Source organism: Paracoccus sp. IB05, assembly GCF_016405985.1.
Lineage (GTDB): Bacteria > Pseudomonadota > Alphaproteobacteria > Rhodobacterales > Rhodobacteraceae > Pseudogemmobacter.
Window position 1 is genome coordinate 1 of the sequence record NZ_JAEFCF010000022.1, and the last position, 56,113, is coordinate 56,113.

Annotated in this window: 54 protein-coding genes and 4 pseudogenes (1 of these 58 cut by a window edge); 36 read left to right on the forward strand and 22 right to left on the reverse strand. The window is 64.4% G+C overall.

Annotated features, from left to right (window positions below; all coding sequences use genetic code 11):
* From JC607_RS14790 to JC607_RS14815, 6 genes and pseudogenes are all read left to right on the forward strand, one after another.
* Positions 1–338 (forward strand): annotated as a pseudogene (locus tag JC607_RS14790) (S-(hydroxymethyl)glutathione dehydrogenase); the annotation flags it as partial.
* Between the two features lie 104 nt (positions 339–442).
* Entirely contained in the window at positions 443–1,276 is an 834-nt protein-coding gene (gene fghA / locus JC607_RS14795) for an S-formylglutathione hydrolase (protein WP_198837678.1), read from the forward strand.
* A gap of 33 nt (positions 1,277–1,309) precedes the next feature.
* Positions 1,310–1,792, forward strand: coding sequence for a cytochrome c family protein (locus tag JC607_RS14800; protein WP_198837679.1), 483 nt, complete (start codon positions 1,310–1,312; stop codon positions 1,790–1,792).
* A gap of 252 nt (positions 1,793–2,044) precedes the next feature.
* Positions 2,045–3,850, forward strand: a complete 1,806-nt coding sequence (locus tag JC607_RS14805) for a methanol/ethanol family PQQ-dependent dehydrogenase (protein ID WP_198837680.1) — start codon at positions 2,045–2,047, stop codon at positions 3,848–3,850.
* Positions 3,851–4,031: 181 nt separating this feature from the next.
* Entirely contained in the window at positions 4,032–4,538 is a 507-nt protein-coding gene (locus JC607_RS14810; protein WP_198837681.1) for a c-type cytochrome, methanol metabolism-related, read from the forward strand.
* Between the two features lies 1 nt (position 4,539).
* Positions 4,540–5,352 (forward strand): substrate-binding domain-containing protein, encoded by an 813-nt coding sequence (locus JC607_RS14815; protein ID WP_198837682.1) that lies wholly within the window; start codon positions 4,540–4,542, stop codon positions 5,350–5,352.
* Between the two features lie 5 nt (positions 5,353–5,357).
* Here the strand turns inward: JC607_RS14815 and JC607_RS14820 are convergent, their stop codons facing one another.
* Both JC607_RS14820 and JC607_RS14825 read right to left on the reverse strand, forming a co-directional pair.
* Entirely contained in the window at positions 5,358–6,302 is a 945-nt protein-coding gene (locus JC607_RS14820; protein WP_198837683.1) for a YncE family protein, read from the reverse strand.
* Complete coding sequence (locus tag JC607_RS14825; protein WP_198837684.1) at positions 6,299–6,826, reverse strand: SRPBCC family protein; 528 nt, start codon at positions 6,824–6,826, stop codon at positions 6,299–6,301. The genes JC607_RS14820 and JC607_RS14825 overlap by 4 nt, the downstream gene beginning before the upstream one ends.
* Before the next feature lie 183 nt (positions 6,827–7,009).
* Between JC607_RS14825 and JC607_RS14830 the strand changes: the two genes are divergently transcribed.
* From JC607_RS14830 to JC607_RS14895, 14 genes are all read left to right on the forward strand, one after another.
* Entirely contained in the window at positions 7,010–8,203 is a 1,194-nt protein-coding gene (locus tag JC607_RS14830) for an ABC transporter substrate-binding protein (protein ID WP_370584814.1), read from the forward strand.
* Between the two features lie 53 nt (positions 8,204–8,256).
* Positions 8,257–9,219, forward strand: a complete 963-nt coding sequence (locus JC607_RS14835) for a PQQ-dependent catabolism-associated beta-propeller protein (protein ID WP_198837749.1) — start codon at positions 8,257–8,259, stop codon at positions 9,217–9,219.
* 10 nt (positions 9,220–9,229) lie between these two features.
* Entirely contained in the window at positions 9,230–9,673 is a 444-nt protein-coding gene (locus tag JC607_RS14840) for a hypothetical protein (protein WP_198837685.1), read from the forward strand.
* A 14-nt stretch (positions 9,674–9,687) separates the two neighbouring features.
* A complete protein-coding gene (locus tag JC607_RS14845; RefSeq protein ID WP_092903694.1) occupies positions 9,688–9,945 on the forward strand; it encodes a hypothetical protein in 258 nt (85 codons plus the stop codon).
* The gene (locus JC607_RS14850; RefSeq protein WP_198837686.1) at positions 9,942–10,682 is read left to right on the forward strand and encodes an ATP-binding cassette domain-containing protein; all 741 of its coding nucleotides are present in this window, start codon (positions 9,942–9,944) and stop codon (positions 10,680–10,682) included. The genes JC607_RS14845 and JC607_RS14850 overlap by 4 nt, the downstream gene beginning before the upstream one ends.
* Complete coding sequence (locus tag JC607_RS14855; protein WP_198837687.1) at positions 10,679–11,482, forward strand: ABC transporter permease; 804 nt, start codon at positions 10,679–10,681, stop codon at positions 11,480–11,482. Before JC607_RS14850 ends, JC607_RS14855 begins: the two co-directional genes overlap by 4 nt.
* Positions 11,479–12,075, forward strand: coding sequence for a hypothetical protein (locus JC607_RS14860; protein ID WP_198837688.1), 597 nt, complete (start codon positions 11,479–11,481; stop codon positions 12,073–12,075). Before JC607_RS14855 ends, JC607_RS14860 begins: the two co-directional genes overlap by 4 nt.
* Before the next feature lie 119 nt (positions 12,076–12,194).
* The gene (locus JC607_RS14865; protein WP_198837689.1) at positions 12,195–12,887 is read left to right on the forward strand and encodes a response regulator transcription factor; all 693 of its coding nucleotides are present in this window, start codon (positions 12,195–12,197) and stop codon (positions 12,885–12,887) included.
* 2 nt (positions 12,888–12,889) lie between these two features.
* Entirely contained in the window at positions 12,890–14,056 is a 1,167-nt protein-coding gene (locus JC607_RS14870; RefSeq protein WP_198837690.1) for an FIST N-terminal domain-containing protein, read from the forward strand.
* Positions 14,046–15,389, forward strand: coding sequence for a hybrid sensor histidine kinase/response regulator (locus JC607_RS14875; protein WP_198837691.1), 1,344 nt, complete (start codon positions 14,046–14,048; stop codon positions 15,387–15,389). Before JC607_RS14870 ends, JC607_RS14875 begins: the two co-directional genes overlap by 11 nt.
* Positions 15,390–15,403: 14 nt before the next feature.
* Positions 15,404–16,942 (forward strand): HAMP domain-containing sensor histidine kinase, encoded by a 1,539-nt coding sequence (locus JC607_RS14880; RefSeq protein ID WP_198837692.1) that lies wholly within the window; start codon positions 15,404–15,406, stop codon positions 16,940–16,942.
* A complete protein-coding gene (locus JC607_RS14885; protein WP_198837693.1) occupies positions 16,942–17,628 on the forward strand; it encodes a response regulator transcription factor in 687 nt (228 codons plus the stop codon). Before JC607_RS14880 ends, JC607_RS14885 begins: the two co-directional genes overlap by 1 nt.
* Positions 17,625–18,233 (forward strand): hypothetical protein, encoded by a 609-nt coding sequence (locus JC607_RS14890; RefSeq protein ID WP_198837694.1) that lies wholly within the window; start codon positions 17,625–17,627, stop codon positions 18,231–18,233. The genes JC607_RS14885 and JC607_RS14890 overlap by 4 nt, the downstream gene beginning before the upstream one ends.
* Positions 18,230–18,580: a hypothetical protein gene (locus JC607_RS14895; protein ID WP_370584816.1), complete on the forward strand. Its 351-nt coding sequence runs from the start codon at positions 18,230–18,232 to the stop codon at positions 18,578–18,580. Before JC607_RS14890 ends, JC607_RS14895 begins: the two co-directional genes overlap by 4 nt.
* A 29-nt stretch (positions 18,581–18,609) precedes the next feature.
* Here JC607_RS14895 and pqqE read toward each other — a convergent pair whose 3' ends face one another.
* The 6 genes from pqqE to JC607_RS14925 form a co-directional block, all read right to left on the reverse strand.
* Positions 18,610–19,683 carry a pyrroloquinoline quinone biosynthesis protein PqqE gene (pqqE, locus tag JC607_RS14900; protein WP_233092921.1) on the reverse strand — a complete coding sequence of 358 codons (1,074 nt, stop codon included), beginning with the start codon at positions 19,681–19,683 and terminating at the stop codon, positions 18,610–18,612.
* 44 nt (positions 19,684–19,727) lie between these two features.
* Entirely contained in the window at positions 19,728–20,015 is a 288-nt protein-coding gene (gene pqqD, locus JC607_RS14905; RefSeq protein ID WP_198837696.1) for a pyrroloquinoline quinone biosynthesis peptide chaperone PqqD, read from the reverse strand.
* Positions 20,012–20,776 carry a pyrroloquinoline-quinone synthase PqqC gene (gene pqqC / locus JC607_RS14910; RefSeq protein ID WP_370584817.1) on the reverse strand — a complete coding sequence of 255 codons (765 nt, stop codon included), beginning with the start codon at positions 20,774–20,776 and terminating at the stop codon, positions 20,012–20,014. The genes pqqD and pqqC overlap by 4 nt, the downstream gene beginning before the upstream one ends.
* The gene (gene pqqB, locus JC607_RS14915; protein ID WP_198837697.1) at positions 20,773–21,657 is read right to left on the reverse strand and encodes a pyrroloquinoline quinone biosynthesis protein PqqB; all 885 of its coding nucleotides are present in this window, start codon (positions 21,655–21,657) and stop codon (positions 20,773–20,775) included. Before pqqB ends, pqqC begins: the two co-directional genes overlap by 4 nt.
* Before the next feature lie 10 nt (positions 21,658–21,667).
* Positions 21,668–21,769, reverse strand: coding sequence for a pyrroloquinoline quinone precursor peptide PqqA (gene pqqA / locus JC607_RS14920; RefSeq protein ID WP_092903718.1), 102 nt, complete (start codon positions 21,767–21,769; stop codon positions 21,668–21,670).
* Between the two features lie 107 nt (positions 21,770–21,876).
* Positions 21,877–23,757 carry a sigma-54-dependent Fis family transcriptional regulator gene (locus JC607_RS14925; protein WP_198837698.1) on the reverse strand — a complete coding sequence of 627 codons (1,881 nt, stop codon included), beginning with the start codon at positions 23,755–23,757 and terminating at the stop codon, positions 21,877–21,879.
* Positions 23,758–24,193: 436 nt separating this feature from the next.
* Here JC607_RS14925 and JC607_RS14930 point away from each other — a divergent pair, with 436 nt between their 5' ends.
* Together JC607_RS14930 and JC607_RS25430 are read left to right on the forward strand one after the other, a co-directional pair.
* Positions 24,194–25,996, forward strand: coding sequence for an NAD(P)/FAD-dependent oxidoreductase (locus JC607_RS14930; RefSeq protein WP_198837699.1), 1,803 nt, complete (start codon positions 24,194–24,196; stop codon positions 25,994–25,996).
* Between the two features lie 242 nt (positions 25,997–26,238).
* Positions 26,239–26,556 carry a hypothetical protein gene (locus tag JC607_RS25430; protein WP_233092922.1) on the forward strand — a complete coding sequence of 106 codons (318 nt, stop codon included), beginning with the start codon at positions 26,239–26,241 and terminating at the stop codon, positions 26,554–26,556.
* A gap of 31 nt (positions 26,557–26,587) precedes the next feature.
* On the opposite strand, the pseudogene JC607_RS26070 reads toward JC607_RS25430, so the two are convergent.
* The 8 genes and pseudogenes from JC607_RS26070 to JC607_RS14970 all read right to left on the reverse strand — a co-directional run.
* Positions 26,588–26,662, reverse strand: a pseudogene (locus JC607_RS26070) (hypothetical protein); the annotation flags it as partial.
* Between the two features lie 246 nt (positions 26,663–26,908).
* Positions 26,909–27,619 (reverse strand): hypothetical protein, encoded by a 711-nt coding sequence (locus tag JC607_RS14940; RefSeq protein ID WP_198837701.1) that lies wholly within the window; start codon positions 27,617–27,619, stop codon positions 26,909–26,911.
* A gap of 311 nt (positions 27,620–27,930) precedes the next feature.
* A complete protein-coding gene (locus tag JC607_RS14945; protein WP_198837702.1) occupies positions 27,931–30,582 on the reverse strand; it encodes an ATP-binding protein in 2,652 nt (883 codons plus the stop codon).
* Positions 30,579–31,703 (reverse strand): DNA repair exonuclease, encoded by a 1,125-nt coding sequence (locus JC607_RS14950; protein ID WP_198837703.1) that lies wholly within the window; start codon positions 31,701–31,703, stop codon positions 30,579–30,581. Before JC607_RS14950 ends, JC607_RS14945 begins: the two co-directional genes overlap by 4 nt.
* A gap of 263 nt (positions 31,704–31,966) precedes the next feature.
* A complete protein-coding gene (locus JC607_RS14955; RefSeq protein WP_233092923.1) occupies positions 31,967–32,983 on the reverse strand; it encodes an iron chelate uptake ABC transporter family permease subunit in 1,017 nt (338 codons plus the stop codon).
* A gap of 20 nt (positions 32,984–33,003) precedes the next feature.
* The gene (locus JC607_RS14960) at positions 33,004–34,017 is read right to left on the reverse strand and encodes an iron ABC transporter permease (protein WP_198837704.1); all 1,014 of its coding nucleotides are present in this window, start codon (positions 34,015–34,017) and stop codon (positions 33,004–33,006) included.
* Positions 34,014–34,952 (reverse strand): Fe2+-enterobactin ABC transporter substrate-binding protein, encoded by a 939-nt coding sequence (fepB, locus tag JC607_RS14965; RefSeq protein WP_198837705.1) that lies wholly within the window; start codon positions 34,950–34,952, stop codon positions 34,014–34,016. The genes JC607_RS14960 and fepB overlap by 4 nt, the downstream gene beginning before the upstream one ends.
* 20 nt (positions 34,953–34,972) lie before the next feature.
* Positions 34,973–35,836: a siderophore-interacting protein gene (locus tag JC607_RS14970; RefSeq protein ID WP_198837706.1), complete on the reverse strand. Its 864-nt coding sequence runs from the start codon at positions 35,834–35,836 to the stop codon at positions 34,973–34,975.
* A 209-nt stretch (positions 35,837–36,045) separates the two neighbouring features.
* Here JC607_RS14970 and JC607_RS14975 point away from each other — a divergent pair, with 209 nt between their 5' ends.
* Positions 36,046–36,840, forward strand: coding sequence for an ABC transporter ATP-binding protein (locus JC607_RS14975; protein ID WP_198837753.1), 795 nt, complete (start codon positions 36,046–36,048; stop codon positions 36,838–36,840).
* Here JC607_RS14975 and JC607_RS14980 read toward each other — a convergent pair.
* Positions 36,831–37,634, reverse strand: a complete 804-nt coding sequence (locus JC607_RS14980) for an IclR family transcriptional regulator (RefSeq protein ID WP_198837707.1) — start codon at positions 37,632–37,634, stop codon at positions 36,831–36,833. The two genes, JC607_RS14975 and JC607_RS14980, sit on opposite strands and share 10 nt — an antisense overlap.
* A 196-nt stretch (positions 37,635–37,830) precedes the next feature.
* On the opposite strand from JC607_RS14980, the gene JC607_RS14985 reads away from it, so the two are divergent.
* The 8 genes from JC607_RS14985 to JC607_RS15020 all read left to right on the forward strand — a co-directional run bounded on the left by JC607_RS14985 (position 37,831) and on the right by JC607_RS15020 (position 45,458).
* A complete protein-coding gene (locus JC607_RS14985) occupies positions 37,831–39,915 on the forward strand; it encodes a TonB-dependent receptor (protein WP_198837708.1) in 2,085 nt (694 codons plus the stop codon).
* A gap of 70 nt (positions 39,916–39,985) precedes the next feature.
* Positions 39,986–41,293 carry an NtaA/DmoA family FMN-dependent monooxygenase gene (locus tag JC607_RS14990; RefSeq protein WP_198837709.1) on the forward strand — a complete coding sequence of 436 codons (1,308 nt, stop codon included), beginning with the start codon at positions 39,986–39,988 and terminating at the stop codon, positions 41,291–41,293.
* A gap of 147 nt (positions 41,294–41,440) precedes the next feature.
* Positions 41,441–41,740: a hypothetical protein gene (locus tag JC607_RS14995; protein ID WP_198837710.1), complete on the forward strand. Its 300-nt coding sequence runs from the start codon at positions 41,441–41,443 to the stop codon at positions 41,738–41,740.
* Positions 41,741–42,040: 300 nt separating this feature from the next.
* Complete coding sequence (locus JC607_RS25435) at positions 42,041–42,325, forward strand: helix-turn-helix transcriptional regulator (protein WP_233092924.1); 285 nt, start codon at positions 42,041–42,043, stop codon at positions 42,323–42,325.
* 242 nt (positions 42,326–42,567) lie between these two features.
* Entirely contained in the window at positions 42,568–43,638 is a 1,071-nt protein-coding gene (locus JC607_RS15005; protein WP_233092925.1) for a type II toxin-antitoxin system HipA family toxin, read from the forward strand.
* Between the two features lie 90 nt (positions 43,639–43,728).
* Entirely contained in the window at positions 43,729–44,172 is a 444-nt protein-coding gene (locus tag JC607_RS15010) for an Rrf2 family transcriptional regulator (RefSeq protein ID WP_198837712.1), read from the forward strand.
* A gap of 4 nt (positions 44,173–44,176) precedes the next feature.
* Positions 44,177–45,064: an NAD(P)/FAD-dependent oxidoreductase gene (locus JC607_RS15015; RefSeq protein ID WP_198837713.1), complete on the forward strand. Its 888-nt coding sequence runs from the start codon at positions 44,177–44,179 to the stop codon at positions 45,062–45,064.
* A gap of 181 nt (positions 45,065–45,245) precedes the next feature.
* Entirely contained in the window at positions 45,246–45,458 is a 213-nt protein-coding gene (locus JC607_RS15020) for a hypothetical protein (RefSeq protein ID WP_198837714.1), read from the forward strand.
* A gap of 500 nt (positions 45,459–45,958) precedes the next feature.
* Here the strand turns inward: JC607_RS15020 and JC607_RS15025 are convergent, their stop codons facing one another.
* On the reverse strand, positions 45,959–47,155 hold the full coding sequence (locus JC607_RS15025) for an MFS transporter (protein WP_198837715.1): 1,197 nt from the start codon (positions 47,153–47,155) through the stop codon (positions 45,959–45,961).
* 100 nt (positions 47,156–47,255) lie between these two features.
* On the opposite strand from JC607_RS15025, the gene JC607_RS15030 reads away from it, so the two are divergent.
* Positions 47,256–48,242, forward strand: a complete 987-nt coding sequence (locus tag JC607_RS15030; protein WP_198837716.1) for an AraC family transcriptional regulator — start codon at positions 47,256–47,258, stop codon at positions 48,240–48,242.
* Positions 48,243–48,250: 8 nt separating this feature from the next.
* Here JC607_RS15030 and JC607_RS15035 read toward each other — a convergent pair whose 3' ends face one another.
* Positions 48,251–49,360 carry a helix-turn-helix transcriptional regulator gene (locus tag JC607_RS15035; protein WP_198837717.1) on the reverse strand — a complete coding sequence of 370 codons (1,110 nt, stop codon included), beginning with the start codon at positions 49,358–49,360 and terminating at the stop codon, positions 48,251–48,253.
* A gap of 172 nt (positions 49,361–49,532) precedes the next feature.
* Here JC607_RS15035 and JC607_RS15040 point away from each other — a divergent pair, with 172 nt between their 5' ends.
* The 4 genes from JC607_RS15040 (at position 49,533) to JC607_RS15055 (ending at position 53,828) form a co-directional block, all read left to right on the forward strand.
* Entirely contained in the window at positions 49,533–49,997 is a 465-nt protein-coding gene (locus tag JC607_RS15040) for a hypothetical protein (RefSeq protein WP_198837718.1), read from the forward strand.
* Between the two features lies 1 nt (position 49,998).
* Positions 49,999–50,574 (forward strand): hypothetical protein, encoded by a 576-nt coding sequence (locus JC607_RS15045; protein ID WP_198837719.1) that lies wholly within the window; start codon positions 49,999–50,001, stop codon positions 50,572–50,574.
* 10 nt (positions 50,575–50,584) lie between these two features.
* Complete coding sequence (locus JC607_RS15050; protein ID WP_198837720.1) at positions 50,585–52,627, forward strand: hypothetical protein; 2,043 nt, start codon at positions 50,585–50,587, stop codon at positions 52,625–52,627.
* A 418-nt stretch (positions 52,628–53,045) separates the two neighbouring features.
* Positions 53,046–53,828: a metallophosphoesterase gene (locus JC607_RS15055; protein WP_198837721.1), complete on the forward strand. Its 783-nt coding sequence runs from the start codon at positions 53,046–53,048 to the stop codon at positions 53,826–53,828.
* A gap of 130 nt (positions 53,829–53,958) precedes the next feature.
* On the opposite strand, the pseudogene JC607_RS15060 reads toward JC607_RS15055, so the two are convergent.
* From JC607_RS15060 to JC607_RS26075, 3 genes and pseudogenes are all read right to left on the reverse strand, one after another.
* Positions 53,959–55,104, reverse strand: a pseudogene (locus tag JC607_RS15060) (dihydroxy-acid dehydratase); the annotation flags it as partial.
* Positions 55,105–55,335: 231 nt separating this feature from the next.
* Positions 55,336–55,986: an SMP-30/gluconolactonase/LRE family protein gene (locus JC607_RS15065; RefSeq protein WP_198837722.1), complete on the reverse strand. Its 651-nt coding sequence runs from the start codon at positions 55,984–55,986 to the stop codon at positions 55,336–55,338.
* 32 nt (positions 55,987–56,018) lie between these two features.
* Positions 56,019–56,113: pseudogene (locus JC607_RS26075) on the reverse strand (SMP-30/gluconolactonase/LRE family protein); its annotated part runs 295 nt beyond the window's last position; the annotation flags it as partial.

A 56,113-nucleotide genomic window follows, 5' to 3' on the forward strand; every position in this document is an offset into this window, starting at 1 on the left:
ATTATTCATTCGATGCGACCGGCAATGTCAAAGTGATGCGCGACGCGCTGGAATGCTCGCATCGCGGCTGGGGTGTGTCGGTGATCATCGGCGTGGCGCCGGCGGGGGCCGAGATCTCGACCCGGCCGTTCCAGCTGGTGACGGGGCGGGTCTGGAAAGGCACTGCCTTCGGCGGCGCGAAAGGCCGGCGGGATGTGCCGAAATTCGTCGACTGGTACATGGATGGCAAGATCGAGATCGATCCGATGATCACCCATCAGCTGAAGCTGGAAGAGATCAATCACGGCTTTGACCTGATGCATGAGGGCAAGTCGATCCGGGCGGTTGTGGTCTATTAAAGATACGCCTGAGGATCCGACGCCGAAGACTGTCCGCCCCTGCGGGGGCGGAGGCCTCCGGCGGGAGTATTTCAGTCAAGAGGAAGGGGCGGAGACAGAGCAGGATGAAGACCATTTCAGAGAACGCGGCTTTTGCCGGCGTGCAGGGCGTTTATGCACATGGCTCGGATGTCTGCGGCTGTGAGATGACCTTTGCCGTCTACCTGCCCCCGGCTGCCCGTATCCGGAAAGTGCCGGTGCTGTGGTTTCTCTCGGGCCTGACCTGCACCCATGAGAATGCCATGACCAAGGCCGGGGCGCAGAAATGGGCCGCCGATGCCGGTATTGCGCTGATCTTCCCCGATACCAGCCCGCGCGGCCCGGGGGTCGCCAATGACGAGGCCTATGATCTGGGCCAGGGCGCCGGCTTTTACGTCAATGCGACCGAGACCCCCTGGTCGGCGCATTTCCGGATGTGGGATTATATCGTCCATGAGCTGCCGGCGCTGATCTTCGACAGGTTTCCGCTGGATCGTGAACGCCAGGGCATCACCGGCCATTCGATGGGCGGCCATGGTGCGCTGACCATCGCCATGACACATCCCGAGACCTATGCCTCGGTTTCGGCGCTGGCGCCGATCTCGAATCCGGTCGCAAGTGACTGGGGCAGGAAGCAGTTCACCGCCTATCTCGGGCCGGATGAGGCTGGCTGGGCCCGCCATGATGCCAGCATTCTGATGGCCGAGAGGGGCTTTCCCGGGCCGGTCATGATCGACCAGGGCGCGCGCGATCAATTTCTGGATCTGCTGAAACCCGAGGCGCTGCTCGCCGCGGCCACAGCCCGGCGTCAGCCGCTGCGCTTCCGGCTGCTTGACAGCTATGACCACAGTTATTTCTTCGTATCCAGCGTGATGGAGGATCACATTCGCTTCCATGCGGAGCGGCTGGCCGAAGCCTGACCCATGCTGACATCGTCCTGAGGAGGAGACCAAATGTCCGTCACCCTGCGCGCCGCTCTGATGGCGGCATTGCTGCCCTGGCTGTCTCTGCCGGCATTTGCCGGGGGGGATCCGGTCAAGGGCGAGAAGTCTTTCAAGAAATGCATGGCCTGCCATACGGTGACCGCAGATGGTGCCTCGAAGGCCGGGCCCAATCTGCATGACGTTGTTGGCCGCAAGACCGGCACGCTGGAAGGATTTGCCTATTCAACGGTCATGCGCACAATGGGAGAAGAGGGCCATATCTGGACCCCGGAAGAACTGGATCTCTTCCTTGAAAACCCGAAGAAAATGGCGCCAGGGACCAAGATGACCTTTGCCGGGCTGAAAAAGCCTGAAGAGCGGGCCGATGTCGTCGCCTATCTGATCAGCCTGCATCCTGACGGCGTCGCCGCCGGGACGGCCGGCGAGGCGGCACCCGGGGCCGCGCCTGAAGCCGCTCCGGAAGCGGCTCCTGAGACGGCTCCGGCGGAATAACCACCGCGGATTCGGCAACAGGTTTTGACCAGGAAGGGCCACATCCAGGAACGGGTGTGGCCCATTCATTTCCGGCACTGCGGCAGCGGCCGATATCGGCTCATACTTTGGTCGCAGGGGAGTGGCGGCCTCGTTGACAGAACGGATCTCAGGTCGCTTCATAAGAAAGATATAAGAAGCCACCGCCATATCCCCGGAGGAGATCGGGATAAGCGGGGAGTGCCAGCGAAACCGCGTTCCGGGAGGATGACCATGAGAGCGAAGCTATTAGGACTTGCAGCAGGTTTGCTGACAACAGTGGCAGCACCGGCATTTGCAAATGACTCGGTGACAGAAGGCATCAAGAATTCAGGCCAGCTGGTCACCCAGCTGCTGAACTATGCCGGGACGCGCTATTCCGAACTTGGCGATATCACCAAGGACAATGTCGGCGACCTGCAGGTGGCCTGGACGTTCTCGACCGGGGTGCTGCGCGGTCATGAGGGGGCGCCGCTGGTGATCGGCGATGTGATGTATGTCCATACGCCCTTCCCGAACAACGTCTATGCGCTTGACCTGAAGAATGACGGCAAGATCCTGTGGCGCTATCACCCGCAGCAGAATTCTGACGTGATCGGCGTGATGTGCTGCGACACCGTCAACCGCGGTCTGGCCTATGGCGATGGCATGATCTTCCTCAGCCAGGCCGATACCACGCTGGTCGCGCTGGACGAAAAGACCGGCGAAGTGAAATGGTCGGTGGTCAATGGCGATCCGGCCAAGGGCGAGACCTCGACTGCGACGCCGCTGATCGTCAAGGACAAGGTGCTGATCGGGATCTCGGGCGGTGAATATGGCGTGCGTGGCCATATGACGGCCTATAATATCGCCGATGGCAAAATGGCCTGGCGCGCCTATTCGACCGGCCCGGATGCCGAGATGCTGGTCGACCCCGAAAAAACCATGGTTCTGGGCAAGCCGATTGGCAAAGACAGCTCGCTGAATTCCTGGGAAGGCGACCAGTGGCAGATCGGTGGCGGCACCACCTGGGGCTGGACCACCTATGACCCCGAGCTGAACCTGATCTATTACGGCACCGGCAACCCTTCGACCTGGAACCCCAGCCAGCGCCCGGGTGACAATAAGTGGTCGATGACGATCATGGCCCGCGATGTCGATACCGGCATGGCTAAGTGGTTCTACCAGAAAACCCCACATGACGAATGGGACTATGACGGGGTGAACGAGAATATCCTCGTCGACAAGGAAATCGATGGCACCATGCGCAAGCTGCTGGTCAATTTCGACCGCAACGGCTTTGCCTATACGATGGACCGCGAATCCGGCGAGCTGCTGGTGGCCGAGAAATATGACCCGGCGGTGAACTGGGCGACCGAAGTCGATATGAACAAGGATTCGGAAACCTATGGCCGGCCGCTGGTCGTGGCTGAATATTCAACCGCGCAGAATGGCGAAGATGTCAACTCGACCGGCATCTGCCCGGCCGCGCTTGGCACCAAGGATCAGCAGCCTGCGGCCTATTCGCCGAAAACCGGGCTGTTCTATGTGCCCACCAACCACGTCTGCATGGATTATGAGCCGTTCCGCGTCAGCTATGCCGCCGGTCAGCCCTATGTCGGCGCAACGCTCTCGATGTTCCCGGCACCGGAAAGCCATGGCGGTATGGGCAATTTCATCGCCTGGGACGCGGTGAAGGGCGAGATCAAATGGTCGCTGCCCGAGCAGTTCTCGGTCTGGTCCGGCGCGCTTGCCACCTCGGGTGATGTCGTCTTCTACGGCACGCTGGAAGGCTATCTGAAAGCCGTCGACTCCGAGACCGGCAAAGAGCTTTACAAGTTCAAAACCCCCTCGGGCATCATCGGGAACATCTTCACCTATAAGAGCGGCGACAAACAATATGTGGGCGTTCTCTCGGGTGTTGGTGGCTGGGCCGGCATCGGTCTCGCAGCAGGCCTGACCAATGCAACCGAAGGCCTTGGCGCCGTTGGCGGCTATGCGGCGCTCTCGGATTACACTGCGCTCGGCGGCCAGCTGACCGTCTTCGCCCTGCCGAACTGATCCGGCTCTCTCTGAAAACTGCCTGCGCCGCCCCCTCCGGGCGGCGCATTCATTTTGGCAAGGCCCGGGCCGGACCCAGAGGCGAAAATGCCGGGGAGCAGCGGCCGGTCAGACTAAAGTCTGAATTGCTCTGCGGCCCGCGCGGTCTAGGCTTTTCTTAACGTCTTGGGAGGACAAACCGATGAAAGCTGGCATGCCGCTTCTGGCATTCGCGACATTTTTTGCCAACGCGGCCTTCGCCGAGGAGCCGAATGTCGAAGCGGTCACCAATGACGGTGTTCGCTGGTTCAACTCTGACGACACGCCCACCTATAAGATCGAGGCGGATGGAACCGTCGACTGGCCGACCTTCTCGGGCTATCGCCGCTATCAGGCGGAATGCCATGTCTGTCACGGCCCGGAAGGCGAAGGCTCCACCTATGCTCCGGCGCTGAAGGCCTCTGCCCTGCGGATGGATTATTATGACTTCATCGGGGTGGTCGCCAGCGGCCGCAAGAATGTCGGCGCCGCCGATAACCAGGTGATGCCCGCTTTCGGAACCAATCCGAATGTGATGTGCTATCTTGATGATATCTATACCTATCTGCGCGCGAGGGGCACCGATGTTGTGCCGCGTGGCCGCCCCGCCAAGAAAGAAGCCAAGTCAGATGCCTATGCCGAGGCCGAAAAGGCCTGCATGGGGGGCTGAGATGCGCGCGGCTTTCGCGGCGACGCTTTGTCTCTGGCTGACGGCGCCTGCCATGGCGCAGGTGGCCGATCTGGTGGACCGCGACGCCTTTCGTGTCTGCGCCGATCCGGCGAATGTGCCGCTGTCATCAAAGGATGGCAGCGGCTTTGAAAACCGCATCGCAGAGCTCTTCGCCAAAGAACTGGATGTTCCGCTGCAATACACCTGGTTTCCCCAGGTGACCGGCTTTCTGCGCCAGACGCTCAGCATCGGGAAATGCGATGTGGTGATCGGCTTTGCGCAGGGTGATGAGATGGTGCTGAACACCAATCATTATTACACATCGACCCATGTTCTGGTGGTACGCGCTGATGGCGACCTCGCCTCGGTCGCGCGGCTGACCGATCCGGCATTGCAGGGCAAGCGTCTGGGAGTGGTGGCCGGGGCGCCGCCGACAACGCATGTCGCGCGGCTTGGCATGATGAAACTGGCGAAACCCTATGATCTGATGACCGACCGCCGCGTCGAGAACCCCGCCGGCGATATGCTGCGCGATGTCGAGGATGGCGTGACGGATGGCGCCCTAATGTGGGGACCGATCGGCGGGCCGCTGGCCAAAGGCAATCCGAAGCTGAAGGTGATCCCGCTTTTGCAGGAAGAGGCCGCGCCGCGCCTGTTTTTCCGCATCACCATGGGCGTGCGCGCCGGCGAGCTGACCTGGAAGCATGAGCTGAACAGCCTGATCCGCCGCAACCAGGCCGAGATCGACGCCATCCTGCGCGAGGCCGGGGTGCCGCTGGTTGACGATTACGGCAAGGCGCTGAAGGCGCCGTAACCCTGTCAGGGTATCGCCGCGATGAACCGGCCAAAGGCGCGCGGCCCGGCGGGCATCTCCAGCCGCGCGATCACCTCGAGGCTCTGACTGTCGATCACCTGTACTGTGTCTGAAAACCAGTTCGCCACAAGGATGCGGCTTTCGTCGGCAGTGGCGGCGACGCCCTCGGGATAGTCATCTGTTGCAATGCTGGTCAGCACCTCAAGCGAATCCGCGTCAAAGACGGTCAGGCTCGCCTCATATTGATTGCTGACAAAGCCCTTCCCGGCGGCAAAGGCCACCGCATAGGGGCGCTCGCCGGTCGGGATGCGGGCAATGACCCTGGCGCCTGCAAGGTCGATGACGCTGACCTGATCAGAGAGTACATCGGTCACGAAAGCCCGCCCCTCATAAAGCGTCACACCAAAGGGGTGATGGCCGGTTGCAACCTCGCGTGTCTCACCGGCACTGATCAGGGTCACGCTGTCCGCGTCGCGATTGGCCACCACGATCAGCCCTGGCTCTGCCGCGAGGCCCGAAGGCATCGCCCCGGTTTGCCAGCGGCTCAGCTCGCGCCCGCTTTCCGGGTCGATCTCTGCCACAAATCCGGTGATGACGCTGACCAGTGCTGTACCGCTCTCGGGTCGTATCGCGACGCCGAAAGCCCCGTCGGGCAGCGGCCAGACCGCGCGGGCGGTGCCGCTCAGGTCAAAGACATGCAGCGCCGCCGGATCGGTCGCGACCGCAAGGATCAGATCGCGGCCCGCCTCAGTTGCCACGGCAGCGGGTTTGCCGGGCAAGGGAAGGCTGGCCACAATCTCAAGGCTTTCGGTGTCAACGAGTGTCAGCGCATCTGCGTTTTGCGAGGTGATTGCGGCCAGATCGGCCCGGGCCTCAGGCACCGCATAAAGGCAGGCCAGGCATAAGGCCGCCCCGAACAGGGGCGCCCCGCAGGCCTGACGCAGGCTCATCCTGCCGCGCCGAACCGCGCCACCAGCGCCTCGATCATCTGCTGGCCGAGCGCCTCCACCGCGGCTGTCGACGCATCGTCATTCAGATCCGCCGGCGGGTCATTTTGCGGGAATGCGCGGTAAAAGGCCGATTTCAGCTCGACCCTGGCCTTGCCGCCCTCGTCTTTGAGGGTGATATGCAGCGCGTAATTGGTGGCCTTGATATAGTCGAGATTATCCTCGGTCAGCCGGGTCGAGATCGCGAATTTCGCCGGGTCGATCTTCAGCAGCTCTTCATTGATCGAGACGCCGCTGTCCAGCACCCGCGCCCGGGTCGCGCCTTTTTCGGCGCCCGTCGCCGTGATCGAGGTGACAGAGGGCAGCCAGGTCATGTCGCTGAACGAGCCGATCACCGCCCAGACCTCCTCCGGGCTGGCATTCAGCAGCACCGATTGCTCGGATTTCAGCCGCGACGGGCCATGGGCCTGTGCCATGCCCGCCAGCAGGGCAAGGCAGGCCGAAATCGCAATCATCAGTTTCTTCATTTCCGCATACTCCCACAGGCGGCGCGCCGCGCTTTTCCGGCAGGATGCGACCTGAATGAAGATACGGGCAAATCATCCAAAAGTATTATCTGCCCTAAAATCATTACCTTATTATTTTATTATAGAGACAAACTGCTTTGTCACCTGCCGCTGCCATGCCCAGGTAAGGCAAGGGAGAACGGCATGATCAATCTGTCCCGGGCCGCATCCGGCCTTTTGCTTTCTGTCGCGGCCCTCGCCGCACCGGCTGCCATGGCCGAGGAGACAACCGACTATCGCGTGGCGGTGATCCGGGTGGTGGCGCCAGGCCCGATGCCGATCTCACGGCTTGATTTGCCGCCCGATGATCTGGGTTTCGCCGGGGCCGGCCTCGGCACTGCGGATAATGCCACCACCGGCGGGTTCCTTGGCCAGAGCTTCAGCACGGAAACGGTTCTTGCCACGCCAGAGACGGTCGAGGCCGAGATGCAAAAGCTGCTCGATGCCGGCATCCCCTATATTGTAACGCTGGCGGATGCGGCCACGACGGTGCGGCTCGCTGATATGGCGGGCGATCAGGCGCTGGTGATCAATGCCGGCTCCACCGATGACGCGCTGCGGGGCAAAGACTGCCGTGCAAATCTGCTGCATGTCGCGCCCTCGGATGCGATGCTGACAGATGCTCTGGCGCAATATCTGGTCTGGAAACGCTGGAACAGCTGGTTCCTGATCGAGGGCAGCCACAAGGAGGACCAGGCGCTTGGCGCGGCCTATCGCAGGGCGGCCGAGAAATTCGGCGCGACCATTGTCGAAACCCGTGTCTATGAGGATACCGGCGGCGCGCGCAGATCGGATTCGGGCCATGTACAGGTGCAGCGCCAGATGCCGGTTTTCACCCAGTCGGCCCCGGCGCATGATATCCTGGTCGCCGCCGATCACTCTGGCGTCTTCGCCGCCTGGCTGCCCTATCACACCTGGGATGCCAGTCCCGTCGCAGGCTCGGCCGGTCTGATGCCCGAAAGCTGGAGCCCGGCGCATGAGGCCTGGGGCGCGACCCAGTTTCAGAGCCGGTTCGAGAAACTGGCCGGCCGCCCCGCCCGCGATGAGGATTATCAGGTCTGGATGGCGCTCCGGGTGATCGGCGAGGCCGCGACCCGCACCAAAGGCGGCGATTTCGACGTGATGCGCGCTTTCATCCTGTCGGACAAATTCGATCTGGCGGCGTTCAAGGGGCAAAAGCTGACCTTCCGCGACTGGGACGGGCAATTGCGCCAGCCGGTCTTGCTGGTGGCGGGCAATGTGGTCGCCTCGGTCAGCCCGCAGGAGGAATTCCTGCATCAGGTCAGCCAGCTCGACACGCTGGGCGTCGATCGCGGGGAAACCGAATGCAACCGATGAGGAGGAGGACGAAGATGAGAAGATCTGTGACCCGGTCCGTGACGCAGCCCGTGATGCGGCTCGCGCTTGCCTGTTCGGCTGCCTTGCTTGCCGGGCCGGCCCTGGCCGATAAAATTTTCGTCTCCAATGAAAAGGGCAATACGGTCACGGTTCTGGATTCGGCATCCCTTGAGGTGATCCACACCATCACCGGCATGCAGCGCCCGCGCGGCATCACCGCCTCGCCCGATGGCAAACATATCTATGTCTGCGCCTCGGATGACAATCTGGTGCGGGTCTATGACAGCGCCACCTATGAGGAACTGCCCTCGCTGCCCTCCGGTCCCGACCCCGAGCTTTTCGTGCTGCATCCCTCGGGCAATCCGCTGTTCATCGCGAATGAGGACGACAATATCGTCACCGTGGTCGACGTGGTGACCCGCCAGGTGCTGGCCGAAGTGCCCGTGGGGGTGGAACCCGAAGGGATGGGTGTCTCGCCGGATGGCAAGATCGTGGTCAATACTTCTGAAACCACCAATATGGCGCATATGATCGACACGACGAGTTATGAGATCGTCGCCAATGTGCTGGTCGACAGCCGGCCGCGCTTTGCCGAATATACCCCGGACGGCAAGATCCTGTTTGTCACCGCCGAGATCGGCGGCACCGTTTCAGTGATCGATACTGCGACGAATGAGATCACCAAAACCATCAAATTCGATGTTGCCGGGATCCTGCCCGAGGCATTGCAGCCGGTGGGCCTGCGCGTCACCGCGGACGGCGCCAAGGCCTATGTCGCGCTTGGGCCGGCGAACCGGGTGGCGGTGGTGGATGTCGCCAGCCTCGAAGTGACGAATTACCTGCTGGTCGGGCAACGGGTCTGGCAGCTGGCCTTCTCGCCCGATGGTAAATTTCTCTACACCACCAACGGAAATTCCAACGACATCTCGGTGATTGATACCGCAACCGATGAGGTAACGGTTTCGGTGCCGGTGGGCGAACAGCCCTGGGGTGTGGTTGCGGTTAAAACGGAATGAGGAGGATAGTATGAAAGCGATTGCCATTGCCGCCGCCCTTGCGCTGGCCCTGACCGGCAGCGCCAGCCTTGCACAGCAGTTCGATTACGGATTTGCCGGGCTGATGGGTAAGGCCAACCGCGTGACCCTGCCGGATCTGACGCTGGGCTCCGGCAAGCCGGTGCAGCCAGACGGGCCGGTCGATCTGAAATCGGGCGCCTATTACAAGATGAACATCGTGGCCGATGGCTCTGCCGAGCTGGCTTTGTCGGGCGGCGACTTCTTTCGTGCGATCTGGATCAATGAGATCGTGATCAACAAGATCGAAATTCGTCCGATGGGCGTGCATTCGCTGGAATTCGATGCGGGCGGTACCGCCGAGATCAGCTTTATCGCCATCACCCCCGGCAGCTTTTCGCTGTCGATCCCCGGATCTTCCGGCGAAAGCCAGAAGGCCATTTTCAACATCCGCTGAAAGGAGAACGACCCATGAAAAAACTGCTGCTTGCCGCCATGATTGCCGGCTTTGCCATGCCCGCTCTCGCAGATGACCACGACAAGGCCACCCCTGAACAGATTGCCAAAATCGATGAGGCACTTGCCGCTGTCAGCTGCGAGGTCGATCCCGACAATATCGAGGTTGAGGAAGATGGCTCGTTTGACCTTGACGATGTGATCTGCGCCGATGGCCAGTATGATGTGAAACTGAACGCCGATTTCACCGAGAAAGAGCGCCGCAAGGAATGAGTGCAGACCAGGGCAGCGCGCTGAGGATCGCAGGGGTCAGCCATCGCTTTGGCGCGACAGAGGCCCTGCGCGATGTGTCATTCCAGGTCGGGAAGGGCGAATTCTGCGCGTTGCTCGGGGTGAACGGGGCGGGCAAGACCACGCTCTTTTCGCTGATCACCAGGCTTTATGACAGCTCTTCGGGGCTGATCGGGGTGGCGGGCTATGACGCCCGCCGCCAGCCGTCAAAGGCTTTGGCGCGGCTTGGCGTGGTGTTCCAGAGCCGGGCGCTTGATGGCGATCTGACGCTGAGGCAAAACCTTGCCTATCACGCGGCACTGCATGGCATGGGCGGCGCCGCTGCGCGCAGCCGCATTGCCGAGGTGACCGGCCTGGTCGGGCTTTCGGGCAAAGAGACGGACCGGGTCTCGACTTTGTCGGGGGGGCAACTGCGCCGGGCCGAAGTCGCGCGCGCGCTTTTGCACCGGCCGGAACTGCTTTTGCTCGATGAGGCGACCGCGGGCCTTGATCTGCGGGCGCGGGCAGAGCTCGTCGCACTGGTGCGCCGTCTGATTGCGGAAGAAGGCGTATCGACGCTTTGGGCCACCCATATTTTTGAGGAAATCGCGCCGGAGGACCATGTCGTCATTCTGCACAGGGGTGCGGTTCTGGCGGATGGGCGCGCTTCAGAAATCGCCGCAGGCACGACGCTTGCCGGGAGGTTTCTGGATCTGACCGGTGCGGGGCGCGCAGCATGAAAGGCTGGTCCATCGCCTTCGCCGGCATCGCCAGACGCGAATTCCTGCGCTTCACCCGCCAGCGCGAGCGGTTCCTTGCCGCGCTGGTCAGGCCGCTGGTCTGGCTGTTCATCTTTGCCGCCGGCTTCCGCTCGGTTCTGGGTCTCTCGATCACGCCGCCTTACCGCACCTATGTGCTGTATGAGGTCTATGTGATCCCCGGGCTTTGCGGCATGATCCTGTTGTTTTCCGGCATGCAAAGCTCGCTTTCGATGGTCTATGACCGCGAGACCGGGGCGATGCGCAGCCTGCTGGTCAGCCCCTATCCGCGCTGGTTCCTGCTGGGCGCCAAGCTGTTTTCAGCGGTGCTGGTGGCGGTTTTGCAGGCCTATGCCTTTCTGCTGATCGCCTGGTTCTGGGGGGTGCGCCCGCCCTGGGTCGGCTATGTGACGGTGTTGCCTGCGCTGATCCTTGCCGGGCTGATGCTGGGCTCGCTGGGGCTGCTGATCTCATCGGCAATCCGCCAGCTCGAGAACTTTGCAGGCGTGATGAATTTCGTGATCTTCCCGATGTTCTTCGCCTCTTCCGCGCTTTACCCGCTGTGGCGGATGCGGGAATCAAGCGTGCTCCTCTATCACATCTGCGCCTGGAATCCCTTCACCCATTCGGTCGAGTTGATCCGCTTCGCGCTCTATGGCCAGATAGAGCCGCTGGCGCTGGCGGCCACCCTTGGCTGTCTGGTGGTTTTCTTCGGCGCCACGATTTTCATGTATGATCCGGCAAAGGGCCTCTGGCGCGGCCGGAAAGGAGGGGCGTCATGATCCTTCGCGTTCTCTTGCTGGTCGCGCTGCTGCCGGGTTCCGCATTTGCTGCGGGCGAGGCCGATCCCGACTGGCCCTGCATCCAGCGCCGTCAGCCGCAGCTTTCGCTTGGCCAGGTCTGGGCGGGGCCTCAGCCGGACGACGCAATCACCGCCCGCGCCGCTGAACCCGAGATCCAGCGCGTCGCCTCGGTGCTGGCGCTGCGCCGCACCTCGCCCGAAGAGGCGGCGGCGCTGGTTGAGACATTCGTCGCCGGGGGCAGTGATCCGGCCCGGCTGACCGCGCTTTATCTCGCGACTTTCAATCATATCCAGCGCACCCGCGACCGGGTGATGGCCGGGATCACCCGCTACGCCCATAAACAGGCCGGGCTGGATGAACAGATCAAAGCCCGGCGGCATGAGTTCGAGCGGCTCTCCGCAGCCGATTCGCCCGACTTCGACGCAATCGACAAGGCCGAGCAGGATATCGACTGGTCGACCCGGATTTTCCAGGACCGCCAGCAGGCCCTGACCTATGTCTGCGAAACACCGGTCATTCTGGAACAGCGCGCCTTTGCGATTGGTCGTCTGATCAGCGGAAAACTGCAGTAATGCGCCCCTGTTGCACAGATTTGCGACCTCGCTGCAGTTAGGTCTCGATTCATAATAAGAATGTTCTAAGCTTCTCATGTCGTCCGCAGGGAGGTGCGGGCGTCAACGGGGAGGGCAGAATGGAACATCAGACCGTCAAAGCCGGGGATGTCCCCGCGCCATCGGCTTATAAGTCCGTCCGGGACGTGCTTATCGTCGAAGACCATCCTCTGATGGGCGAGGCGCTTTCGATGACATTGCAGGCGGCCTTCCGTCTGACCCGGGTGCGTTGTGTCGCGACCCTTGCGCTGGCCGAGGCAACGCTGCGCGCCGAGGGGATCCCCGATGCCGTCCTGCTGGATCTGAACCTGCCGGATGTGAAGGGTATCGAGGCAGTGATCAGCCTGAAATCGCAGCTGGGCAAACGCCCGCTCACGGTCATTTCCGCCGAAGTGCAGCCCGAGATGGTGTCGTCGGTGATCGCCGCCGGTGCCTGCGGCTATATCTCGAAATGCCTGCCGCGCTCTGAGATGGTCGAGGCGTTCCGCCGGATGTGGGAGGGCGAAACCGTGCTGCCCGAGGGATTTGCCGAAGACGAGGACAATGGCGATCTTGCCGCGCTGACCCATAATTTCAGCACCCTGACCCAGCAGCAGATGAATATTCTGCGGCTGATCTGCCAGGGGCGCCCGAACAAGATCATCAGCTATGAACTTTCAATCGCTGAGGCGACGGTAAAAACCCATATCGCGGCGATCATGTCGAAGATCCATGCCAGCAACCGGACCCAGGTGGCGCTGCTGGCCAACAGGGTCCGGCTGTTCGGGCGCTGAGAATGGAGATCCCGCAGTCAGGTCGCCCTGCCCGGCCCATTGCCGCCTCGGCACGCGGCGGCTTTGTCGCGGTGTCCGGGTCGCTGATCTGCGCCTTCGCCGATCTGGACCCCGCGCTGATCCTGGTTTTTGCCGATGATCAGGATCTGGTCACCCCGCTGACCGGCGCGCTGCATGATGCGTTCGGCGCCGGCTGCAAGGTTCTCGGCTGTTCTTCGGCCGGCGGCTTCTGCTTTGACGGCTATCAGGAAGACAGCGTTGTCGCGATAGCTTTCCCCGCCAGCAGTTTCCGCGCCGAAGCGGTCTGTCTGCGCGGGCTGCGCCAGCATGTGACGCTGGACTGGATGGTCTCGCTGCGTGGGCTGATGGAGAAATCACGCGGACATGCCGGGAAATCGCGCTTTGGGCTTTTGCTGATCGACGGCTCCAGCGGCTGTGAAGAGCTGGTCACCACGACCGTGGATGCGTCGCTGCCGGATCTGATGGTGCTGGGCGGCTCGGCCGGGGACGGGTTGCGGTTCGAGCAGACAAGGCTGGCGATGGATGGTGTTGAATATGCCGAAAGCGCGCTGTTTTGCGTGATCAACACCGATTTCGACGTGAAAGAGGTGATTTTTGATCATTTCGTGCCGGTCGGCAACCGCATGGTCGTCACCTCTGCCAATCCGGAAACCCGGCTGATCCATGAGATCAACGCCGAACCCGCGGCAGAGGAATATGCAAGACTGATCGATGTGCGGGTGGATGAGCTGGGCCCAAGCGCTTTTGCAGAGAACCCGCTCCTGGAATGTGCCGGCGGGCGCCATTATGTTCGTGCGATCAGCGGCGTGACCCCGAGCGGAGATCTGGCGCTGATGTGCTCGATCGAGCCGGGGGCGATCCTGACGCTGGGGCGCTCGGAAAGCCTGACCGAGGGGCTGCGGCGGCAGATGGAGCAGATCGGCCCCGCCGAACTGGTGCTGGGGTTTGACTGCATCCTGCGGCGCATTGCGGTTGAACGGGCCGGTGAGCAGGAGACTGTCGGCAAGCTCTGCCGTGATTTTCGCGTGGCGGGCTTTAATACCTATGGCGAGCAGCATGGCGGCATTCATGTGAACCAGACATTTGTCGGCCTCGCGATCCTCGATGACAGCGCCAGCAGGGGTATGGGCAGCATTGATGTTGCGTGAGACGGACAGCCCCGGCCAGAAGATCGCCAAGCTGACGCGGATCAATGAGGTGCTGATCCGCCGGCTTGAAAGCATCAGCCAGAAACGCGGCCCCGCCTATGCGCTGTCGCGGGCGGCTGAGGTGCTGGAGCGCGAAGTGGTGGCGCGCAACCTGGATCTTGAAACCGCGCTGGCTGAACTTGCGCTGATCAATACCGAACTGGCCACCGCGCGCGAGGTCGCCGACCAGGCCAATCGCGCCAAATCGCGCTTTCTGCGGGCGGCCAGCCATGATCTTTTGCAACCCCTCAGCGCGGCCAAGCTGTTTCTCGCGCATCTGCGCGAAGTCTCGGGCGATGCCCTGCAACGCGACCTCGTCTCGCATCTGACGGCCACCATCGATTCCGCTGAAGAGCTGATCCGCGCCCTGTTGCAGATCGCCAAGCTCGACAGCCGCAGCTTTCAGACCAATCTGGCGCCCGTGGCGATGGGGCGGCTGTTTCGCCGACTGATCATCGACACCCAACCGGTGGCCAGCGCGCGCCGGATCGACCTGCGTTTTGTCGGGTCAAAGGCCACCGTGCTGAGCGATGGGGTCTATCTGCGCCAGATCGCGCAGAACCTGATCACGAACGCGCTGAAATATACCACCGGGCGCAAGGTGCTGGTCGGGCTGCGCCATGAGCGGGACAGTGAGGTGGGGCCTGCGGTCTGGCTTGAGGTGCTGGACCAGGGGCCGGGCATCGCGCCCGCCGATCAGACCCGTATCTTCAATGAGTTTGAACGGCTCTCGCTGGAAACGCAGCCCGGCACCGGTCTGGGCCTTTCCATCGTCCAGCGCGCCTGTGATCAGCTTGACCACCGGCTCGAGCTGATCTCACATCCGGGCCTCGGCTCGCGCTTTCGCGTCAGGCTGCCTTTGGTCCAGACCCCGTCTTTGCCAGTGATGCCCGAAGAGGCGCCCGATCTGCCGCGCCCCGATCTGACAGGGCGCCGGGTGTTGCTGATCGAGAACGACCAGACCATGCGTCATGCGATGCAATATCTGCTGGAAAGCTGGGGCATGATTGCCTGGCCTGTCGCCGGCAGCGAAGAGGCGGTGCAGGTGGCGATGCTTGCCGCGCCCGATCTCATCCTGTCGGATTACCGGCTCGATGGCGAGGATACCGGGGTGACGGCGATCCGGCGCCTCTCGCAAGAGCTGGGTCTGGCACCGCCTGCGCTGATTGTCAGCGCCGAACCCGCCGATATGATCCGCAGGAAGATCGGTGAGCCGGCGCTGGAAATACTGGAAAAACCTGTCGCCGCCGAAGATCTGAACCGCGCCATTCGGCACTCCCTCGGGCTGACATGAGGGCCCGGCGCTGGTTGCGTCCCGGTCTGAGGCCCCGGCTGTGGACAGCCGCAACCCTGCTGGCCGGGCTGACGATGCTTTCGGCGGGGCTGGCGGTTTACGGCCTGTCGCGCACCCAGTCCTATGCGCATGAGGCGATGGCGGCGCAAAGCCGGATCGAGGCCTATGGTGTATTTTCGGCGCGGGTGAATGACTGGATGATCAGCTGGCTCACGCGGCCGGAGACACCGCCCGATCCCGCCACGGTTCTGACGACAATTGATCAGCTGGACCGGCTGGTCGCCGAGGATGTCGCCGGCGCCGCAACATCGGAACAACAGGCACAGCGCGCGCGGCAAAGCATGACCCCGGCGCGGCTGCGTGGCTTTTTTGGCCAGCTGGAAAACACGCTGGCGCAATCCGGTCCGGGCACGCCCCAGGGGGATGCGGCGATTGCCTTCTATATGGCGCAGGCCCCCGAGGCGGTGGGCGGCCAGATCACCCAGGAAACCCGTCGCCGCGAAAACGCCCTGCTGGCGATGGACCGGCTGCAAAACAGCCTGCGGATCTTTGCCCTTGCGGCGGGGCTTGCGGCGCCCCTCGTGCTTGCGGCGCTTTATCTTTTGGTGCTGCGCCCGCTTTTTGGCCGGCTCGAGCGGGTCACCGCCTCGGCGGAAAGCCTCGCAAGCGGCCAGTTCCCGCGCGGCGCCGGCGGGCATGATGAACTTGGGCTGATGCTGGCACGGTTGCGGCAGATGGCGCGCAGGCTTGACCGCAGGCGCGCGGGGCTGGAGCGCGACAGCCAGCGCCTTGAGGGGATCATCGCCGGGCGCACCGCCGATCTCTCCGCTGCGAATGAGCGGCTGGCGCAGACCGATACCGACCGCCGCCGTCTGTTCGCAGATGTCGGCCACGAGCTGCACACGCCGCTGACCGTTATCATGGGCGAGGCAGAGCTTGGCGCCCGCCATTCCGATCCGCTTGTGCGCGCGGCCTTTCAGACGATCATGGCGCGCGGCCAGCGTCTTAACCGCCGGATCGAGGATATTTTGCGCATCGCGCGGTCTGAATCCGGTCAGCTGGAGCTTTGCCGCGACAGGGTGGCGCTGGATCAGGCGATCAGTGCGGCGCTGGCAGATACCGCACCTTTGCTGCGCCGCGCCGGAGTGAGCGTCAAAACAGAGCTGGCAGAAATCCATCTCTGCGCCGATTCCGACTGGGTGCGCCAGGTCTTTGCCGGCCTCTTCGAGAATGCCTCGAAATATGCCGGGCGCGGCGCTGAAGTCTCGGTGACCGCCAGCGCAGGGGATGGGATTGCCCGGATTGTGATCACCGATACCGGGCCCGGCCTCGCCCCCGGTTTGCGCGATCAGGTGTTTCGCCGCTTTGCCCGCAGCGGAAATGCCCCGGGCTTTGGCGTCGGGCTTGCCCTTGCAGCCTGGGTCGTGGAAGCTTCGGGTGGAAGCATGGGTCTGTTGCCCGAGGATCGCCCCGAACCTGGCCCTGCGGAGGGGCCGCACGATCGCCGGGGGCTTGGATTGCAGATCGGGCTGCCGCTTTGGGAGGAGAGGTAATGGCGCATATTCTGGTGGTCGAGGATGATCACGACATCGCCTCGCTGCTGTCGCGCGGGCTGGAGGCCGCCGGCCATCAGGTCGAATGGGCCGAGACGGCCGGGGCCGCGGCGGATTTCGTGGAAACACGCGGCTGCGATGCCGCGATCATCGATATGATGCTGGGAGATGACAGCGGCGCCGAATTGCTGGCCGGGATGCGGGCGCGCGGCAAACGCATGCCCGCGATCATCCTTTCCGCCCTGAACCGGATCGAGGATCGCACCGAGGGCCTCGAGGCCGGCGCACAGGATTATGTTGTGAAACCGTTCCAGCTCTCGGAACTGCTGGCACGGCTCGAGGTGCAGCTGCGCCGATCCGCGCCGCGCGTTGCGCCGGTGACGCTGGCCGATCTGACCTATGACGCCACATCGCGCATGGTGACCGGCGCGGCGCGGCCACAGATGATGACCGAACGCGAGGGCGAATTGCTGGCCTATCTGCTGCAACGGCCCGGGGTTCTGCTGACGCGGGGCGAGCTGTTTGACGCGCTCTGGGCGCAGCATGGCGGCTCGACCGAGAATGTGGTCGATGTCTATCTCGGCTATCTGCGGCGCAAACTGGGGAATTTCACCCCCTATGGGCTTAGCCTGAAAACCCTGCGCAGCCGCGGTTTCATGCTGACGGCGCAGGGGGATGAGCCATGAAGCGCCTCGCTCTGGTTCTGGTTCTGGCGCTGTGCTTCGGCGGGGCGGCTTCGGCGGGGCCGCTCTCGGATCTGATCATGGCGGAGGGCGTCTTTGCTGATGCCCGGGCCGGCGAGGTGCTGCATTACAGTCTCAGCCGTAATGGGTCAGGCGATGCGGCCCCGCCGCCATCGGCGCTGCGCCTTCTGGTGATGGAAGATAAAGGCACGAAATTTCTGCTGCTCGACCAGGAAGCCGGCGGCACGCGCAGCGAGATTGCCCGGTTTTCCGCCGCCAGCGCCAATCCGCTTTTGCTGTATTTCCTGGAAAATATCGTCCGAGATATGAGCCAGGCGACCGGGGGCAACCCTTTCTACATCCGCAACCGCATCCGCGCCGCGCTGATCGCCGCAGAGGCCGCGCCCGGGGCTGATGGCCGCATCACCGTGACGCTGGAGCCTTTCGCGGCAGATCCGAACCGGGACCGTCTGGGGCCCTTTGCCGGATTGCGGCTGCAAATTTCCTTTGACCCGGCAAAGCCCGGTCGCCTCCTCAGCCTTAAGGCGGATACCGGAGCCGGGACGGGTGGCTATAGTGAAGAGATGATCCTGATCGGGGGGGAATGATGCACCGCCGCCTTGTAACCGCTGCTTTGCTGCCGCTGCTGTTTGCCGGCCCCGCGGCGGCAGAGACGCTGGCCAATGATTATCCGACCGAGGCGCGGGCGGAATATGTCTTCACCTGCATGACGGTGAACGGCCAGACCCAGGATATGTTGCGCCGGTGCTCCTGCTCGATTGATACGATTGCCTCGATCCTGCCCTATGACAATTTCGTCTCGGCTGAGACGGTGCTGCGGATGCGGATCGGTGGCGGTGAGCGGACGGCTTTGTTTCGCGGCAGCCCGACGATGCAGACGGTGGCCGCCGATCTGCGCCGCGCCCAGGCCGAGGCCGAGATGGTCTGTTTCTGAGCCGGACGGCGCAGCCGCCGGGCGGGTGATCAGACCGCGCCGGGCGCCAGTTTGCGATAGATGAAAGCCGGCGGCGGCGCGCTGGTTTCCAGCGCGATCATCTCATCAATTCTGGCCCGGAAAGGCGAAAGACGGCACACCGGGTCTGTCGCGCGCGGGTCGCCGGTCAGCGCCATGGCCTGGCAGCGGCAACCGCCATAATCAATCTCGCGCCGGTCGCAGCTCTGACAGGGTTCGGGCAGCCAGTCTGTGCCTCTGTAGGCCGAGAACGCTGGCCCCTGCCAGATCTCCGCCAGGGACGCGCCTCGTACATTCTGGAACACGAGCCCCGGGATGATTTCGGCGGCATGGCAGGGCAGAACCTTGCCATCGGGGGCGATATTGAGCCCGGTCGTGCCCCAGCCATTCATGCAGGCCTTTGGAAAATCGGCAAAATAATCGGGTGGCACAAAATCAATCGCAAGCGTCCCTGCATAGGTCCTGCGGGCTTCGGCCACCACCCGCTTGGCCACATCGACCTGATCGCGGGTCGGTTGCAAACCGGCGCGGTTTTTCAGCGCCCAGCCCTGGAACTGCACGCAGGCCACCTCGATCCGGCGGGCGCCCAGCTCGGCCGCCAGCGCGATGGTGGCAGGCAGATCACCCAGATTGTGCCGGTGCATCACCGCATTGATGGTCAGCGGAAATCCCAGCCGGGCAATTTCGGCGGCGGTCTGCATCTTGCGGGCAAAGCCGCCCTTATAGCCCCCAACGAAATCCGCCACTTCGGGCGTGGTGCCCTGCAGCGAAAGCTGGATGTGATCAAGGCCGGCCCGGTCCAGCGCCTCGAGCCTGGCAGGCGTCAGCCCGATGCCCGATGTGATGAGATTGGTGTAAAGCCCCGCCGCCCGTGCCGCTGCCACCAGCTCGACCAGATCGGGGCGCGAGGCAGGCTCGCCGCCGGAAAGATGCAGCTGCAAGACACCAATTGCGGCAGCTTCCTGAAACACCCGCGCCCATTCGGCGGTTGTCAGCTCGCCCTGGCGCTGCACCATATCGAGCGGGTTCGAGCAATAGGGACAGGAAAGCGGGCAGCGATGGGTCAGCTCGGCCAGCATCGCCATTGGCGGCGCCTGCTGCAAGGATCGCCGGGGGGGGGCGCTGTCTTTCATGACAGATCAACCAGCCGCCGGACCGCGAGGCCCTGCAAAAACTCGATCACATCGGCCTCGATCATGTCGCGCGGCGCATCATAGCGCCGGGCCAGATCTTCCGAGATCGCGGCGATATCGCGGGCGCCGTCAACCTCATCAAGCACCGCCTTGCCAATCGGGTCCAGCATCAGCGCGATCTCGGGGCCAAGCAGCACCGGTGTCTCACGCACCGCATCATAATGCAGCCTCACCCCGCGTGGCAGGCAGGGGCGATCCGATGCAGTGACCGCGGCGCCGGTCATCGCATCAGCCCCTGATCCGGGCGCCATGCGCCGGGCGGGATCAGCCCCGGCGCGACATAGGCACCGTAAAGCGCGTCAAGCTGGGCCCAGAGCACATCGGTTTTAAACTCCAGCGCCGCGACGGCCATATCCTCCTGCTCACGCGTTTTCGCCTGATCCAGCACCCAGGCGAGGCCGAACGCCACATCCTTCGGCGCCTCCTTCAGCCGGTGCTGAAAGTAGGAAATCGTGTCCGGATTGGCGAAAGCATAGTGCCGCAGAAGGCCCGCAATGCGTTCCTCATGGATCGCCGGGGCGAAAAGCTCGGTCAGGCTGGCGGCGACGGCCTGCAACAAAGGCTGCTCGCGGACATATCTGACATAGGCATCAACCGCGAAACGGGTGGCCGGCAGCACGCCTTCGCAGGACGCCACATAAGCGGGGTCAAGCCCGACCCCTTCGGCGAGGCGCAGCCAGCGGCTGATGCCCCCCGGCTGGCTGTCGCTGCCGTCATGATCTTCGAGCCGCGCGCGCCAGGCCCGGCGCAGGCCCGGCTCTTCCACCCGGCTCATAAAGGCCGCATCTTTCATCGGGATCCGCGACTGGTAGTAATAGCGGTTCACGACCCAGGCCCGGACCTGGTCAATCGTACAGCCGCCCGAATGCAGCAACCGGTGAAACGGGTGTTTGTCATGATAGCGCAGCACCCCGACCTGGCGCAGCCGCGCCTCAAGCGCGGCCTGGCGATCCTCGGGGGTGATGGCGGGGGCGGCAGCGCTCACAGCAATATCTCCTGTCCGTCGCGGGCGATCTCCCAGCCCGCCGCCCCGACCCGGGCGCGTTCCTCCGAGCCGGGCCGCAGCACGGGATTGGTATTGTTGATATGGATATAGACGCGGCGCGCGATGCTCAGCCCGTCAAAGGCGGCGAGACTGCCATCCGGCCCGGCCATCGCGATATGACCCATCCGCCCGCCGGTTTTCACGCCGGTGCCGGTTCTGGTCATTTCATCATCGCTCCAGACAGTGCCATCGAACAGGAGGAGGTCCGCGCCCGCGACCCGGTCGCGCAGATCCGGCGTCACCGCCGCGCAGCCCGGGATGTAAAACATCACCCGACCGCCGCAGTCGATCCGCAGTCCGATGGTCTGTTCTCCCAGGAGATCGGTCTTCACCTCGCCCTCTTCCAGAAACAGCGGCACCTTGCCCGGGACGGCAAAAGCGGTCAGCCGCAGCCCGGCAAGCGGCTCAAAGGGGTCATCGGGCCGGATCGCCTGCTTTCCCACCAAAGCGGGGTTGAGCACGCGAAACACAGGCTGCTCAAGGATCGCAAGCGTCGCGGCTGTCGCATGGATCTGAAAGGGGGTGCTTTCGCGCAGGGTCAGCAGCCCGGCGATATGATCGATATCGCCATTGGTCAGCACGACCGCGCGCACAGGGCTGCCACGCCGGGACGGCGGATGCAGCCCCGAGAGGCGCAGCTGCTCGCGGATATCAGGCGAGGCATTCAGCACCACCCAGTCGCGGCCATCGGCAGATACCGCAACCGAACTCTGGCTCATGCCAGCGATCTCGCCCGAGCGCGCATCAGCGCAATTCTGGCACCCGCAATTCCATTGGGGCAGGCCACCGCCGGCGGCTGCCCCAAGAATCTTTACATGCATTCCGGGCGAATCAGATCAGGTCACGGCCGCCGCGATCGTCTTCCGACGGACCGTACATGTTGATTTCCATACCGCATTTCACTTCAAGAGCCTTCGGTTTCGACCAGGTCATGGCAGTTCCTCCTTTGCCTCATAGAAAGAGCTTACGCCCGTGACGTCACTTGGCAATACAACTTTAGTTTCCCCTCAGCGCAGCCGGGCAGACCGCGCCTGCCGCCGCTAGGGCTGCGTCCGCCGCGCGACCGGCTTGGCCTGCCGTTTCAGGCCAAGCCGCGCCATCCTGCGATGCACCGTCGCCCGGTCAACCTGCAGCAAAGCGGCGACCGCAGAAATATTCCAGCCATTCTCGGCCAGGAGATGACGGAGCATCGCAGCCGAGCCTGGGCCGGCATCGCTGCCCTGCCCGCGCATATGGGCGGGAAAATGCTCTGCTCCGATCAGCCGTTTGTCCGACGCCAGCCCGCCCGTTGCCGCGACTGTTCGGGCAAGGGCTTCCATCTCATGCAGATTGCCCTCCCATTTATGGCCCGTCAGCAGCGCGGCCGCCGGAAGATCAAAGGTCACGCGGGATCCGAGGGCTGCTGCAAACACCTTGCTGGCAATCGCTATGATATCCTGGCGCCCGGCAAGGCCTGGCAGCACCAGCCGCGTTGCCGCCAGCCGGTGATGAAACTCCTCACGCGGGGCGCCATTGGCGGTAAGCCCCCGGCTGGTGACGATGATGCGCGCGCTTGACTCGCGTTCCCGCATTGCGCCAAGGGGACGAAAGCGGCGCGTGACAAGCAGGCTCGCCAGCCTTGCCTGAAGCGCGGCGGGCAGTTGTTCCGGATTGTCGAGCACCAATGTGCCATGATCCGCCGCGCTGATCAGACCGGGTTCATAGCTGCGCAGATCGCCGCGCCCGAACAGCACCGCGGCCTCTTCGCCGGTGATCGTCTCACAGGCCACGGTGATCAGCGGCCCGCGCCGGCCCGCGGCATGGATAGCGCGCGCAAGTGCCGATTTGCCGCTGCCGCAGGGCCCCTCGATCAGCATCGGCATATCGCTGCGCGCAAGGACCATCGCTTGCCCGACCACCTCCCGCATCACCGGGTCTGCGCCTGCAAGCTCGCTGAGTTCTGCCGTCAGACGGGGTGCCGGACCGGCGCGCGTGACCGGCGCAGGCCGCGGTTCGATTGCATGGGCAAAGAGGCGGTAGCCGTCGCGGGTTTCAATCAGCCGGTCGCGCGCCTCATGCTGGCGGGTCAGCTGCTCCAGGCCGGAGCAATCGAGATTGAAAATCTCTTCGATGGGACGGCCAATCAGCGATGCGCCGCGCCGCCAGTCTGCGCCAAGGCTGCGCGCCATCAGCCGGGCGGCGCCATTGGTCATGCCGATCACCCTGCCGCCTTCGTCAAGACGCAGCGCCGCTTCGGGGTCGACATCCAGAAAATCCGGGCTGCCGGCCAGACGCAAAACCCAGTCAGTGCGGCTTTCCGCCATGATATTCGCCATCTCGATCCGCCGCGCGGTCTGGCGCACCAGGTTAAGCGCAAGGCTCTGGCTGGTGCGGATCAGCGGCGAAGAGAGCAGCGAGATATCAAGAACCGCCGCCAGCTGCCCCGCCGTGTCATAGATCGGCGCGGCAGTGCAGGACAGCCCGGTATGGCTGATATCGAAATGGTCGCTCTGATGAATGATCAGCGGCTCGCCGGTCTCGATACAGGCGCCAAGCGCGCAGGTGCCGGCGCGGGCCTCGGACCATTCCGCGCCGAGATACAGCCCGGACCGGCGCAGCGCATCTTTCTGCGTCCCCTCCCCCAGATATTCGACGGTCACACCGGCGGCATCCGCAAGCAGCAGCACATAATTCTGCCCGGCGACCAGTTTATAAAGATCATCAATACCAGAGCGCGCAATCCGGATCAGATCTTCTGAGCGCTGGCGGTGCTGGCGCAGGGCGGCATCCGGCAGGATATAGGCCTCGCCCCGCATGGCAGGATCAAGCCCGTGCTTTTTCAGGCATCGCAGCCAGCTTTGCACCACCACTGGATCGCGGGTCTCGCTGCCATGATGCGAGGCGGTCTCGATCTCGCGGATATGCTCGATATCGGTCTGCATTCTGTTCCCCACCAGGGCTGTGACCGCAGGCGCCTGCAGGCCGCAACCCTGTGATCCTGGCATAAATCTCTGGCGCCGTTAACCAGGCCGTCTGTGCGGCGCAGCATCCTGCCGCAGTGCCGCGAAGCTGTTGCAGCCCGATGCAACACTGTGCGCTGACCGCGCCACAGTGCCCCCCGGCAAGCCGTTGGAATCGTTGATCCGCGAGAAATGCGTTCGCGCTGAACAGGGGGCAGGCCAGGCTGTTGGCACATTGGAGGAGACCGAGAATGAAAGCCTTGCGCTTCCATGCCGCCCCGCAGCTTCCGGTCACGGAAACCGGGGCGATTCCCGCGCCGAAGCTGCGGATCGTTCTGACCTGACGCGATCCCGGCAGGCAGGGGTTGGGAGGCCCCGGTCAACCGGATGTCACAAAAGCACCATGGGAGGAGAAACCATGCTTGATACGATCAAAGAAGGCGCGCTTGCCGCGCTGGTTGCCGATCTGGAACGCGCGCTGGTGGCGCAGGATGCCGAGGCGGTGGCCGGGCTGTTCCTGGAGACCGGCTTCTGGCGCGACCTTGCGACTTTCACCTGGAATCTGAAAACCTGCGAGGGCCGGGCTGAGATCGCGCAAATGGCCCGGGCGCAGCTGGCGCATGTCAGGCCGTCGCTGCTGCGCCTCGACCCGGCAGAGCGTATATCAGAGGCGGATGGCGTCACCGAGGGCTGGCTGCTGATCGAGACCGCCGCCGGCCGGGGCCAGGGCTATATCCGCATGAAAGAGGGTAAGATCTGGACGCTTCTGACCACGCTGCATGAGCTGAAAGGCCATGAAGAGCCGCGAAAGCTGCGCCGGCCGATGGGGGCGGAACATGGCCATGACCCGGCGCGCAAAACCTGGAAGGAAAAGCAGCTTGATGAGGCGGCACGGCTTGGGTTCGAGGATCAGCCCTATGTGCTGGTGATCGGCGGGGGTCAGGGGGGCATCGCGCTTGGCGCGCGGCTGCGGCAGCTTTCCGTCCCGACCATCGTGATCGACAAACACCCGCGCCCCGGCGATCAGTGGAGGAACCGCTACAAATCGCTCTGCCTGCATGACCCGGTCTGGTATGATCACCTGCCCTATATCCCCTTCCCCGACACCTGGCCGGTATTCGCGCCCAAGGACAAGGTCGGCGACTGGCTGGAGATGTATACGAAGGTGATGGAGCTGAATTACTGGTCCTCCACCACTGCAACCTCTGCGAAATATGACGAGGCGAAAGGCGAATGGGAGGTGGTCGTCCATCGCGACGGCAAGGATATCACGCTCCGCCCGAAGCAGCTGGTGCTGGCGACCGGCATGTCCGGCAAGGCCAATGTGCCGGTGATCCCGGGCCAGGATGTGTTCAAAGGCGAGCAGCAGCATTCCAGCCAGCATCCCGGGCCGGACGCCTATAAGGGCAAGAAGGTGGTGGTGATCGGGGCCAATAATTCCGCGCATGACATCTGTGCGGCACTGTGGGAGGGCGGCGCCGATGTGACGATGGTACAGCGATCTTCCACCCATATCGTCAAATCCGACAGCCTGATGGAGGTCTGTCTGGGCGGGCTTTACTCCGAACAGGCGGTGGCGAATGGCATCACCCATGACAAGGCGGATATGATCTTCGCCTCGGTGCCCTATAAGATCATGGCCGATTTCCATGTGCCGCAATATGACGAGATCAAGGTCCGGGATGCGGCGTTTTATGCCGCGCTGGAAAAAGCCGGGTTCATGCTCGATTTCGGCGATGATGAAAGCGGGCTCTTCATGAAATACCTGCGCCGGGGCTCGGGTTATTACATCGATGTCGGCGCCTGCGATCTGATCATCGACGGTTCCATCAAACTGCAATCCGGCAAGGGGATCAGCCATCTGTCCGAGACCGGCGTCGTTCTGGATGACGGCACCGAACTGTCCGCCGATCTGGTGGTCTATGCCACCGGCTATGGCTCGATGAATGGCTGGGCGGCAGATCTGATCAGCCAGGAGGTGGCGGATAAGGTTGGCAAATGCTGGGGGCTGGGATCCGAGACCACCAAAGATCCCGGGCCATGGGAAGGTGAGCAACGCAATATGTGGAAGCCCACCATGCAGGAAGGGCTTTGGTTCCACGGCGGCAACCTGCATCAGTCGCGCCACTATTCGCGCTATCTCGCGCTGCAACTGAAAGCACGTCATGCCGGGCTTGAGACGCCGGTCTGGGGGCTCGAAGCGCCGCATCATCTGCGCTGAAGCCGCGCACGGGCCGCTTTGCCACAGGCGAGGCGGCCCGTTGATCCTCCGGTCCTTCTGATCCGCCAGCCAGGGCAAAGGTTTCCTGCGGTTGCGGCGTCCTGTCTGCAGCCCATCACGGAGAAGGTCATCTCCAGGGGGAGCAAATGGGTATCACGCCCCTCCGCCCTGGGGGCCGGACCGGCACCTGGCAAGGCCTTTCGGATGGCGACCAAAAGCGAAAGACCAGGCGCAGGTCCCGGATGGCTTTTTTTTTTTCAGCATTCGACCTGACCTGCCTGCCTCTCGCCGCCATGACGGCTGATCAGGACTGGCGCGATCAGGCGCAGGCGGCGGCACTTGCCTGGCATCAGGAAAACCGGCCCGCAGAATGTGAGATCCCGGATACGGTGCCTGCCTCGGTTGATGATCTGCCGACCGGTGAGGATACCGCTGCACCTGAGGCCCTGCGGATCGGTTTTCAGGACGGGATGCCGCGGCGGGATGGGGTGAGAAAGCTGCTTCGGGCCTCGGATCGCCACCATGATCGGGCAGCAGTTCCAGCATCGCCGTGTTTCTGAACATCACCGCCTGATGTATTGCGGTCTCGCCAAAACGGCCATGCTCGTTGGGGTCAGCGCCGCGATCCAGGAGCCAGCGCGTGCCGCCCAGATCACCGCGCAACACCTGCCATTGCAAAAGCGTCAGCCCGTCTTTTCCTGTCGCGCCTGTATCGACACCTATCGGCGATCAGGCTGGCAAATGCCGCGCTGTCACGGGCCTTTGTCGCCAAGGCCAGTGCCTTGGTCTCCGCCACCGGGAATAGCAGCGTCAGATCAGGCCCGGGCGCCAGCCGCGCTTTGATGTAATGGCCAGGCGGCCCAAGGCCGATTGCCACCACGAAGAACGCGCCGATTCATTTCCCCAATCGCTTCATAGTGTGGGACTTGTGGCAATGAAGCTGCGGAACTCTTCCGTAAGGCGGTCGACCATATCCATGCTGCGATTGGTCTCATCGGCAAGCGCCACCATGATCCCGATCGATTGCCGCCGCGAGCAGTCTTGCGGAACTTCGACCTTCCGCTGCGCCACGCGGTCCGCAACGGCGCTTTGCAATTCGGCGTCAAAGACATCGGGCATCGCTTCGGCGCGGGCCAGATCGACACGGCTGCGCCCGCCATGGCATTTTGCGGCATAGGCATTGTGCAGCCGGGCAGAGCTGATGATCTCGGCCTTTCTGTGGGCGAGAGTGCTGCGATAATTCTCTTCTGTTTCAGGAACGAGGTAGATCCGGTCTGCCTCGGCGAGGCCGCTGTATTCGGCGGCGGGCAGATTTCGGTCGGGCATCACCCAGTCCAGCGGATCGATGCGCAGAAGATCGGCCGAACTGGCCAGTTGCAGCGCACAGACCAGCACGGCCAGCCCTGCCAGCAGCTTGCGCGCCATCTGCCCCGAGCTCTTTTCCGCGATGACGGCAGCCGCCAGTGCAATCCCGATCAGTGCAAGTACGATGCCACCAGGGTTGAAGCGGCTGTCAGACACCGTTTCGCCATTCACCATCAATGTGCCGGTGCTGCCGATGAACAGAAAGAACGGCAGGAGCCCAAGGATCAGGGCGGTGAGGGGTTTCAGGAAACGTTGCATAAATTACCTCTGGCCCGTGGCCTCTGCGGTGGTTTCGTCATGGTGGAGGGCGCCTTAGCGCCCGGGCATCTGACCAGGCGTGATCCCGGCGCGCCTCGTATATAATGATGCGCATGGGTCACTTTCGCCGGTCACTTTCGCCGGTCGCGCGAGCCGGTGGGGCCGGGTTTCCAGGCTGCTGGCCTGCTTCCGAAACCGCCTGTCAGCCCGGATATGCCGAAGGCAGCAACAGCGCATAGCATTCCGACGCAAAACCCTGCACCTCAGGCCCCGGACGCTGTGCGGTTCCGGAATGAGCTGAAGCCGCATCCTTAAATCGGGCTGATCTGCGCATGCAGCCGCTCTCCTCCCAGGGGGGCAAAGGCGCGTTGGCGGCAGGTCAGGACGATGATCTGCTGATCCTGCGCCACCCGGTGCAGGGCGGTGAACATCGCTTCGATCCGGTCATCATCGCTATGGACCAGGGCGTCATCGAGGATCACCGGCACCGATCTGCCCGAGCGGGCAAAGAGCCGCGCAAAGGCCAGCCGCGTCAGCACCGCCAGTTGCTCTCTGGTGCCACCGGACAGGATCTCGATCTCTTCATCCTGGCCGTCGCGCATCAGCGCCACCGGCAGGAGGCTGGTATCATCTATCCTGAGCGAGGCCCCCGGATGCAGGATCGACAGCAGCGGGTCAAGCTCGCGCAGGACCGGGCCGAGATAGGCTTCGCGCGCCTCGCGTCTGGCCGCCTCGAGCGCCGTCCGCAACCGGGCAAGCGCCTTCACTTCGCGTTCATAACGGGCCGCGCGGGCAAGGGCGGTCGCTTCGCGGCCCCGCAGATCGCCAAGCGCTTCCTCGATCCCCTCATCGGCCAGCGCCCCGATCGAGCCGCTTACCCCCGCAAGATCGCTTTCCAGCCGCGCCCGGTCGCGGCGCCGGCCCTCGATCACCGAAGCAAGGCGGGTGACAGCCGCCCGGGCGGTCTCCAGATCGGGGGCGTTGGTGGTCAGCCGGGCAAGGGTCCGGGCGGCCTCGGCTTCGGCCCCGGCAAGCCCGGCCTGGGCCTGGGCGAGGTGCAAAAGCCGCGCGGCGAGATCGACCGGATCACCGGCCTCTGCCCGGATCGCGTCCAGCACCTGCCCGGCGGCCAGATCCGCCGCACGCGATGCCGCGCGCGCCTCGCGCAGGCGGGCATGGCGGGCTTCGGCCTCGCGCCTGTGCACCTGCGCCCGCTCCTCGGTCTCTCTGGCAGTACGGAGCTGGTTTTGCAGGCCGGCAATGTCTTCCGCCGATGCCGCATCCGGCGCCGCGCCCGGCAGTTCACCCGCTTCGCTGCGGGCCACCGCCAGGGCCGCGCGCAGGGCGTCAATCCCCTCGGGCGCCAGCTCTGCGAGCAGCGCCTTCGCCTGGGATATGGCCGCATCGAGCCGCCCGGCCTCGGCAAAGGCGTGCCGCGCAGCCGCCAGATCCGCCGCGCCGCAGGCCATCAGCGCTGTGGCCAGCCGGTCCTGCGCCTGTTGCAGCTTTGCCCCGATATCGCCTGCCGCGATCAGGCCCGGGTCGATCACCATCCGGCCGATACCGGGCAGATCCAGCGCGGTGCTGCCCCTGAGCTTCAGCCCCTCCGCGCCAATGGGCTGACCTTCGGCCATGACCCGCGCCGCGCCCGAATAGGTGAGGGTGACCGCAACAAGGCGCGCCTCGTCCTGAAGCGCCAGGCGGTCGCGTTCCCCCTGGGCTTTTTCCGCCTGATCCAGCAGGTCGCGCGTGACCTTCAAAGGGCTGCGGGCCGCGAGATATTCATCAAGCGCCGCGCGCTGGCGGTCGGCGCGTTCCAGCCTTGCGGCAAGACCTGCCATCCGGTCGCGTGCGGCCAGCGCCAGCCCGGCGCGTTGCGCAAGATCCAGCCGCGCGGCAAGCGCCTGCACCGCCCCGGTGGCGGCGGCCTGTTCGCGGGCCGCAGTCGCGTCAAAGGCCGCGGCCTCGCCGGTCAGGGCCTCGGTTCCCGCCAGCTCTTCCGAGGTCTTCGCCTGCGCGGTCAGGGCCTGGCCCAGCCGAAGTTTCAGATCTTCGAGCCGCCGGATCGTTTCCGCGCCCTGCCCGGCGGTCAGCTGCGCCAGTCGCAGGTCGCTTTCGGCCTTGCGGGTCTGTTCGGCATGGGTTTCGGCCGCGCGCAATGCCTGGCCCGCCTGATCAAAGGCGGCCTCGTCGCGCGCCGCCTGATCGGGGTCGGCCAGCCGGATCAGATCGCGGGTGATCGCCGCGCGACTTGCCAGTTCAGAGGAAAGCCGGGCCACCTTGATCTCAAGCGCCGCGCGGTCCTGGGCCAGCGCCTCTGCCTCATCAGTGGCGCGCGCCCATTCCCCGCCCGATCTCGGGCGCAGCGTATTGGTCGCAAGCTTTGCAAGCGCCTCGTTCACCCGTGCCAGAACCTGATCCATGCGCCGCCCGCCGGTCATCATTTCGATCTCGCCCGCGACCGAGGACAAAAGATCGCGCCGCGCTGTCAGCGCCTTTTCGCGGTCAGATTTATCGGCGGCACCGGCGCCTTCCGGTTCCATCCCAAGGAGACCCTGGCGCACCCATAAAAGCCCCGATGGCCCGGCCAGCCCCTGGCCTGTCAGCCGGTCAATCCAGGCCTCGGCCTCATCCTCCTGCGCGATCAGGCGGCCCGAAGCGTCCAGCACCCGCGCCGTCGGGCGTGAGAGCCAGCGTTTTTCCAGTCGGAACCGGCCCTCGGGAAGGTCAAGCTCGACCGCGACCTCGGGGGCGCCGCCCGAATGGGGTTGCAGCGACTTTACCGGTGCGCGCGCTGACCGGTGCGGCTGGAAGAACAGCGCATGCAGCCCGTCGAAAAAGGTCGATTTGCCGAATTCATTGGGCTGCGACAGTACCGAGACACCGTCGCCGATCCCGTCGATCCGGGCATGTTTTGCCCCGAAACGGCGCAGATTGGTCAGCTCCAGCGCGCGGATCTTCATGCCTCGACCTCCTGCACCAGGGCATAGAGCCGGGACAGCGCCATTTCGGCCAGCTGGCGGTCGGCCTGGGCCAGCGCCGGGTCACCGGCCTCGCCAAGCAGGCTCTCTGCGGCCCGGCGCAGCGCGCCGCCGCGGTCGATCAGGTCGAGATCATCCGGCTGCACATCCGTGCCAAGGCGGGAAAGATCTGCTTCGAACCAGCCGAAATCCGGGGCGATCGCGGCCAGCGCGGCCTCAAGGCCGGCGCGTTCGGCCAGGGTCAAACGGCCGCTGGCCTCGATCCGCAAGAGACTGTCGCGGCGTTGGTTTTCACCGGGCAGAAGCCCGGCAAGATGGCCCGCAATATCCTCGCCGGGCAGCAGATCGAGCTCTGGCCGCAACCAGTGGAACTGACCGGTCTGGGTGACTTCCACCCGCGCCGGCGCGCCGCTTGCCTCAAGGCTGACCACAAGCGCCCCCGGTGCTGTGGCATGTTTGAACCCATCCGCCTCGGGTGTGCCGGAATACCAGGTCGCGGGGCCGATCTGCATCCGCCCATGCCAGTCGCCAAGGCCCAGGTAATCAAGACCCGAGAGCCGCGCCCGATCCGGCGGGATGATCCCCGGGCTGCCCTCGCCATCGGTGAAATCCATGATCGCGCCATGGCCCAGGCCGATGCGGATCGCGCCTTCCGGGGTTGATGTCGACATTGCTTCGGTCAGATCGCGCCCCGGGCGGCGCTGTGTCGGGGGCGCCGGCAAAAGCCAGACACCGGTCGCAAGTTCCAGCGCGCCGGGCCGGTCGAGAACCGTCAGATTGGCCGGCGCATCGGCAAGGATCCGGCGCCAGAGCTCGGTCGCCGCGAGGCTGTCATGATTGCCGGGCATCAGGAACCAGCGCAGATCGCCCTCGACCGCCATGGCCCGCAGCGCGTGGCGCAAAGTCTCGGGCGAAGGAGTTTCGGCATCGAATGTGTCACCCGCCAGCAGCACATCGCGCGCGCCAGTGTCGCGGGCCGCACGGGCGAGGCGGGAAATGACCGTATGGCGCGCCTCGCGCAGGCGGCCGCGAATGTCTTCGGGAAAGCCGCCAAAAGGCCGGCCCAGATGCAGATCAGAGGTGTGAAGAAAGCTATAGGTCATGCGTATTCCAGGCCAGGGATCAGGGCGGCCCGGCCGCTGATTGCAGTTTGATGCAAGACGGATGCGGCGCGCAAGGCGCGGGAGGCCGCAATTCTGGCCCTGTCCGCTCTGATCCGGTTATCAAGGTGGCTGAAATGGACACATGCTTGTGCCACGACAACCAGGATCTGCGCCGCATGACCGCTTTTTGCGTCTGATGATGCCGGGGACGCTGCGGATACCATTGGCCTGTCCTCACGCAGGAACCGGTGCTGCAACAGCGCCTAGAGGTGGCGCGAGACAAGGATCAGATAGAGCCCGCCCAGCAGCCCCGTGGTCAGGCCGATCGGCATCGCGAGGCCGAAAGGCGCATTCTGGCTGACGAGATCCGCGCTCAGCAGCAGGAGGGCCCCGGCAATTGCTCCCGAAACCACCGGCACATCGGGCGAACGGGTCAGCCAGCGCGCCAGTTGCGGCCCGGCCAGCGCGACAAAGGCAATCGGGCCGGTACAGGCCGTCGCAACGGATGCCAGCCCGACCGAGGCCAGCACCAGAACCAGGCGCGTCCGCGCCGGATCCAGCCCGAGCTGGCGCGCGAGATCATCGCCCATCGACATCACCAGAAGCCGCCGCGCATGCCACAAAACCAGCGGCGCGAAGAGGACCAGCCCGGCAAAGGCGGTTGCGACATGGCTCCAGTCGCGCGCCGCCAGTGATCCGGCCAGCCAGATCTGCGCTGACATCGCACGTTCCAGATCGCCCATCACCATCAACAGCGTGTTCAGCCCCGACATCAGCGCGCCCATGCCGATACCGACAAGGATCAGCCGGTAGCCGCCGCCCCCTTCCCGCCCGCCTTTCCGGCCACGCGCCAGCCAGAGGACGACCAGCGCCGTCATCACCCCAGATGCGACCGCTGCAAGCGCGGTCTGAACTGGCCCGGCATTGAACAGGATGATCTGCGCGATTGCGCCGCTTGCCGCGCCGGTGGTGAAACCGATCACATCCGGCGAGCCGAGCGCATTGCGTGAGATCGACTGAAACACCGCGCCGGACATGCCAAGCGCCGCCCCGACCATCGCGGCGGTCAGCAGCCGCGGCAGCCGGATGCGCAAGACAAGGCGGTTGATCACATCGGTTTCGGCCTGGCCGGTCAGACCCGCCAGCGCTCCGGCCGGCGTCAGCCGCATGGTGCCACTGGCCAGCAGGAACAGGCCCAGCAGCAGGCCGAGGGCGATCAGCAGCCCGCAGACCAGCATGGCGCGGGGCCGCCATAACAGGCTGAGCCCGCCGATCCGCAAGATGCGCTGACCTCCGACCCTCACAGCCGCACCAGCCGGAAGCGACGCGCAACATGAATGAAGAACGGCCCGCCAAGGATCGCCGCGACGATGCCCGCTGCCAGCTCGGCCGGGGGGGCCACGATACGGCCGAGGATATCGGCTGCGGTCAGGATGCCTGCGCCAAAAATCGCGGAAAGCGGGAGGAGCCTGCGATTGTCCGGCCCGCTCAGGGCCCGCGCCAGATGCGGCGCGACCAGCCCGACAAAGGCAATCGGCCCGGCGCTTGCGGTTGCCGCCCCGGCCAGGATCATCACCGACAGGCAGGACAGCGCCCAGACCGGCCCGGGCCGCAACCCGAGCGCGCGGCCGATCTCGACCCCCATCGACAGGGCATTCAGATCGCGCGCCAGCGCCAGCGCCAGCCCGCCTCCCAGCACCAGGGCCGCCCACATCACCAGGGCCACGGCTAAGCCACGCCCCTCCAGCGTGCCCGAGCCCCAGTTGCGGAAGATATCCAGCACATCCAGGCCGGAATTCAGGATCACAAAGCCGGTCGCCGCCCCCAGAAGCACCGAGAGCCCGGCGCCCGCCAGCACAAGACGCACCGGATCGGTGCCCGACCCATGCGCGCGGCCAAGGATAAAGACCGCAACCCCCGCCAGCCCGGCACCGACAAAGCCAAACCAGACATATTGCGTGATCTGGGTCAGGCCAAAAGCCGATGCCCCGAGGACCACCGCCATCGCCGCCCCGGAATTCACGCCGAGAAGCCCCGGCTCGGCCAGGGGGTTGCGCGTCACCGCCTGCATCACCGCCCCGGCAAGGCCAAGCGCGGCGCCGGCGCCAAGCGCCAGCGCGGTGCGGGGCAGCCGCAATTCGCGCAGCACAAGATGCAGGTCATTGCCAGGATCAAAGGCGGTCAGGGCGCGCCAGAGTTCAGGCAGCGGCACCGCGCGCGAACCGATGGCGAGGCTGGCAAGCGACAGCAAAAAAAGCACCGGCAACCCGGCGAGCCAGATCCTTGCGCCCCTCCTGCCGCCATTGCCCGTCATCTGGCGAAATAACGCCCGATGGTCTCCAGAATATCGCGGCCGGAATAGTAATCGACGCGGAACGAGGTCGGCCCCAGGGGCCAGACCTGGCCGGATTTCACCGCCGGCAGATTGGCGAGAACCGGATCGGCCATAAATGCCGCCACGCTTTCTTCGGTGCCGTTCAGAAGAAAGACCCCCTCGCCAGTGATCGCCGCGCCCAGATTTTCATGCGAGATAAAATCGAAATCCGAGGCGCGGGTGACATTGCCCGCCATCGCCTCCGGCAGGCCCGTCACGGTGAAGCCAAGGACAGAGAGCAGCTTTGCCTGGGCGCTGGTCGGTTTTGACACTGCGTAAGTGCCGCTGAAATTATAGGATACCAGCGACACATCCCCCGGCGGGATTGCAAGCCGCGCCGCCAGATCGGCGGCCCGCGCGTCGAAATCCCGGATCACTGCCTCGGCGCCCGCTTCATGCCCGGTGGCACGGCCAAGCTGGCGGGCAAGGTCTTCCCAGGACCCTGAGGAATAGTCCAGTACGACCACCGTCATGCCCTGTGCGCGCAAGGCCGGGACATAGGGCAGGATCGCATCGCCGCCGGTCGAAGAGGCGACAACCAGATCCGGATCAGCCAGGATCAGCGATTCGATATCAAAAGTCAGATTGCCGTAAAGCTGCGTGACGCCACGTTCATCTGCCGTCTTCGCCCATTGCAGAAAGAAGCCCTTTTCATCGGTCAGAGGGCCAATCATCGCCATTGATGTCGATTTCACCGGCGCGTCGATTGCCAGCAGGATCCCGGTCAGGCTGGGCGCGGTCGAGGCGATATTGACCGGCTTTGCCGCGATCACGACCTCGCCAAGCGCATCGGTCACCCTGCGCGGCCAGCCTTCTTCGGCCCTGGCCGCGAGAGGGGTGATCAGGGCAAAAACGGCCAGCGAAAGGCGCAACATGCGGATACCTCTTGTCATTCTCAGACCGGCAGATCGATATCGCCAAGTGTTTCCAGGGTGAGACCCCGGGCGCGCAGCGCCTCATATTCGGCAAGCCGCGCCCGGTCGAGATCCGAGCTGCTCATCCCCTTTTTCCAGTAGCCAAGCACCTGGAGATCGGTGCGCGCCACTCCGGCCTTGCGCAGATGATTGCGCAGATCGCGCATCTCTACACGCTCGCCTGCGGCCCAGACCGTCCAGGTTTGGGGATCGGGCAGTGCCTTCGCCGCCTGAAGCAAGTTCTGTGCCGATCCCGGCGCAACGCCCGCCGGGCGCAGGATAAGATGCAGATCGACCCCGTCAGGGCGCGGCAATTCGTCAAAGGCGGCACGGTCCGGGGTCTCGATCCAGGCAGAGCCTTTCAGCCCGCCAGGCCAGGCCATCAGGATCGCATAGACCGCCGGGATCGCGGTTTCATCGGCAAAGATCGCCGCCCGTCTGTCGCCCGAGGGCAGCGGGATGAAATGCTGGCGCGGCCCGATCATCGGCAGCACTGTGCCAGGACGCGCGGATTTCAGCCAGCGCATCGCCGGGCTGTCATCTTCATGGATCACGAAATCAATCTCGACCTCGCTGCGCAGAGGATCGAAGGCGCGGATCGTGTAAACGCGCACCACCGGGCGCTGCCCCTCGGGCTCCTCGACGGCAATCCGCACCGCCTGGTTTGGCGGCATCCAGGGCGCGGGATCTGCCGGTGCGATCCGCCCGGTCACCCGAGCGACCGAGGCGAAAGGCCTGCTGATCGAGATGACTTCCATCCCGATCCGCTCCATTCCGCGCATATGATCCTCTTCTTCAAGAATCCCGCTGCGGTCTTCGACGGATTGCGTATTGATCCTGGCCATCTGTTCATCCTCGCGCGCGCCGGCCCGGGGCCAGGTCCGATTCTGTCCCCTTTGCTGACGGGGATACTGAAGGGGAATGGCTGGCCCCGGCCGGAAAAGGCAGCGGGCGGGCGTAGCTGGTTCCCATATTGCAGAGCGTATCCCGCAATGCAATACGAAGAGCCGCCAAAAATCCCGCCGGGCCTGCGGTCGGGCGAGAGGAGAACATGATGCAGCACCGCCTGAGCGCCGAGAATGTGACGCTGCGCTATGAGACGCGGATGATCTCGCGTGATCTGTCGCTGGAGGTGCCGGACCGTTCTTTCACGGTGATCGTCGGCCCAAATGCCTGTGGCAAATCCACTCTCCTGCGGGCTTTGTCGCGGCTTTTGACCCCGGAAAGCGGGCGCGTGGTGCTGGACGGAAGGGCGATCCATACTCTGCCCTCGCGTGAAGTGGCGCGGCGGCTTGGCCTTTTGCCACAATCACCGGTCGCGCCCGAGGGGATCAGCGTGGCGGATCTGGTCGCGCGGGGGCGCTTTCCGCATCAAAGCTTTCTGCGGCAATGGTCGCCCGAAGATGCGGCAGCGGTCGAGGCCGCGCTGCGCGACACCGGCACGACCGATCTGGCCGACCGGCCGCTGGCGGAACTGTCAGGCGGCCAGAGGCAACGGGTCTGGATCGCGATGGCGCTCGCCCAGGAGACCCCGATCCTTTTGCTGGATGAGCCGACGACCTTCCTCGACATCGTACATCAGGTGGATCTGCTTGAAATGCTGGCACGGCTGAACCGTGCCGGGCGCACGGTCGTAGCGGTTTTGCATGAGCTGAACCTCGCCTTCCGCTATGCGACCCATCTGATCGCGATGCGCGAGGGGCAGATCATCGCGACCGGCGCGCCTGAGGCCATCGTCACCGAAGAGCTGATCCGGCAGGTGTTTGATCTGCCGGCGCTGGTGATGCCCGATCCGCTGACCGCGCGTCCGATGGTGATCCCCTGCCCGCGCGCGGCGGATCAGGGCTGATCCAGCGCGCTTTGTCCACCTGTAGCGCGGTTTATCAGCCTCGCTACATCCTGTAGCGCAAGCCGGTCGCCCGGCGCGTTCAGTTTCCCCAGATCGGTGACCGAGGTCACCACACAGACCAGTTCGCCCTGGGCATCGAGGATCGGAGCGGCCTGGCCGGTGACCCCTGACAGAAGATGGCTTGTCAGCTCGACCCAGCCGGTGCGGCGGATCTGGTCAAGCTGCGGGCGCTGCACCGGATCGCCGGCGAAGGCGGCGGGCTGGATCCGGCGCGCGGCCTCGGTCACGGCGCGCGGCAGAAAGGCCTGGAACACCTGACCACAGGCGGAATTGTCGATGGGCAACACATCCCCCAGCTGCACCGGCGAAATCGCGAAAAGCGCGCTGCGATACCAGCGGACAAGGGTCGGGCCCCGTTCGGTCCAGATCGCGACCCCGCCGCTGATCGCGTGACTGGTGGCCAGTTGCTTCATCTGCATCCCGGCCATTTCAACAGCATCAACCCGGCGCAGCGCTGCAATGCCGATCGACAGGGCTGCCGCGCCCAGATCGTAATGGCTGGAGACCGGATCCTGCACCGCGAGCCCCTCTTTCACGAGGCTCTGCATATAGCGATGCGCCGTCGACCGTCCGGTGCGCGACAGCCGCGCGAGTTCTCCGAGTGGCAGCGCACGTTCGGCGGCGGCGAGGATGTTCAGGAATCGCATCGCGACCGAGATCGACTGAATGGTGGTCACCCGTCTTGTACCGCCGGCACCGGCATCCTCATCGGGGAAAATCTCGAATTCCATCATCCCTGGGAGTCCTTTGCCTCGGGCGGCGACCATGAAAGGCCCTGCGAGATCTTAATGCAGCATGGGCGCCAGGGTAAAGGGCCGCACATAGCAGTCGAATTGACATGCATAACGCGTTATGCAATTCGGAACGCATCATATGCCGCCAGCCCACCGCCCGCCTCCGCATGTGCCTCACCAGAAACCGGGGAACATCATGCCGAACTTTCATCATGGCCGGCTGGCGCGTGGGGCCAGCCTGCTGACCATAATTGCAGCCCTCGCGGCCCATGCAGCCTATGCCCAGGAGACACCTGTCGATCTGGGCACGATCTATCTGACCGGCGAAAAGCAGCAGCGCGATCTGAAGGATACCGCGAGTTCGGTGACCCTCGTGACCGCAGAAGAGCTTGAGCAGGACAAGCCGGGCAAGGATGAGGTCCGCACCGTTTTGCAGGGCACGCCGAACGTCATCTATACCGACAATGTCTCTGCCCCTGTGATCCGGGGCCAGAACTCTGAAGGCCCGCATACCGGTGCTACGGCGTTCTTTGCCGGCACCATGCCGCGCGCGACGGTCAATGTGGATGGCCATTATCTCAGCTGGGCAGAGCTGTATTTCGGCGGCACTGCCACCTGGGATGTCGGCAGCGTCGAGGTCTTCCGCGGCCCGCAAACCACCAGCCAGGGCGCCAATGCCATTGGCGGTGCGATCCTCGTGAATACCAAAGACCCGACCTGGGAGCCCGAGGGCAGCTACCGCCTGGAATTCGGCAATTACAACCAGCGCCGCGCCTCATTTGCCTGGAGCGGGCCGATCAATGATCAGCTCGCGGCACGGATCGCGCTGGATTACGCGGCGCGCGACACCTTTATTGATTATGTCAGCCCGGGTTTTATCCAGAACGAGATCGGCCAGGATTTCAGCAATTTCACCGGTCGGGCCAAGCTGCTCTGGCAGCCCGCCGATATTGACGGGCTGACGGTCAAACTGACCTATTCGCGCTCGGATGTGACCCGGCCAAGCGCCGAAGGTGCGGCGAAAGACCCCGAATACAGCGATCTGCGTTCGATCACGATCTGGATGCCCGGCTGGGATACGGTGACCGATACCGCCGTGCTGGATGTCGATTACGATCTGGGCAATGGTCTTGTGCTGACCAATAAATTCGAGACCTCGAAATCCGATGTTGAACGCCGCGTCGGCACACCCACCGCCGGTGACGCCAATATGTGGCGCAAGAATGTCTCGAATGAATCGAAGCTGGCTTTTGGCACGCCCGAGGATGTCTTCTCTGGCGTGGCCGGTCTTTATATCGCCTATAGCGATCAGGATGAATGGCTGAACCAGGGCGGTATTTCGACCTTCAACGACAAGAAGAACCAGCTTGGCGTCTATACCGAGCTCAGCTGGCGTATTGATGACCAATGGACGCTTTCGGGCGGGCTTCGCTATCAGCGTGACCATCTGCGCCGCACCGGCGATGTCTCACCGCTCTTTGCCAACAGCGATATCGATTATGACCAGACGTTTGAGGAGGTGCTGCCGAAGCTCACGCTGTCCTATGCGGCAACACCGGACTGGACCGTCGGCGCGATGATCTCGAAAGGCTATAATCCCGGCGGCATTTCGCTGGATTTCGTCGGCACCCGCGACTGGACGAAATACAAGGAAGAGACCGTCTGGAATTATGAACTCTTCAGCCGGGCAAGCCTGCTTGACGAGACACTCTTCCTGACCGGCAATCTCTTTTATATGGATTACACCAACGCCCAGCACAGTGTGACCCAGATGACCTCGTCCGGGATCAACCAGACCCAGACGCTGAATGCCGAAAAAGCCCATTCCTACGGGCTTGAGATCGGCGCGGATTACAAGCCCCTCGACAGCCTGACGCTGCGCGCAAGCGCCGGTTTCCTCAGGACGAAGATCGACGAGATGTCCTCGGCAACCGCCTGGGAGGGCAATGAATTTGCCCGCTCGCCCGGCAAGACCTTTACCCTTGGCGCAAGCTGGGATGCGAGTGACAAGCTGAAACTTGGCGGCCAGGTGCGCTTTATTGACGGCTATTATTCCAATACCGCCAATACGCCGGCCTATGAGGTGGACAATTACACGCTCGTGGATATCCATGCGAGCTATCAGCTGCGCGACAATCTTGAAGTCTATGGCTATGTGAACAACCTCTTCGACGAACGCAGCCCGACATTGCTGGAGGCCGCGCGCGGCACAGTGGCCTTCACCCAGGGCTCGATGACCTCGCCGCGTATGTTTGGCATCGGCCTTCGCGGCACGTTCTGAGCCAAAGCGACAGAAACTGCGGCCGGCCCGTCTCTGGGCCGGTCGTTTCATGAACTGACGAGGCAGGGCGATGAAGCTCCGACCGAAACTCTGCATTGGGATCTCGCTGGCACCGACCTGGCTGTCTGGCGAAGGCTGGCGGCTGGATGGCAGCGGCATCGAGGGGCTTTACTCCAGCGATTTTGCACTGGAGACCGCGCAGCGCGCCGAGGCCGCCCATCTGGATTTCGCCTTCCGCCCCGATGCGAGCTTTCTGCCTTTGTCGGTCATGGACCAGTCCTTTGGCTTTTCCAGCCTGGACGCGACTTTGCTGATGACCTCGGTCGCGCGCGAGACGCGGCGGATCGGCCTCGTGACCACGATCTCGACCACGTTCGGCCATCCCTATCAGGCCGCGCGGCAGCTGATGTCGCTGCACTGGCTCAGCAAGGGCCGCGCCGGCTGGAATGTCGTGACTGCCTTGCAGGGCAATGAGAATTTCGGCGCGGCCGAGATGCCGTCCTCGGATGCGCGCTACCTGCGGGCGCGTGAATTTACCGATGTCGTGCGCAAGCTGTGGTCCAGCTTTCCGTCCGGGGCGCTGCTGGTTGACCGTGAGACCGGGCGCTATGCCGATACCGATCTGATCCTGCCGATCAACCATCGCGGCCCGGAATTCGAGGTTCAGGGACCGTTGAACCTGCCGGCATTTCCCGGACCGGGGATCCCGCTGATGCAGGCGGGCGGGTCGGCCACCGGTATCGATTTCGCGGGCGAGGTGGCGGATATGGTTTTCGGCATGACCCCCGATCTGGCAACGGCGCAGCAGATGCGCAGCCAGCTTTCCGCCCGCGCCGTGGCGCATCGCCGCGCGCCGCGTGATATCCGGCTTCTGCCCGGGCTCAGCCTCTATCTGGCCCCGACCCGCGATGAGGCGCGCGCGCTGTTTCAGGACAACCACCGCCGCGTCGGGCGCGCGCAGCGTATCCAGCGCATTCAGGAAGCCATCGGGCTGGATCTGAGCAGCTGGCCTGACGATCGCCGCCTCACCCCGGCTGATCTGCCGAAAACGCATCATTCCATGCGGTCCGCCAGCCATCGCGCCCTCTTGCAGCGGATCGTGTCTGACGCGCAGCCGACGGTGGCCAAACTGCTTGCGCGGCCCGAGATCCTGTCATCGGTGCATTGGCAGATCGTCGGCACCCCCGAAGACGCGGCCCGGGAAATCGCCGTCTGGCATGAGGCCGGCGCGATTGACGGCTTTATCGCTGTGCCCGGCGGCTCGCCCGAGAGCCTGCGCCTGACGCTGGAGGACCTGGTGCCGAGACTGGTCAGCGACGGACGTTTCCGCCGGGACTATGCCGGCGACACATTCTTTTCGCATCTGAGGGAAGACTGACCCGGGCGCCTGTCCGGACCAGGACTGTCCGGATTCAGAACCGGGTGGTCAGACCAAGATGCAGCCGGCGGCTTTCGGGCAGGACATCGCCCTCATGCCGGTCGTTCAGGTTGTAGACCACAAGCAGGCCTGCCCAGCAATTGCGGCATGAACACCCCCACCGATCCGATCAAATGGATCAACCAGTATCTGAACCTCGACGCGGCCGATCTGAACTGCGTCGAGGCGACCGTCGACCGGGTGCCGGGCGATGTCGGCTTCAACCTGCATTGCACCTATGCCGACAGCAGGGTGACCAAAGGCGCGCACACCGGCATAAGGTTCAACAACAGCCCGCTGCATGTCGCCAATCCCGGCGTCGACTGGCAGGCGAATGAGGCGCTGTTGCTCTGGGGCAATGCGCAATATCGCAGCACCTCTTCCGCCTTGCCGGCCTCGTTTTTCTGAGCCTGTCTTTGCCGGGCGCGATCTGGGCCTGGTCCAACCCGGTGATTGCAGTCTCGGCCGTCGCGCTGGCGCTGGTCTCACCAGCCTTTGACGCCCAGGATCCGGCGGTATGTTCATAATTATGGACGGGATATGGTTTCGTGTCCAGTTTGCTGGTCATTCATTGACAACAAAGCAGCAGCGGCAGCATCATGTCCGGAATTATGGACCCGAGCTCGTCTTCTGTCGGGAAAACCGGACAAGGCCCCGTCATGCCGCGCAGAAGAACCTAGTTCCCGCGTCACCCGCGAGGCGCTCCTGATGCTGGGTCGCCTGATCCGCATCGGCCGGGCCGAACGCGGGCTGACGGCACAGGATCTTGCCGATCGGGCCGGGATCAGCCGCACCACGCTTTCCAACATCGAAAAGGGCGCGCCCGGTCCCGAGATCGGCACGGTATTCGAGGTCGCGGCGCTGGTCGGGGTCGCGCTGTTTGGCGAAGAGGAACGCGGCCTGCAGCTGCAAAATGCGCATCTTGGCGAAAAGCTGGCTTTGCTGCCGAAAGCGGTTCGCCGCAGCGTGAAGGAGGCCGATGATGACTTCTGATACGCCCTTGCGCACCCCGACAAGCGCCTATGTCTGGGTCTGGCTGCCAGATGCGACAGAGCCGGTTGTGGCCGGGCGTCTCGACCGCGACGGCCAGCGGCTGACTTTCACCTATGGCGCAAGCTACCGGCGCCTGACCGGGGCAATTGCACTTTACACCCCCGAACTGCCGCTGCGCGAAGGGCTGATCGAACCGGCGCCCGGTCTGCAGATGGCAAGCGCGATCCGCGACGGCTCGCCCGATGCCTTGGGGGCGCCGGGTGATCCTCAACCGGCTGACGGCGAGGCGCCCGGATGCCCCGGATGTGCCGGAACTGGGGGAGCTGACCTTTCTTTTGCACTCGGGATCAGACCGGATCGGCGCGCTGGATTTTCAGGCCTCGGCCAAGGAATATATTCCGCGCCTTGCCACCGAGGCCTCGCTGGGCGAGCTGACAGAGGCCGCCGCCCTGATCGAACAGGGCATGCCGCTGCCGCCGGCGCTGGATCAGGCGCTCAATCACGGCGCCCCGATCGGGGGCGCGCGGCCCAAGGCGCTGATTGACGACGGTGACCGGAAATTCATCGCCAAGTTTTCCGCCAGCAATGACACCTACAGCGTGGTGAAGGCCGAGTTCATCGCCATGCGGCTGGCGCGGGCCTGTGGCCTGAACGCAGCTCCCGTGCAGCTGACCCGCGCCGCACATAAGGATGTGCTTCTGATCGAACGCTTTGACCGGCGGCACACAGGTCATGGCTGGACAAGGCAGGCGATGGTCTCGGCCCTGACCATGCTCGGGCTTGACGAGATGATGGCCCGCTACGCCTCTTACGAGGATCTGGCAGAGCTGATCCGGCACCGTTTTACCAATCCGAGGGCGACGCTGCACGAGCTTTACGCGCGGATCTGTTTCAATGTGCTTTGCGGCAATACCGATGATCACGCGAGGAACCACGCGGCGTTCTGGGATGGCAGGATGCTGACCCTGACACCGACCTATGACATCTGCCCCCAGGGCCGCACAGGCAGCGAGGCCAGTCAGGCGATGCTGATCAAGGGCACTGCGCGCGCAAGCCGTCTTGCGACCTGCCTGACTGCCGCGCCGGATTTCCATCTGAGCGAGGCCGGGGCGCTGGCGCTGATGCAGCACCAGATCGAAACGATTGCGGCCCTGTGGCGGCCAATCTGCGAAGAGGCGGCGCTCAGCCCGGTTGACCGCCGTTTGTTTGCGGGCCACCGGTTTCTCAACGCCTATGCGATTGAGGCGCTGACGGGCCATCCGGCGCTGCGTGACGCCTTCGACCAGGCGCGCAGCATCATCATGGCAGACTGAACGCATCTTAACCCGGCCCAGGGGTGTGATGCGCGCGCGGTTTCGGCGGCCCTCTTGACACATATCCCAATTTGAAACATATGAAGTTACATGAAACGTGACAGCCGTCTTTCCTCGGTCCTGCATGCGCTTTTGCATATGGCGGAGCATGACGGGCCCATGACATCCGAGGCGCTTGGCCTCTGCCTTGGCACCAATCCGGTCGTGGTGCGCCGCACCATGGGGCTGTTGCGCGAGGCCGGGCTGGTGGCCGCCGCGCGCGGTCATGCCGGGGGCTGGCGGATCTCGGCCGATCTGACGACGGTCAGCCTGCGCCAGCTGCATGAGGCCCTGGGCGAGCCGGCGATCTTTGCCATCGGCAACCGCAACGAGACGCCGGACTGCCTGGTCGAACAGGCGGTGAATGCGGCGCTGGATCACGCTTTCGAAGAGGCCGAGGCGCTGCTGCTGGAGCGTTTCGCCGCCGTCTCCCTGGCCGATCTGGCCGTGGATTTCGCCCGCCGCCATGCCGCATGGCGGGCCGCTCAGGAGTAGAAAGATGCAGGATGTGATCGTGATCGGGGGCAGCTACGCCGGAATGGCAGCCGCCCTGCAACTGCTGCGCGCGCGCCGCAAAGTGACGGTGATCGACGCGGGCGAAAGGCGCAACCGCTTTGCCGGCCAGTCACACGGGTTTCTGGGCCAGGACGGCACCGACCCGGCGCTGATCTGGTCACAGGCGCGCGACCAGCTGCTGGCCTATCCGACCCTGACCTGGATCAGGGACGAGGCCTGCGGCGTCTCTGGCCAGCGCGATGGCTTCCAGGTTGACCTGGCGGCGGGAGATCCCGTCCAGGGCCGGCGTCTGCTGTTTGCCAGTGGCGTCAAAGATCAGCTCCCCGAGATCCCGGGACTTGCGGAACGCTGGGGGAAATCGGTGTTTCACTGCCCCTATTGCCATGGCTATGAGCTTGACCAGGGCCGGATCGGTGTCATCGCCACCGGGCCGATGTCACTGCATCAGGCGCAATTGCTGCCGGAATGGGGTGCGGTCACCTTTCTGACCCAGGGCCTTTACGCGCCTGATGCGGATGCGCGCGCGGATCTGGCGCGGCGCGGTGCAGAGATCGAGCCGACCCCGATTGCCCGCCTTTCCGGACATGCCGATTCTGAACTGACAGATGGCCGGGTGCTGCAATTTGCCGGGCTCTTCACCGCGACGCGCACCTCACCGGCCTGCCCTTTGGCCGAAGACTTTGGCTGCGAAATGACCGGGACGCCGATGGGCCGCCAGATCCTCACCGGCGACAGCAAGGAGACCACGATTCCCGGTGTCTTTGCCTGTGGGGATACCGCCCGCGCGCCGCATTCGGTCTCGCTGGCGGTGGGCGATGGCGCCTGGGCCGGGGCGCAGATCCACCGCTCGCTGGTCTGGCCCGAAGGGTGAGATCCGGAGGATGAGCCACCGGGGGGAGGCCCACTCCCGGCCCTGCCGCCGGGACGCGATGCGCGGCAGCCGGATGGCCAGCGCCAAGCTGCGCATCCCGGCCCGGAAACAGCTTTTCGCGCAAGGTGCCGGGCGCATAGTCGGTCTGTGCTAGCCCGCGCTGGCGCAGGACCGGCATCACATGCTGCGCGAAATCGGCAAAGCTGCCCGGCAGGGTCTGACAGGCGATATTCACCCCGTCAATCCCGGCGTCACGCCATTCTACCAGCCGGTCCGCGATGGTCTCGGGCGAGCCGATGATGCGGCCATTATAGCTCATCGCCGTGCTCAGATCGCGCAGCCGCACCACCTTGCCGGGATTGGCCTCTTCGACAGAGGTGCTGAACCCCTGTAACCCTTCGATCTTCAGCTCGCGCACCGGCAGATCAGGGTCCAGCCTTGCGAAATCCACGCCCTGGAAGAACAGGATATCGCCGGGGGCGCAGCCATGGGCGGGCAACTGGCTGTTGATATCCGCAATCGCCCGCCGCGCGCCCTCCTGCCAGGAGCCTTCCCAGAGCCTGTAGGTGGCCTCGCCATAATCCCGCGCCCAGGCTAGCGATCATCATGCCGCGTGAGCCCGTCATGGCCGTGGTAGCGCTGTGGATCGGCGCGGTTTTGATGCGATGAGCATAGCGGCGGGGGTGGGTATTTGGTTTCAAATACAGGGTCGGTGCCGCAGTGCAGAAACCAAAGCCGCGAATTCAGACAGACAGGATTTTCTGTTTGCCGGCAGCCGGGAAGCCGCTTCGGCATGCAGGGCTGTGATGCACCGCGCCGCAGCTGCCCGCGCGGCCCCCGCACGGCCCCCGTGCGGAACAGGTGCCGGGATCAGACCCCCGGCACCACGCAGGCTCAGGCAGGCGTCGCGGCCGGGGCGCGCACGCCAAACGCGATCAGCAGACCGGCGAGAACCAGCAGCACCCCGCCGAAAGCATAGACCCCGTTCGCCCCGGTCGTGTCGTAAATAACGCCGCCACTTGCCGCACCAAGCGCAATGGCGAACTGGATCGCGGCCACGATCAGACCCCCGGCGCTTTCGGCGTCATCCGGCGCGATCCGCGTGTTCCAGGTCGTCCAGGCCACCGGCACCCCGCCAAAGGCCATGCCCCAGAGTGCAATCAGCGCAAGGCTCAGCAGCGATGCAGTATGGAGCCCGGACAGGACCAGCGCGCAGGCGCCCGCGATCAGCGGCATGGCAAAGAGCGTGAAGCTGACACTGCGTTTCAGGAGCGGCCCGGCCAGCAATGTCCCGATGAAATTCGCCACCCCGAAGCCCAGCAGGAAGGTGGTGAGCCAGCCGACACTCGCGCCGAGTGCGGTCTCGATAAAGGGCCGGATAAAGGTGAAAAGCGCGAACTGGCCGGTGAAGACCAGGGTGACGCAGACGATCCCCTGCCAGACGCCCGCGCGCAACAGAACGCGGAAGATGGTGCCGATGCTTGCGCTTCCGGTCGCGGCCATCGCGGGCAGGGTCCGCCATTGCAGCAAAAGCCCGATGGCGCCGAACCCGGCCGACCAGAGGAACACCGCGCGCCAGCCGACCAGCGCGCCAAGCCAGCTGCCCAGCGGTGTCGAGACAACCGTCGCCAGCGAGACGCCGGCAAAAATCAGCGACAGCGCTTTGGGCACATCCGCCCCCGGCACCAGTCGCATCGCGGTCGCAGCCGACATGGTCCAGAACCCGCCAATGGCCACGCCAAGCAAAAGCCGCCCGGCCAGCAGGGTGGGGAAATTGAGTGCGGTCGCCACCAGAAGGTTCGACACGACCAGAAGGACCGAAAAGCTCAGCAGCACATGGCGCCGGTCGATCCCCCGCGTCAGCGTTGCGATCAAAAGCCCGGTGAAAAGCGCGACCACCGCCGTCGCCGTCACGCCCTGGCCGGCCAGGCCCTCGCTGATCTGCAGGTCCTCTGCCATGGGTGTGAGCAGGCTCATCGGCAGGAATTCGGCGGTGATCAGGCCAAAGACCCCGACGCTCAGCGCGTAGACGGCGCTCCAGCGCGGGGTGATCCGGTCGGGGCCGGCGGGGAGGGTGAGCGATCCGTGCATCTGTCAAAGCTTTCGAAGGTCAGTCGGGACTGGTGGTCTATCCTTCCTGATGCGGACGATCTATGATGGCATGTCCGCAATTTTTGATCAGGCGTCCGACATGCTCGACCGATCCCCGAATGTCGCGCTGCCGATGGCCGGCACCAGCACCCCTGATATGATGAGCGAGCTGTTGATGGGCATGCGGCTCAATGGCATCAGCTATCGCCGGATGCAGCTGTCAGCCCCTTTTGGCATCGGCTTCGGCGGTGCGCCGGGCAAGGCGCAGCTGCATTTCGTCGCGCGGGGCGAGGCCTGGCTGGTGATCGACGGCACGCCGCGCCACATTGGCTGTGGCGATGCGGTGTTCCTGCCGCGCGGCACCGGACATGCACTGGTCTCACAGCCGGGGGCGCCGCTGCGCGACCTTGCCGATTTCGCCAGCGCGCCGATCTGTGACGCGGTGGATGAGATCAAAAGCTGTGATCAGGCGGCCTGCCGCAGCCAGGATGTGATCCTGTTCAGCGGCTGTATGGATCTTGATCTTGGCACCATGCTGCCGCTGATCGGCATGATGCCCGAGGTGATGCAGCTGAGCCAGCTTGCCGACCGACAGCCCGAAATCCTTCCGGTGCTGGAGGCGATGGAGCGCGAGGCCCGCTCCCGGCGCGCGGGCTTCGCCGGCATCCTTGCGCGGCTCGCCGATGTGGTCGCGGCCTCGATCATCCGGGGCTGGGTCGAAAGCGGCTGCGGCAGCGCCTCGGGCTGGGTCGAGGCTTTGCGCGATCCGAAACTCGGCCGGGTGCTGCTGGCTTTGCACCAGGATCCGGGGCGGGCCTGGACGGTCGCCATGATGGCCCATGAGATGGGCGCCTCGCGCTCGGTCTTTGCCGAACGGTTCCTTGCGGTGACCGGCCTGACGCCGATCCGCTATATCACCGATCTGCGGATGCGGCTGGCCGGACAATGGATCGCACAGGGCGGGATCGGGATCGAAGAGGCGGCGCATCAACTGGGCTACAGCTCACAGGCCGCCTTCAGCCGCGCCTTCAAACGTGCAACCGGGCAGCCGCCTGGCCTTGCCCGCCTTGCGGTGAAACAGGCCTGACGCGGGGATCAGCCCGGACCGATCCGCAGCGCGAGCGCCGCGACCTCGCTTTGCCGATGGGCGCCGGTTTTCCCGAGGATCGCCTTGAGGTGAAACCGCACCGTCTCGCGCGAGACCTGCAACAGGCCCGCGATCCGGTCGAGGTCGTGGCCATGCCCGATCAGGGCCATAACCTGCGCCTCGCGCGGGGTCAGATCGAACACGGCACGCAAAGCCGCAGCCGAGGTCTGCGGCGTGGCGGAAAGATCCACCAGCGTGAGGAGCGCGCCTTCCACCCCGAAGGCCCCGATCATCGCCCCATGATAGGGCGCGGCGCGCAGGACCAGCGGCGCGACGCCCTCATCGCCGGGCAGCATCAGGGGGCCAGGGTTGTGACCGAGGGACAGGCGCGACTGTGCGGCGGCTTCGATCATCCCGGCCAGCGCCGACTGGCGGCCGGGGTCGCTGGCCACCAGACGCCCGGCACTGACCCGGAGCGCGCTATGGGACAGACGGTCGAAACAACCGTTGGAAAACAGCACCTTCCCCCAGCCATTCACGATCAGCGCCGGCATGCCCGCCCGGTCGAGCCCCTGCAAAATACCACCGGCCCGGACATGGGCCACCTTGCGCGCAAGGTCGGCCGCATTGCGCAGATGCGGCAGGAGCTGCCCGAACTTTGCCAGGTCATGATCGTCAAACAGGCCCTGCGCCTCGGTCCGCTGCAACGAGAGCGCGACATAATTGCGGGTCGGGTCTATCGCCAGGGATGCGGCACAGAACCAGGGCACCCCGGCAGACCGCGCGAAACCGGCATAATAGCGGCTGCGGTCGATCTCTGCCCTGGAAAACAAAAGCTGATCGGTCACCACCTCATGCGCGCTGACATAGCGTTGTGCGGCGATGGTGCGGGCATCGCACAGATGCCAGTTCTCCTCGAAGAACTGCTGCAGCACCGGCTCCATCCCCTTTGAATGCGGCAGGGCACCTTTCACAAAGGTCGCGGCGGGCAGAATGGCGCCGCGCGCCCTGAAGGACTGGGTGATCAGATCCAGCGCTTCTGTCCAAAGGTCCGGATTCAGCGCCGCCGCATAGAAACGGGCCACAACCTCGGGCAGTTCGGCAATGGCACTGGTCATCAAGGTCTCCCGACCTGGAAATCCGCGGCGGCACAATCCCGGAGAGGTTCGCGGTGGCATTCTCGCAGGGCGGGCCGTTTGCGGGTCTGGAATCCCGTCATCCTACCCGAACGGGGGAGGATTTCCACAAGAGCCTGTCGCTAGCTGGAGCCGGGGCGAAATGGAGGATCTGATGGCATTCTATAGTCCTGTCCGGGAAAGGGTTGCGGCCCTTGCGCTGAGCGCAGCGCTGGCTCTGCCGGTGATGATCCCAGGCGCGGCCCGGGCCGAAACCCAGCGGCTGAGCAGCGGGCCGGATGGCGAGGTCATCTTCGTCACGCCATCGGGGACTATCGGCTGCATCTATATCCCGGCGGGCGGCACCTCGGTCTATGAAAGTGCCGATGGTCAGGCCGAACTGCAATGCGACCGGGTCGAGCCGTCCTATGTCACAGTGATCCTTGGCGCGAAAACCAGGGCAAAGCGGATTAATGAGCCGGGCGAACAGGGCTGTTGTTCGCTCGATCAGCCGCTGGCCTACGGCAACAGCTGGTCGGAGGGGCCCTTTACCTGCCTGTCGTCAAAAACCGGGCTGACCTGCAGTTCGCGCGCCGGGCACGGGTTCTTCATCAGCAAGGCGAAGATCGAGGCGCATTGATATGAAACGCATCTCTCTGGAAGTGCTGTGCCTCGTGCTGGCCGCCCTTCCACAGGCAGGCTTTGCGCAGTCACAGGTATTCGAGCTGCCCCGGATCAATGGCACACTGCTCGACTGGTGCTACAATTGGGGCGCTGAATGTGGCAAACCCGCCGCCGACCGCTTTTGCGTCCTGAACGATTATGCCGAAGCCGTGGATTTCGGCGAAAAGCCAGGGCCGCTCGGCGAGCCGACCATGCTGATCAGCGATGGCCGGCTCTGCGAGGCCGATGATTGCAGCACTTTTGAATATATCGCCTGTGAAGGCAGTCCCGGCGCCGTGGCAGACCCCGCACCAGCTGTCACGACCCGGTTTGAGGCGCCCGCTTTCAACGGGATCAGGCTCGACTGGTGCTATGAATTCGCGGCGCAATGCGGCGAGGCATCGGCGGACCGGTTCTGCTCCTCCCAGGGCTTTGCCGGGGCCTCGGCCTGGCAGATCGAAGAGAATGTCGGCCACAGCATCACGCTTGCAACCGGCAAGCAATGTGACGCCGGGAAATGCGACGGCTTCACCTATATCGACTGTACGAAGTGAGGAGGCCGGAATGAACCGCCGTATCCCGACGCTGGCTGGAGTGGCGCTGCTGCTGGCGGCAGGAGGCGTCAGCCTGTGGCATTACGGGTCACGGACCGCGCCGCCCTCAGCCGAACCTGCGCCGTCCGGGGCGTCGCAGCCCGCGCCGGCAGAGCCGGCCATGTCGACAGCGCCGCAACCTGCCTCCCTGCCTGCGGCTCCACCTGAACCCCTGCCCGAGACCGACTGGAATGACCCGCTGAACTGGCCGCTGACCGTGCCGGTTGGCCCGGATGGCAACGCTCTCCCGCCGCGCGCTGACCTTGGCCTGCGCGAGGCGCCGCCGTCGCAAAGCCGGACCTCGGCGCTTTTGAAACTGGCCCGGGGCCAGCGCGCCGGTGCGGAGCGGCTGATCCTGGCGCGCGGTCCCAGCCCGTCCCCGGGCCCGGTCAGACTGGAGCCGATCGGCCCGGGGACGCATCACATGTCGCCCCCGGGTGGTGGCACGGGAAGCGGCTCGAATTACGGCGCTTCACCGGGGGGCGGCAAGAGCTGGGAGAAGGGGTTCCGTGGCGAAGTCAGCCATGGCGACGGCTCTTATGATATCTGGGACGAGACCGGCCACTGGCATGGCGATGCCGAGCGCGAGGATGGGTCGCGCGACAGCTGGTATCGCGACAATGACGGCAATATCGACCGCTTCTTCGATATGGGCGATGGCTGGATGTCGCATTACGATCCGAATGGCGACATCGAGCTGTCTGGCCCGGATGGCTCGCGCGAGATTGAGCATGCTGATGGGACGCGTGAATCTATCGACCCGGACGGGAACCGCACGATAGATCTCGACCCGGGCGGGAGCTGGCACGGCACCATTGGCCCGGCAGGCCCTGATGGCGCCGGAAACGGCGGCAAAGGCAGCGCCAGCGGCATTGGTGAGCCACATTTCCTGACCTTTGACGGCACTGGCTTTTCCAGCCAGGCCGTGGGCGAATTCGTGCTGGCCACGGGGGTCGCAGGCCAGGAGTTGCAGGCCAGGACCCAGCCCTGGAAGGGCAGTCTTTCCGTCAGCGCGATCACCGGTTTTGCGATCCGCGCCGGGGGCGTGGTGATCCAGGTGCTCGCAGATGGCAGCCTGCGTATCGATGGCGCCCTGGTCGGGCCGGGCGAGACCCTGCGCTATGACCTGCCGGATGGCGGCGCGCTTGGTCTCTGGCGCGAAGGCGAGGAGATGAAACATGTGGTGCTGATCTGGCCCGATCTCTCGACGCTCTGGGTCGACCGCCACGCGGGATATCTGGATTTTTCAGTGCAATGGCGTCGGGCCGACCCCTCGCGGCGCGGGCTTTTGGGGCTGGAGGACGGCGATGCGGCAAATGATCTGACCGGCCGTGACGGCACCGTGGCTCTGGCCGCTGATGCCGCGCAGCTTGCGGGCTTTGTCGATGGCTGGCGGGTGAGCGATGAGGAATCGCTGTTCTCTTATGCCGATGACGCGGGAACGGCAGATTTCACCGACCTCGGTTTCCCCTATGAGGCGCCGGCGCAAATGGCTGCCGACCTCGCGCAAAGCCTTTGCGAGGGGGTCAGCCATCCCTTCCTGCATGAGGCCTGCCTGTTCGATGTCGCCGTCACCGGCGAAGAAAGCTTTGTCCGATCCGCGAGCGCGGCAGAGAAACGGCTGACGATTCTCGCGCCAAAAGACGCGGCATTCGCCCCCGCAGACGGGATCTGCAAGGCAGAGGGCGACGACATCACCACCGCCACCACGCCCGATGGGGGCACAATCGAGGCGACCACAACCGCTGCCACCCCGCGCCTCTACCGCATTGAAACAAATGGCGGAATTACGGTGATGACACAGGCCGGCATCTCCTGGTCAGGCGCCTATGCCGAAGGTCTGCCGGGCTATTGCCTCTTTGATGCGACCGGCGCGACGATCATCCCACTCACCCATTCCGGCAGCGATTCCTCGTTCTCGCGCAATGACCAGGGCGATATCCCGGCCGGCCTCTACTACCTGAAAGTGGTCGGCACAGGCGAGACGCGGCTGAGCGTGGTGACCGGCCCATGAGATCCATGCTGACAGATCGAAAGACCGAAGCCATGCGCATGACATCCCCGCTTTTCGCCGCTTTCCTTCTCCCCCGGCGCTGTTCGCAGCGCCGGTGAAAGCCGACAGGCCGCGCTCGGCCCCATGCCAGGATTTTCACACATATCCGGCATAGCCACGGCATTTCTGGCGATCCAGCACCCTTCGTCGTTTTTCCGGAAAGCCGTAGCCCGCGTCGGAACCGAAACGAGACAACCCCTCGCTGCCGGGTGGACCCGCGACCATCCCTGTGGCTGCACAGAACCTGTACAAACGCGCCATTCCGCACCGGCCTGAGGCAAAGGTCATCAGGCCGGTGTGATGGCAGCAGATCGTCTTTGGACTGGATTCCCAGGGCCTGCCCATGGCATCTGGGGCGCAGATCCTGGATGTAAGTGCAATGGTGTTTTCCTTTCTGAGACGCTCAGCAGCCCCTGCCCGCCGGCCCGCCTTGCGCGCGGATGAGCGTACGGGCCTGCCGCCGCCTGGCCCGGCCGAACCGGTCTGCCTTCTGGGCGACCTGCATGGCCGCAGCGATCTGCTGAAGCGGTTTCTGACCCTGCGCGCCGCGCATTTTCAGAATGCCCGCATCATCTTTCTGGGAGATATGATCGACCGGGGCCCGGACAGCGCCGGCATTCTGAGCCTTGTGCGCGAAGAGGTCGCGAAAGGCGCCGTGGCGCTTTCGGGAAATCATGAGGCGATGTTTCTCGATTTTCTCGACCAGCCGGAAAAGGGGCTCTCCTGGCTGAAACATGGCGGGGTCGAGATGCTGGCCAGCTATGGGCTGGAACCCGACCGTCCCGAGGCGCTTTGCGACGGTATCCGGGCCAGGATGGGCGAAGACATGATCGCCTGGCTGCGGGCCCTGCCGCTTTACTGGCAAAGCGGCACCCTTGCTGCGGCCCATGCCGGGATGGACCCGCAGCGTCCTGTCACTGATCAGGAGCCGCAGGTCCTGCAATGGGGACACCGGGATTTCGGTCGCATCCTGCGGCCCGACGGGATCTGGGTCGCACATGGCCATACGGTGATGGACCGTGCCTTTGCCCATGCCGGCCGGATCGCACTGGATACCGGCGCCTATGCGACCGGGCGGCTGAGTTTCGCGGTGATTGACCCGAACCTGCCCGAAAGCGAACGGCTGATGATCGCCGTCACGCCGCAATCCGCCGGGCCCTGACCGCTTGCGCAGCCTCAGGGTCCGGCGCTCGGAACCGGCCTCTCAATGGCTGTGGCGCGTGACGAAATCGCCACGGGAGCCGCGCAGGAAGGTGAAATCCGCCCCCGTATCTGCGCCGGTCACGCTGTCGACACAGAGCCGCGCATCCGAGATCCGGGTCGTCGATCCGCGCGCGGTAATCCCCGATCGAGCTGAAGACGAGCGCCGGGCCGCGATGCTGCATCAGATGCGGACTCGCGGCTGAAGGTTTCAGGATCGCCCGCCCGTCGCCAGGCGCGCAATACCGCGGGCAGACCGCCGGCATAGCAGAAATTCTCCATCAGATATTTGCCATTCGGGCGCAGGTTCACGATTGTCGGCATCTCGCGGCCCGGATGATCCCAATCCTCAGGCGTCAGATCGACGCCGACCCGGCCCGCAATGGCCAGCAAATGGATCACCGCATTGGTCGGGCCGCCAAGCGCGCCATTGGCGCGGATCGCATTCTCAAATGCCGGACGGGTCAGGATATCTGAGGGGCGCAGATCCTCTTTCACCATATCAACGATGCGCCGACCGCTCATCTGCGCAATCACGCGGCGGCCGCTGTCGACGGCGGGGATCGCGGCAGTCCCGGACAGCGCCATGCCAAGCGCTTCGGCAATCGAGGCCATCATGCTTGCCGTGCCCATCGTATTGCAATGCCCGGCGGAACGCGCGCTGCCGGCCTCGGTCCCGATGATTTCCTCCTGGGTCATCTCGCCGGCTTTCACCATTTCCGAAAACCGCCAGGCATCGGTGCCGGAGCCGATCTCTTCACCCCGGAACCGGCCATTCAGCATCGGCCTGCCCGAAACGACGATGGCGGGAATATTGGCGCTCGCCGCCCCCATCAACAGCGCGGGCGTGGTCGTGTCACAGCCCGCGAGCAGCACAGCCCCATCCATCGGATTGCCGCGAATGGCCTCTTCGACATCCATCGACACGAGGTTCCTGAACATCATCGCGGTCGGGCGCAGCGAGCTTTCACCGGTCGAGAGACCGGGACTTCAAAAGGCATGCCGCCCGCCTCATAGACGCCGCGCTTCACCCTCTCGGCTATATCGCGCAGATGCGCGTTGCAGGGGGTGAATTCCGACCAGGTGCTGCAGATGCCGATGATCGGGCGGCCATCGAATACATCATCGGGCAGGCCCTGATTGCGCATCCGGGAGCGGCAGATATAGGTGTGTTTCTTGCCAGCCTCGAACCAGTCCTGCAAGCGGAGGCGGCGCGGCCAGGTTGCGGGTTTCGTCATGGGAATTATCCTGTGTCGTCAGGGGCCGTGCCGGGCCAGAGCACCGGCTCAGAATACGCCGGATCAGAGAACGGTGACGCGGGCAATGGCGCCGGATCACGGCAAGCAAAAGATCCGTGTGATCGCGGTCTGCCCGGGCGGCGTCGACACGTCGCTCTTGCGCAAGAATGCGGCGTCGCACCGGCCCGAAGATCCCGAAGGCCGCGGGTCTCGCCCCGCGCCTTTTGTCATTCAGAACAGCGAGATGTTTTCCGGCAGGCCCTGCACGCCAGGCTGCAGCGCGAAAAGGCAGCCCGCCATCTGGTCATCTGCCGCCGTCCCGACCGAGGCCGATGTGACATAAAGCGTATCAGGCCCCGGCCCGCCAAAACGCACGATGGTCGGGCTGCCGGCCGGCATCCCGATCACCCGGTCAACCTTGCCCTTCGGCGTGATGTGCAGGACCGCGCCACCACCAAAGCGGCAATTCCACAGGCAGCCATCGGTATCGATGACAGACCCGTCCGGCCAGCCCGGTCCGGCTTTCTCGATCAGAACCTCCGGCGGCCCGATCCGCCTGGTTTCGGCATCGAAATCATGGCGCCAGATCACATCGGCGAGTGTATCGGCAAAGCAGAAACTGCGCCCGTCCGGCGCCCGGCAAAGCCTATTCGGCACCCCGATCCCGCTGCGCTGCGGCGCAACCCCGTCGGGGCTGATCCGGCAGAGCGTGCCATCGGTGCCACCCGCCTCGAGCTGCTCGCCTTTGGGGCCGACAATCGACCGCATCGAGCCGATCCGGAGCCGCCCCTCGGGATCGCTGCGCCCGTCATTGAGCCGCAGACGCGGCCAGTCCTCCGGCGTGAACAGGGGCTCTGCCGCTGGCCATCGCCCACCGACCACAACCGCACCTCGCGCCCGGTGGCCACCACGAGGCGGCCGGGGGCTTTCGTCAGGCTCAGCGCCACGACCGGCGCGTCAAAGCGCCAGCTTTGGACGCGGCGATCCGCAAAACCGATCCGGTGCAGGA

Bases quoted from the DNA above. Each gene is read 5' to 3' on its own strand.
- JC607_RS14960 (WP_198837704.1), bottom strand. From the start codon at position 34,017: ATGACGGGCAATGGCGGCAGGAGGGGCGCAAGGATCTGGCTCGCCGGG.
- JC607_RS14820 (WP_198837683.1), bottom strand. From the start codon at position 6,302: ATGAGCCTGCGTCAGGCCTGCGGGGCGCCCCTGTTCGGGGCGGCCTTA.
- JC607_RS14990 (WP_198837709.1), top strand. From the start codon at position 39,986: ATGAAGCTCCGACCGAAACTCTGCATTGGGATCTCGCTGGCACCGACC.
- JC607_RS14825 (WP_198837684.1), bottom strand. From the start codon at position 6,826: ATGAAGAAACTGATGATTGCGATTTCGGCCTGCCTTGCCCTGCTGGCG.
- JC607_RS15030 (WP_198837716.1), top strand. From the start codon at position 47,256: ATGCTCGACCGATCCCCGAATGTCGCGCTGCCGATGGCCGGCACCAGC.
- pqqD (WP_198837696.1), bottom strand. From the start codon at position 20,015: ATGACCGGCGCCGCGGTCACTGCATCGGATCGCCCCTGCCTGCCACGC.
- JC607_RS25435 (WP_233092924.1), top strand. From the start codon at position 42,041: ATGCTGGGTCGCCTGATCCGCATCGGCCGGGCCGAACGCGGGCTGACG.
- JC607_RS15010 (WP_198837712.1), top strand. From the start codon at position 43,729: ATGAAACGTGACAGCCGTCTTTCCTCGGTCCTGCATGCGCTTTTGCAT.
- JC607_RS15050 (WP_198837720.1), top strand. From the start codon at position 50,585: ATGAACCGCCGTATCCCGACGCTGGCTGGAGTGGCGCTGCTGCTGGCG.
- JC607_RS14815 (WP_198837682.1), top strand. From the start codon at position 4,540: ATGCGCGCGGCTTTCGCGGCGACGCTTTGTCTCTGGCTGACGGCGCCT.
- JC607_RS14800 (WP_198837679.1), top strand. From the start codon at position 1,310: ATGTCCGTCACCCTGCGCGCCGCTCTGATGGCGGCATTGCTGCCCTGG.
- JC607_RS14980 (WP_198837707.1), bottom strand. From the start codon at position 37,634: ATGATGGAATTCGAGATTTTCCCCGATGAGGATGCCGGTGCCGGCGGT.
- JC607_RS14950 (WP_198837703.1), bottom strand. From the start codon at position 31,703: ATGACCTATAGCTTTCTTCACACCTCTGATCTGCATCTGGGCCGGCCT.
- JC607_RS25430 (WP_233092922.1), top strand. From the start codon at position 26,239: ATGGCTTTTTTTTTTTCAGCATTCGACCTGACCTGCCTGCCTCTCGCC.
- JC607_RS14940 (WP_198837701.1), bottom strand. From the start codon at position 27,619: ATGCAACGTTTCCTGAAACCCCTCACCGCCCTGATCCTTGGGCTCCTG.
- JC607_RS14995 (WP_198837710.1), top strand. From the start codon at position 41,441: ATGAACACCCCCACCGATCCGATCAAATGGATCAACCAGTATCTGAAC.
- JC607_RS14835 (WP_198837749.1), top strand. From the start codon at position 8,257: ATGCGGCTCGCGCTTGCCTGTTCGGCTGCCTTGCTTGCCGGGCCGGCC.
- pqqB (WP_198837697.1), bottom strand. From the start codon at position 21,657: ATGCATGTAAAGATTCTTGGGGCAGCCGCCGGCGGTGGCCTGCCCCAA.
- JC607_RS14895 (WP_370584816.1), top strand. From the start codon at position 18,230: ATGATGCACCGCCGCCTTGTAACCGCTGCTTTGCTGCCGCTGCTGTTT.
- JC607_RS15040 (WP_198837718.1), top strand. From the start codon at position 49,533: ATGGCATTCTATAGTCCTGTCCGGGAAAGGGTTGCGGCCCTTGCGCTG.
- JC607_RS14985 (WP_198837708.1), top strand. From the start codon at position 37,831: ATGCCGAACTTTCATCATGGCCGGCTGGCGCGTGGGGCCAGCCTGCTG.
- JC607_RS14845 (WP_092903694.1), top strand. From the start codon at position 9,688: ATGAAAAAACTGCTGCTTGCCGCCATGATTGCCGGCTTTGCCATGCCC.
- JC607_RS15020 (WP_198837714.1), top strand. From the start codon at position 45,246: ATGCTGCGCGAAATCGGCAAAGCTGCCCGGCAGGGTCTGACAGGCGAT.
- JC607_RS14850 (WP_198837686.1), top strand. From the start codon at position 9,942: ATGAGTGCAGACCAGGGCAGCGCGCTGAGGATCGCAGGGGTCAGCCAT.
- JC607_RS14925 (WP_198837698.1), bottom strand. From the start codon at position 23,757: ATGCAGACCGATATCGAGCATATCCGCGAGATCGAGACCGCCTCGCAT.
- JC607_RS14855 (WP_198837687.1), top strand. From the start codon at position 10,679: ATGAAAGGCTGGTCCATCGCCTTCGCCGGCATCGCCAGACGCGAATTC.
- JC607_RS14975 (WP_198837753.1), top strand. From the start codon at position 36,046: ATGCAGCACCGCCTGAGCGCCGAGAATGTGACGCTGCGCTATGAGACG.
- JC607_RS14885 (WP_198837693.1), top strand. From the start codon at position 16,942: ATGGCGCATATTCTGGTGGTCGAGGATGATCACGACATCGCCTCGCTG.
- JC607_RS15035 (WP_198837717.1), bottom strand. From the start codon at position 49,360: ATGACCAGTGCCATTGCCGAACTGCCCGAGGTTGTGGCCCGTTTCTAT.
- JC607_RS14865 (WP_198837689.1), top strand. From the start codon at position 12,195: ATGGAACATCAGACCGTCAAAGCCGGGGATGTCCCCGCGCCATCGGCT.
- fepB (WP_198837705.1), bottom strand. From the start codon at position 34,952: ATGTTGCGCCTTTCGCTGGCCGTTTTTGCCCTGATCACCCCTCTCGCG.
- fghA (WP_198837678.1), top strand. From the start codon at position 443: ATGAAGACCATTTCAGAGAACGCGGCTTTTGCCGGCGTGCAGGGCGTT.
- JC607_RS15025 (WP_198837715.1), bottom strand. From the start codon at position 47,155: ATGCACGGATCGCTCACCCTCCCCGCCGGCCCCGACCGGATCACCCCG.
- JC607_RS14810 (WP_198837681.1), top strand. From the start codon at position 4,032: ATGAAAGCTGGCATGCCGCTTCTGGCATTCGCGACATTTTTTGCCAAC.
- JC607_RS14875 (WP_198837691.1), top strand. From the start codon at position 14,046: ATGTTGCGTGAGACGGACAGCCCCGGCCAGAAGATCGCCAAGCTGACG.
- pqqA (WP_092903718.1), bottom strand. From the start codon at position 21,769: ATGACCTGGTCGAAACCGAAGGCTCTTGAAGTGAAATGCGGTATGGAA.
- JC607_RS15015 (WP_198837713.1), top strand. From the start codon at position 44,177: ATGCAGGATGTGATCGTGATCGGGGGCAGCTACGCCGGAATGGCAGCC.
- JC607_RS15055 (WP_198837721.1), top strand. From the start codon at position 53,046: ATGGTGTTTTCCTTTCTGAGACGCTCAGCAGCCCCTGCCCGCCGGCCC.
- JC607_RS14930 (WP_198837699.1), top strand. From the start codon at position 24,194: ATGCTTGATACGATCAAAGAAGGCGCGCTTGCCGCGCTGGTTGCCGAT.
- JC607_RS14970 (WP_198837706.1), bottom strand. From the start codon at position 35,836: ATGGCCAGGATCAATACGCAATCCGTCGAAGACCGCAGCGGGATTCTT.
- JC607_RS15045 (WP_198837719.1), top strand. From the start codon at position 49,999: ATGAAACGCATCTCTCTGGAAGTGCTGTGCCTCGTGCTGGCCGCCCTT.
- JC607_RS15005 (WP_233092925.1), top strand. From the start codon at position 42,568: ATGCCTTGGGGGCGCCGGGTGATCCTCAACCGGCTGACGGCGAGGCGC.
- JC607_RS14870 (WP_198837690.1), top strand. From the start codon at position 12,890: ATGGAGATCCCGCAGTCAGGTCGCCCTGCCCGGCCCATTGCCGCCTCG.
- JC607_RS14805 (WP_198837680.1), top strand. From the start codon at position 2,045: ATGAGAGCGAAGCTATTAGGACTTGCAGCAGGTTTGCTGACAACAGTG.
- JC607_RS14830 (WP_370584814.1), top strand. From the start codon at position 7,010: ATGATCAATCTGTCCCGGGCCGCATCCGGCCTTTTGCTTTCTGTCGCG.
- JC607_RS14840 (WP_198837685.1), top strand. From the start codon at position 9,230: ATGAAAGCGATTGCCATTGCCGCCGCCCTTGCGCTGGCCCTGACCGGC.
- pqqE (WP_233092921.1), bottom strand. From the start codon at position 19,683: ATGGCGATGCTGGCCGAGCTGACCCATCGCTGCCCGCTTTCCTGTCCC.
- JC607_RS14860 (WP_198837688.1), top strand. From the start codon at position 11,479: ATGATCCTTCGCGTTCTCTTGCTGGTCGCGCTGCTGCCGGGTTCCGCA.
- JC607_RS14890 (WP_198837694.1), top strand. From the start codon at position 17,625: ATGAAGCGCCTCGCTCTGGTTCTGGTTCTGGCGCTGTGCTTCGGCGGG.
- JC607_RS14945 (WP_198837702.1), bottom strand. From the start codon at position 30,582: ATGAAGATCCGCGCGCTGGAGCTGACCAATCTGCGCCGTTTCGGGGCA.